Annotated in this window: 53 protein-coding genes (2 of these 53 running past the window's edge); 19 read left to right on the top strand and 34 right to left on the bottom strand. The window is 59.2% G+C overall.

What is annotated here, in order from left to right; genetic code table 11:
* The 4 genes from ACWJI3_RS01390 to ACWJI3_RS01375 form a co-directional block, all read right to left on the bottom strand.
* Positions 1 to 42: the 5' portion of an ArsR/SmtB family transcription factor gene (locus ACWJI3_RS01390; RefSeq protein ID WP_094511054.1), read on the bottom strand. It extends 264 nt beyond the left edge of the window; 42 of the gene's 306 nt are visible here — the first part of the coding sequence; it begins with the start codon at positions 40 to 42; the stop codon falls past the left edge of the window.
* Positions 43 to 282: 240 nt separating this feature from the next.
* Positions 283 to 417, bottom strand: coding sequence for a hypothetical protein (locus ACWJI3_RS01385; protein WP_255099489.1), 135 nt, complete (start codon positions 415 to 417; stop codon positions 283 to 285).
* Positions 401 to 679 carry a hypothetical protein gene (locus tag ACWJI3_RS01380; RefSeq protein WP_480202584.1) on the bottom strand — a complete coding sequence of 93 codons (279 nt, stop codon included), beginning with the start codon at positions 677 to 679 and terminating at the stop codon, positions 401 to 403. Before ACWJI3_RS01380 ends, ACWJI3_RS01385 begins: the two co-directional genes overlap by 17 nt.
* 159 nt (positions 680 to 838) lie before the next feature.
* A complete protein-coding gene (locus ACWJI3_RS01375) occupies positions 839 to 1570 on the bottom strand; it encodes a hypothetical protein (RefSeq protein ID WP_480202583.1) in 732 nt (243 codons plus the stop codon).
* A gap of 767 nt (positions 1571 to 2337) precedes the next feature.
* Here ACWJI3_RS01375 and ACWJI3_RS01370 point away from each other — a divergent pair.
* The 3 genes from ACWJI3_RS01370 to ACWJI3_RS01360 are packed head-to-tail and all read left to right on the top strand — an operon-like array spanning position 2338 to position 5028.
* Positions 2338 to 3651, top strand: coding sequence for a glutathione S-transferase family protein (locus ACWJI3_RS01370; protein ID WP_480202582.1), 1314 nt, complete (start codon positions 2338 to 2340; stop codon positions 3649 to 3651).
* Complete coding sequence (locus tag ACWJI3_RS01365; RefSeq protein ID WP_480202581.1) at positions 3648 to 4376, top strand: DedA family protein; 729 nt, start codon at positions 3648 to 3650, stop codon at positions 4374 to 4376. The genes ACWJI3_RS01370 and ACWJI3_RS01365 overlap by 4 nt, the downstream gene beginning before the upstream one ends.
* A gap of 19 nt (positions 4377 to 4395) precedes the next feature.
* Entirely contained in the window at positions 4396 to 5028 is a 633-nt protein-coding gene (locus ACWJI3_RS01360; RefSeq protein WP_480202580.1) for a DUF2808 domain-containing protein, read from the top strand.
* On the opposite strand, the gene ACWJI3_RS01355 is transcribed toward ACWJI3_RS01360, so the two are convergent.
* From ACWJI3_RS01355 to ACWJI3_RS01340, 4 genes are all read right to left on the bottom strand, one after another.
* Entirely contained in the window at positions 5007 to 5483 is a 477-nt protein-coding gene (locus ACWJI3_RS01355; RefSeq protein ID WP_255099493.1) for a cupin domain-containing protein, read from the bottom strand. The genes ACWJI3_RS01360 and ACWJI3_RS01355 overlap by 22 nt on opposite strands.
* Entirely contained in the window at positions 5483 to 5956 is a 474-nt protein-coding gene (locus ACWJI3_RS01350) for a VOC family protein (RefSeq protein WP_094510842.1), read from the bottom strand. Before ACWJI3_RS01350 ends, ACWJI3_RS01355 begins: the two co-directional genes overlap by 1 nt.
* Before the next feature lie 70 nt (positions 5957 to 6026).
* The gene (locus ACWJI3_RS01345) at positions 6027 to 6509 is read right to left on the bottom strand and encodes a hypothetical protein (protein ID WP_233132800.1); all 483 of its coding nucleotides are present in this window, start codon (positions 6507 to 6509) and stop codon (positions 6027 to 6029) included.
* Positions 6510 to 6546: 37 nt separating this feature from the next.
* Positions 6547 to 6846, bottom strand: a complete 300-nt coding sequence (locus ACWJI3_RS01340) for a hypothetical protein (protein ID WP_480202579.1) — start codon at positions 6844 to 6846, stop codon at positions 6547 to 6549.
* Between the two features lie 226 nt (positions 6847 to 7072).
* Here ACWJI3_RS01340 and ACWJI3_RS01335 point away from each other — a divergent pair, with 226 nt between their 5' ends.
* Complete coding sequence (locus tag ACWJI3_RS01335; RefSeq protein WP_094510844.1) at positions 7073 to 7783, top strand: BMC domain-containing protein; 711 nt, start codon at positions 7073 to 7075, stop codon at positions 7781 to 7783.
* Between the two features lie 67 nt (positions 7784 to 7850).
* Here ACWJI3_RS01335 and rdgB read toward each other — a convergent pair whose 3' ends face one another.
* The 3 genes from rdgB to ACWJI3_RS01320 form a co-directional block, all read right to left on the bottom strand.
* The gene (rdgB, locus tag ACWJI3_RS01330; protein WP_480202578.1) at positions 7851 to 8453 is read right to left on the bottom strand and encodes an RdgB/HAM1 family non-canonical purine NTP pyrophosphatase; all 603 of its coding nucleotides are present in this window, start codon (positions 8451 to 8453) and stop codon (positions 7851 to 7853) included.
* Positions 8450 to 8824 (bottom strand): hypothetical protein, encoded by a 375-nt coding sequence (locus ACWJI3_RS01325; RefSeq protein ID WP_144036908.1) that lies wholly within the window; start codon positions 8822 to 8824, stop codon positions 8450 to 8452. Before ACWJI3_RS01325 ends, rdgB begins: the two co-directional genes overlap by 4 nt.
* Positions 8825 to 8978: 154 nt before the next feature.
* Complete coding sequence (locus tag ACWJI3_RS01320; protein WP_094510846.1) at positions 8979 to 9638, bottom strand: NAD(P)H-dependent oxidoreductase; 660 nt, start codon at positions 9636 to 9638, stop codon at positions 8979 to 8981.
* 76 nt (positions 9639 to 9714) lie between these two features.
* On the opposite strand from ACWJI3_RS01320, the gene ACWJI3_RS01315 reads away from it, so the two are divergent.
* Both ACWJI3_RS01315 and ACWJI3_RS01310 read left to right on the top strand, forming a co-directional pair.
* A complete protein-coding gene (locus ACWJI3_RS01315; RefSeq protein ID WP_480202577.1) occupies positions 9715 to 10551 on the top strand; it encodes a hypothetical protein in 837 nt (278 codons plus the stop codon).
* Between the two features lie 149 nt (positions 10552 to 10700).
* On the top strand, positions 10701 to 11273 hold the full coding sequence (locus ACWJI3_RS01310) for a peroxiredoxin (protein ID WP_094510848.1): 573 nt from the start codon (positions 10701 to 10703) through the stop codon (positions 11271 to 11273).
* Positions 11274 to 11607: 334 nt separating this feature from the next.
* Here ACWJI3_RS01310 and ACWJI3_RS01305 read toward each other — a convergent pair whose 3' ends face one another.
* A complete protein-coding gene (locus ACWJI3_RS01305) occupies positions 11608 to 12483 on the bottom strand; it encodes a sulfate ABC transporter permease (RefSeq protein WP_480202576.1) in 876 nt (291 codons plus the stop codon).
* Positions 12484 to 12569: 86 nt separating this feature from the next.
* The gene (cysT, locus tag ACWJI3_RS01300; RefSeq protein ID WP_480202575.1) at positions 12570 to 13439 is read right to left on the bottom strand and encodes a sulfate ABC transporter permease subunit CysT; all 870 of its coding nucleotides are present in this window, start codon (positions 13437 to 13439) and stop codon (positions 12570 to 12572) included.
* 122 nt (positions 13440 to 13561) lie between these two features.
* On the opposite strand from cysT, the gene ACWJI3_RS01295 reads away from it, so the two are divergent.
* Positions 13562 to 14626, top strand: coding sequence for a sulfate/molybdate ABC transporter ATP-binding protein (locus ACWJI3_RS01295; protein WP_480202574.1), 1065 nt, complete (start codon positions 13562 to 13564; stop codon positions 14624 to 14626).
* Positions 14627 to 14798: 172 nt separating this feature from the next.
* Here ACWJI3_RS01295 and ACWJI3_RS01290 read toward each other — a convergent pair whose 3' ends face one another.
* Positions 14799 to 15353, bottom strand: a complete 555-nt coding sequence (locus ACWJI3_RS01290) for a Crp/Fnr family transcriptional regulator (RefSeq protein ID WP_144036909.1) — start codon at positions 15351 to 15353, stop codon at positions 14799 to 14801.
* A 194-nt stretch (positions 15354 to 15547) separates the two neighbouring features.
* Here ACWJI3_RS01290 and ACWJI3_RS01285 point away from each other — a divergent pair, with 194 nt between their 5' ends.
* From ACWJI3_RS01285 to ACWJI3_RS01275, 3 genes are all read left to right on the top strand, one after another.
* The gene (locus tag ACWJI3_RS01285; RefSeq protein WP_480202573.1) at positions 15548 to 16612 is read left to right on the top strand and encodes a sulfate ABC transporter substrate-binding protein; all 1065 of its coding nucleotides are present in this window, start codon (positions 15548 to 15550) and stop codon (positions 16610 to 16612) included.
* Between the two features lie 123 nt (positions 16613 to 16735).
* The gene (locus ACWJI3_RS01280) at positions 16736 to 17791 is read left to right on the top strand and encodes a sulfate ABC transporter substrate-binding protein (protein WP_480202572.1); all 1056 of its coding nucleotides are present in this window, start codon (positions 16736 to 16738) and stop codon (positions 17789 to 17791) included.
* 7 nt (positions 17792 to 17798) lie between these two features.
* On the top strand, positions 17799 to 18608 hold the full coding sequence (locus ACWJI3_RS01275) for a class II glutamine amidotransferase (RefSeq protein WP_480202571.1): 810 nt from the start codon (positions 17799 to 17801) through the stop codon (positions 18606 to 18608).
* A gap of 75 nt (positions 18609 to 18683) precedes the next feature.
* Here ACWJI3_RS01275 and ACWJI3_RS01270 read toward each other — a convergent pair whose 3' ends face one another.
* From ACWJI3_RS01270 to ACWJI3_RS01250, 5 genes are all read right to left on the bottom strand, one after another.
* A complete protein-coding gene (locus ACWJI3_RS01270) occupies positions 18684 to 19115 on the bottom strand; it encodes an RrF2 family transcriptional regulator (RefSeq protein WP_255099503.1) in 432 nt (143 codons plus the stop codon).
* 93 nt (positions 19116 to 19208) lie between these two features.
* Positions 19209 to 19445, bottom strand: a complete 237-nt coding sequence (locus ACWJI3_RS01265) for a chlorophyll a/b-binding protein (protein ID WP_094510857.1) — start codon at positions 19443 to 19445, stop codon at positions 19209 to 19211.
* Between the two features lie 317 nt (positions 19446 to 19762).
* Positions 19763 to 19903 (bottom strand): high light inducible protein, encoded by a 141-nt coding sequence (locus tag ACWJI3_RS01260; protein ID WP_480202570.1) that lies wholly within the window; start codon positions 19901 to 19903, stop codon positions 19763 to 19765.
* Between the two features lie 206 nt (positions 19904 to 20109).
* Complete coding sequence (locus tag ACWJI3_RS01255) at positions 20110 to 20772, bottom strand: HD domain-containing protein (protein ID WP_480202569.1); 663 nt, start codon at positions 20770 to 20772, stop codon at positions 20110 to 20112.
* Between the two features lie 13 nt (positions 20773 to 20785).
* Positions 20786 to 21253, bottom strand: a complete 468-nt coding sequence (locus ACWJI3_RS01250; RefSeq protein ID WP_480202568.1) for a TspO/MBR family protein — start codon at positions 21251 to 21253, stop codon at positions 20786 to 20788.
* Between the two features lie 96 nt (positions 21254 to 21349).
* On the opposite strand from ACWJI3_RS01250, the gene ACWJI3_RS01245 reads away from it, so the two are divergent.
* A complete protein-coding gene (locus tag ACWJI3_RS01245; RefSeq protein WP_480202567.1) occupies positions 21350 to 21736 on the top strand; it encodes a hypothetical protein in 387 nt (128 codons plus the stop codon).
* Between the two features lie 174 nt (positions 21737 to 21910).
* Here ACWJI3_RS01245 and ACWJI3_RS01240 read toward each other — a convergent pair whose 3' ends face one another.
* Positions 21911 to 22126, bottom strand: a complete 216-nt coding sequence (locus tag ACWJI3_RS01240; RefSeq protein ID WP_094510861.1) for a Nif11-like leader peptide family natural product precursor — start codon at positions 22124 to 22126, stop codon at positions 21911 to 21913.
* Positions 22127 to 22630: 504 nt separating this feature from the next.
* Between ACWJI3_RS01240 and ACWJI3_RS01235 the strand changes: the two genes are divergently transcribed.
* Positions 22631 to 23539: a lipid kinase gene (locus ACWJI3_RS01235; RefSeq protein ID WP_480202566.1), complete on the top strand. Its 909-nt coding sequence runs from the start codon at positions 22631 to 22633 to the stop codon at positions 23537 to 23539.
* 10 nt (positions 23540 to 23549) lie between these two features.
* Here ACWJI3_RS01235 and ACWJI3_RS01230 read toward each other — a convergent pair whose 3' ends face one another.
* The 3 genes from ACWJI3_RS01230 to ACWJI3_RS01220 all read right to left on the bottom strand — a co-directional run bounded on the left by ACWJI3_RS01230 (position 23550) and on the right by ACWJI3_RS01220 (position 27082).
* Positions 23550 to 24335: a methyltransferase domain-containing protein gene (locus ACWJI3_RS01230; protein ID WP_480202565.1), complete on the bottom strand. Its 786-nt coding sequence runs from the start codon at positions 24333 to 24335 to the stop codon at positions 23550 to 23552.
* 115 nt (positions 24336 to 24450) lie between these two features.
* The gene (locus ACWJI3_RS01225) at positions 24451 to 25854 is read right to left on the bottom strand and encodes a TrkH family potassium uptake protein (protein ID WP_480202564.1); all 1404 of its coding nucleotides are present in this window, start codon (positions 25852 to 25854) and stop codon (positions 24451 to 24453) included.
* A 67-nt stretch (positions 25855 to 25921) separates the two neighbouring features.
* Positions 25922 to 27082: a cation:proton antiporter gene (locus ACWJI3_RS01220; RefSeq protein ID WP_480202563.1), complete on the bottom strand. Its 1161-nt coding sequence runs from the start codon at positions 27080 to 27082 to the stop codon at positions 25922 to 25924.
* 66 nt (positions 27083 to 27148) lie between these two features.
* Here ACWJI3_RS01220 and ACWJI3_RS01215 point away from each other — a divergent pair, with 66 nt between their 5' ends.
* Entirely contained in the window at positions 27149 to 29902 is a 2754-nt protein-coding gene (locus ACWJI3_RS01215) for a cation-translocating P-type ATPase (RefSeq protein WP_480202562.1), read from the top strand.
* Between the two features lie 10 nt (positions 29903 to 29912).
* Positions 29913 to 30584 carry a DedA family protein gene (locus ACWJI3_RS01210; protein WP_480202561.1) on the top strand — a complete coding sequence of 224 codons (672 nt, stop codon included), beginning with the start codon at positions 29913 to 29915 and terminating at the stop codon, positions 30582 to 30584.
* Positions 30585 to 30904: 320 nt separating this feature from the next.
* Here the strand turns inward: ACWJI3_RS01210 and ACWJI3_RS01205 are convergent, their stop codons facing one another.
* The 6 genes from ACWJI3_RS01205 to ACWJI3_RS01180 all read right to left on the bottom strand — a co-directional run bounded on the left by ACWJI3_RS01205 (position 30905) and on the right by ACWJI3_RS01180 (position 35670).
* The gene (locus ACWJI3_RS01205; RefSeq protein WP_480202560.1) at positions 30905 to 31066 is read right to left on the bottom strand and encodes a hypothetical protein; all 162 of its coding nucleotides are present in this window, start codon (positions 31064 to 31066) and stop codon (positions 30905 to 30907) included.
* 202 nt (positions 31067 to 31268) lie between these two features.
* Positions 31269 to 32600: a hemolysin family protein gene (locus ACWJI3_RS01200; protein WP_480202559.1), complete on the bottom strand. Its 1332-nt coding sequence runs from the start codon at positions 32598 to 32600 to the stop codon at positions 31269 to 31271.
* Positions 32601 to 33138: 538 nt separating this feature from the next.
* Positions 33139 to 33552, bottom strand: a complete 414-nt coding sequence (locus ACWJI3_RS01195) for a hypothetical protein (protein WP_480202558.1) — start codon at positions 33550 to 33552, stop codon at positions 33139 to 33141.
* 58 nt (positions 33553 to 33610) lie between these two features.
* The gene (locus tag ACWJI3_RS01190; RefSeq protein WP_480202557.1) at positions 33611 to 34318 is read right to left on the bottom strand and encodes a cupin domain-containing protein; all 708 of its coding nucleotides are present in this window, start codon (positions 34316 to 34318) and stop codon (positions 33611 to 33613) included.
* 90 nt (positions 34319 to 34408) lie between these two features.
* Positions 34409 to 34600: a Thivi_2564 family membrane protein gene (locus tag ACWJI3_RS01185; protein ID WP_094510869.1), complete on the bottom strand. Its 192-nt coding sequence runs from the start codon at positions 34598 to 34600 to the stop codon at positions 34409 to 34411.
* A 608-nt stretch (positions 34601 to 35208) separates the two neighbouring features.
* Positions 35209 to 35670: a M28 family peptidase gene (locus ACWJI3_RS01180; RefSeq protein WP_480202981.1), complete on the bottom strand. Its 462-nt coding sequence runs from the start codon at positions 35668 to 35670 to the stop codon at positions 35209 to 35211.
* 318 nt (positions 35671 to 35988) lie between these two features.
* On the opposite strand from ACWJI3_RS01180, the gene ACWJI3_RS01175 reads away from it, so the two are divergent.
* Positions 35989 to 36225, top strand: a complete 237-nt coding sequence (locus ACWJI3_RS01175; protein ID WP_480202556.1) for a hypothetical protein — start codon at positions 35989 to 35991, stop codon at positions 36223 to 36225.
* Entirely contained in the window at positions 36212 to 36892 is a 681-nt protein-coding gene (locus ACWJI3_RS01170) for a metallophosphoesterase family protein (RefSeq protein WP_480202555.1), read from the top strand. The genes ACWJI3_RS01175 and ACWJI3_RS01170 overlap by 14 nt, the downstream gene beginning before the upstream one ends.
* A 127-nt stretch (positions 36893 to 37019) precedes the next feature.
* Here ACWJI3_RS01170 and ACWJI3_RS01165 read toward each other — a convergent pair whose 3' ends face one another.
* From ACWJI3_RS01165 to ACWJI3_RS01155, 3 genes are all read right to left on the bottom strand, one after another.
* On the bottom strand, positions 37020 to 37226 hold the full coding sequence (locus ACWJI3_RS01165; RefSeq protein WP_255099516.1) for a hypothetical protein: 207 nt from the start codon (positions 37224 to 37226) through the stop codon (positions 37020 to 37022).
* A gap of 2036 nt (positions 37227 to 39262) precedes the next feature.
* On the bottom strand, positions 39263 to 41545 hold the full coding sequence (locus ACWJI3_RS01160) for an SDR family NAD(P)-dependent oxidoreductase (RefSeq protein ID WP_480202554.1): 2283 nt from the start codon (positions 41543 to 41545) through the stop codon (positions 39263 to 39265).
* Positions 41546 to 41814: 269 nt separating this feature from the next.
* Complete coding sequence (locus ACWJI3_RS01155; protein ID WP_480202553.1) at positions 41815 to 47622, bottom strand: beta-ketoacyl synthase N-terminal-like domain-containing protein; 5808 nt, start codon at positions 47620 to 47622, stop codon at positions 41815 to 41817.
* Positions 47623 to 49374: 1752 nt separating this feature from the next.
* Here ACWJI3_RS01155 and ACWJI3_RS01150 point away from each other — a divergent pair.
* Both ACWJI3_RS01150 and ACWJI3_RS01145 read left to right on the top strand, forming a co-directional pair.
* Positions 49375 to 50742, top strand: coding sequence for a sulfotransferase family protein (locus ACWJI3_RS01150; protein ID WP_480202552.1), 1368 nt, complete (start codon positions 49375 to 49377; stop codon positions 50740 to 50742).
* A 434-nt stretch (positions 50743 to 51176) separates the two neighbouring features.
* Positions 51177 to 52196 (top strand): hypothetical protein, encoded by a 1020-nt coding sequence (locus ACWJI3_RS01145; RefSeq protein WP_480202551.1) that lies wholly within the window; start codon positions 51177 to 51179, stop codon positions 52194 to 52196.
* A gap of 136 nt (positions 52197 to 52332) precedes the next feature.
* On the opposite strand, the gene ACWJI3_RS01140 is transcribed toward ACWJI3_RS01145, so the two are convergent.
* Positions 52333 to 52602 (bottom strand): hypothetical protein, encoded by a 270-nt coding sequence (locus ACWJI3_RS01140; protein WP_094510877.1) that lies wholly within the window; start codon positions 52600 to 52602, stop codon positions 52333 to 52335.
* 806 nt (positions 52603 to 53408) lie between these two features.
* On the opposite strand from ACWJI3_RS01140, the gene ACWJI3_RS01135 reads away from it, so the two are divergent.
* Entirely contained in the window at positions 53409 to 54230 is an 822-nt protein-coding gene (locus ACWJI3_RS01135) for an alpha/beta fold hydrolase (protein WP_480202550.1), read from the top strand.
* A gap of 2146 nt (positions 54231 to 56376) precedes the next feature.
* Here ACWJI3_RS01135 and ACWJI3_RS01130 read toward each other — a convergent pair.
* Positions 56377 to 56568, bottom strand: partial view of an HlyD family secretion protein gene (locus tag ACWJI3_RS01130; protein WP_480202549.1) — the 3' portion only. 2409 nt of this gene lie beyond the right edge of the window; only the last 192 of its 2601 coding nucleotides appear in the window; the start codon falls outside the window, past its right edge; the stop codon is at positions 56377 to 56379.

Below are 56568 nucleotides of genomic sequence, written 5' to 3'. Positions count from 1 at the left end.
GGGCTCAGAAAAGACCTTGAAGTGTTCTGCCAGAGCTTCCATCATGCCTTCACGCCCTTCCACCGCCTTCGTGTCCAGACGCTCACGAACGTGGTGAGCCTACAGCTCGCAGGGTCAACTCCTCTTGCCGGGCTGCCTAACGGCAAGGCAGTGGGTTTGCGCCGTGGAAACGAAGCACACCAGAGAACGGCACAAGAGTTGAGTTCAGTTGAGGCACCACGAAAGCCTCTACCTATCCGCAATCGCTGCTCGTCGGGCGAGCAACCATCATCAGCACCATCTTCACGCGAAGGTGTACTGAGCCAATCCTATTGCGCGGGCTGGGATGCGCGCGCTGGCCTCGCGCTTGATGCTCGGTGCCGCCGTCTTCACCTTGAGCTGAACCTGAACGTTGCCGCGATCAATGCCGCTGATCATGCCTGAGCAGGATGGAGTGATCACTAACCCCGACTTCGATCACAAGAGTCTGCATGATCCACGTGAAGCGATAGAAATCATCCTCCCGCCGAACAACCGATGCCCAGCGCGACATCGCCCACACCGTTGACTGGTGCGAACCAGTGGCGAAACCAACAGGAAAGTCAGGAAACAAATCCGCTGACTCTTCTGCAGACTTCAGCAACACCTGCCTGGCCAGACGGCAAAACCTGGCGACCATCCGCACCCTCTCCACGGCCATGTCAGGGATCACTGAGGCGCACACAACCGCCACCGCCCCCAAACCGGCGTCTGCGATCAGCGAGCTTGCAGTGCTCCCCCCAGCTGCTAACAGCATGTGGCCTGCACAGAGCAGAGGTTCTGAGGATCGTTTTGAGCGGCCCGATGCACTAAGCCTACATCAGCTGATGAGCGACGAGAGGTTGTTTTTGGAAAGCAGCAATTCATCTTCCAGGCACTGTCGTAAGTGCTGGGTCATCTGCTGCATCAGGACCCTAAACGACTGTTGCTGTTCGGCATAGGTTGCGCTGTAGACGATGCCGATAACATCATCGTCAATCGGGGCTTGATCAAGCATGCAATAGACATAGGGCTTGGGCAGAGTATTCACCTGGAGTTGGTTCACCACCCTGGCCACGGTGTAGTCGTGCTGGCGAGGTTTACGGATCGTTGCCGGGAGGATGCGGTAACCATTGGTTTCCAGGCGACGCACCAGACGCGGATGATGAAGTGTTGGCTCCAACGCCAAGCGTTCAGAATCCTTGATGCCGAGTGTTGCCGCCGTATGGCGTGGGGCTAACCGCCAGAGCGGCGTACGCACCAATGCCTCCGCCAGCATCTGCTGGCCACGAAAGTGCACAATCTTGCGACCCCGCTCCAGATCCAGCTCGTAGATGGAGCCAACGAACGCATCACAAACCCGCTCACTAAGCAGTTGCAGGCTTCGGGAGATGTCCGCATGGGTGCGCGCCCAGCGCTCCATCATGAAGCCATTGCCACCAAATCGAATGAAGGGATCAGCCTCCACCCGGCACACACCCTCGGCTGTGCGCATCTTCTGAGCTGCCATCCGCAGGGTATCGAGCAGATCATAAAGATGGCGGCCCTCCGCCTTGGCGAGCAATTCTTCCAAACAACGATGGGCCCGGTTCAAGGTGGCCTGGGAGTATCTGCTATCCGCAGCGGCCCGGTTGCAACTTCCCGCGTAGGAGCACAGCTCGTAGAGAGGAAGCCACCGCATCACCATCCTGGTGTCTAGCCGTTCATTCATGCGGGCAGGCACGGAAGCAGAAGAATCTGCCACCACTCAACAGCCTGATGGAGCCATTAGCGTAATTCCTGCTCAGAAGTTGACCAGCTTTTGGCGAGTATGCAGAAAATAGTTAAGCCGCATTACTTTTTAATGCCAATAGTCCGGTTCTTCAGGGCCACTCCTGGCGTGATTGGCAGCTCCCAGACCCGGAGGGCCTGGATTGTCCGGAACGGCCACGTCTTGCTGGGTGAACCGGCTATCCACAATCTTCATGAAGTCAGATGATGAAATCCACTCCTCTTGCAGTGGGCAGTCCATGGGTGATTGCGCTTCCAATTCTCCATCCATGGCGTCTTGGTGGCGCTTACCCAGGAAGGGGAAGACACTGTGACAAATGATCCATGAAATTGTGCTATTTGTTGCGCGAGTCGGCTTGGCTTTGGTTATCCATTCACCATGAACCCTGCGGGGGGACATGGGCCCGTGTGAACCGGTGCGCGTCGGGACCCTGAGGCGCTCTGCCTGCTCGACACAGCCAGAGAGTGACGGCCCTTCTGAACCTGACCCAGCCGGCCTGATCGGTCCCAGTGCGGTTCGGCAGACCTGCCCTGCCCTCTACCGTGAATGGACGCACTCCACCACGTCCCTTGCCGGACCCTTCCACCATTCCCCTGAGCTGGCCGGACCTGGAAGCGCTGGCACCTGACCCCCCCGACAGGGTGGAGGGTCCGTGCAATGCCCAATCGCGGCTGCGCCTGTTCGGGCAGCCGGAGAGTGCCGTGCGCGTCACCCTGTACAGGGACCATCACGCCTGGTGCCCCTACTGCCAGAAAGTGTGGCTATGGCTGGAGGAGAAACGGATCCCCTACAGGGTCCGCAAGGTCACGATGTTCTGCTACGGAGAAAAGGAGGCCTGGTACGGGAACCTGGTTCCCTCCGGCATGCTGCCTGCCGTCGAGCTGGATGGCCGCCTCCATACCGAGAGCGACGACATCCTCGCGGCGTTGGAGCAGGCCTTCGGGCCTCTCGGCGATGGGCTGCTGAATGCGCGCGTGCTGCCCTTGCGCCAGCTGGAGCGGGAGCTGTTCCGGGCCTGGTGCCTCTGGCTCTGCCGGCCCGGCCTCACCCCCCGCGCCGAACAGCTCGCCGCTGAAGCCTTCGATCGGGTGGCCGAACGGGTGGATGGCGCCCTCGCCACCACTGCCGGCCCCTATTTCCTTGAACGCTTCGGCACCGCCGATGTGGTGTTCACTCCCTACATCGAGCGCATGAGCGCCAGCCTCTACTACTACAAGGCCTATGCCATCCGGCAGCGGCACGGCGCCATCGCCCGCTGGTTCGAGGCCATGGAAACCCGGGAGACCTACCGGGGCACCCAGAGCGACTTCCACACCCACGCCCACGACCTGCCACCCCAGATGGGGGGGTGCCACCCCAGCGGCACGCCCGCCCAGCAGGCAGCAGCCGAGCGGGTCGACCATGGACCCTGGCCGCTCGGTGCACCCGATCCGGAAACCTCTGTCCCCGAGCCCGCCGGTGCGGCAGCTGAAGCGCTGCAGCGGGTGCTGCGGCACCGGCACACCCTGGCCAGCGTGAATCCCGCCCCAGCCGAAGCCTTCGATCTGGCGCTGCGCTGCGCGCTCACAGCCCTGATGCGCGACACGCCCTGCCCGCTGCCTGCCGCGATCGATCCCGGTGCTGTGATGGGTCTGCGCTATCTGCGCGACCGCATCAGCGTGCCGCGGGACATGTCGCTCCATGCAGCCCGGCGCCTGCGTCAGGCCCTCACCGCCACCGCCGACAGCGCCATCGTGGCGATGGCGGCAGGCACGGCCGCTGCCATTCCCGCTGCGCCGGCACTCCCGTTGCGCCACCGCCGCGACCAGAATCCCGCCGCCTTCCATCGCGACGCGACGCTCACCAGCGACAGCCGCAGCGTGGCAGGGCGGAACCGGCCATGACCATCAGCCTGGAGCTGCTCGCACAGCTGCCTCTGGCGTTCACACTGCCGGACATCAGCACCGAGCAGCTGCAGGGGCTGCTGAGCCGCTGGGGCTACCTGGTGGTGTTTGCCGGCATGCTGCTGGAGAACGCCGGTCTGCCGCTGCCCGGTGAAACCCTCACCCTGCTGGGGGGCTACGCCGCCGGCAGCGGCCAGCTGCAGGTGGGGGGTGTGATCGGCGCCGCCCTGGTGGGTGCGGTGATCGGCGACAACCTGGGCTATCTGGTGGGGCGGTGGGCCGGCTGGACGCTGGTGCTGCGGGTAGGCCGCCTGCTGGGCCAGCGGCCCGAGCAGATGGAAGTGCTGCGGCGCCGATTCCTCCGCCATGCGGATGCCTCGGTGCTGCTCGGGCGCTTCGTTGCCGTGCTGCGGGTGATCGCCGGTCCCCTGGCCGGCGCGGTGGGCATGCCCTATGGCCGTTTCCTGCTGTTCAACTTCGCCGGTGCCGCCCTCTGGTCCACCACGATGGTGTCCCTGGCCTGGCTGGGCGGGCGCTGGATTCCCCTGGATCGCATGCTCTCGAGTGTGGTGGGCTTCGGCCTCGGCGCCCTGCTGCTGATCGTGCTGATCCTGCTGCTGCCCCGCCTGCTGAGCCGGCTGGAATCGCCCCTGCTGGAATCTGCCGCGCCGCAAGCCGCAGTGCCCCCCGCCAACGCCGGCCCCAGCGACCCTGCCACCCCCTGAGGCGCTCCGCGCTCCGCCCATGCTCCACCCCACCCGCAGGCGCCTTGGCGTCCTCCCACGCACCTGGCGATTCAGCGACATCCAACGCCGCCTAGCGCCGGCAACGGGAGCGTTGGTGAGCGTGGCGCTGCTGCTGGCTGCCGCGCTGCCCCCGGCCACGCTTGAGCGCCAGGCAGCAGCGGTGGAAATCCGCGGCTCCACCTACTTCGTGAAAGCCCCGTTTCAGCTCAGCCTGATCACCTACAGCTCGAACGTCTCCCAACCCTGGCCGGAGTACTACCTCACGATTCCGATGCCGGAGCAGGCCGGTGCGGCGCTGGGAGCGCTGGAGGTTCAGCAGATCGGTGGTGCCGACTGGCAATTCGACTTCGACGCCAGCCGCACCCGCGCCTTCATCGGCAAGCCGCGCCGCGAAGGCAGGTCCGTGCCGGTGGAGGCAAGCTTCGATGAGGCGCGGCGTCAGTTTCTGATCCGCTTCCCCCAGCCGCCCATGCCCGGCGAAACCGTGACCGTGTCGCTACGGCCCGTACGCAACCCGATCGTGGCCGACACCTACCTCTACACGGTGCGGGCGTTTCCGGTGGGGCCGCAGCCGGTGGCCAGCCCCGTGGGGGTGGGCCGGGTGCGCATCTACACCCCCGACTGGTATTGATCCGGCTGCGGCAGCAGGTCTTCGCTGCTCTGGTGCAGCTCGAAATCCTCGAAGCTGAAGCCCGGCGCCACGCAGCAGTGCACCAGGGTCCAGGCGCCGCTGCTGCGGGCCGCCTGCCACCAGCCGGCCGGGATCAGCTGAAACGGCGCCTGCTGCGGACGGTCCGGGTGGCGCGGGCCGAGTTCGAGCTGCTCTGGCGGCGCGATGGCGGGATCCTCTGCCCCACGCCAGAGCAGGAGCGGCGCACCGGCCAGGTGATGCCAGCTCTCCTCGGCGCCGTTCACGCGGTGCCAGCGGCTGGTCACCCCCGCCGGCAGCAGGAAATGAATGACGGTGAAGGCGGCGCGCGCGGCGCCGTCCTCGCGGTGCACCTGCAACGGCGAGCGATGGATCTCCCGGTAGAAGCCGCCCTCCGGGTGGGGCAGCAGGTTGAGCTCGGCGATCAGCTCGTTCATCACGGCGGCAGGGGGGCAGGAGACGGGGCGGTTTCGCCCACCCGATCGAGGTCGGCCAGGCCGAGCACCGCCTCGGGATGGAGATACCACTTGAATTCCAGCCAGTTGCCGGCCGGATCAATCAGGAAGAAGCTGCGGTGCTCCAGCATCTCGCCGGCAAAGCGGGTCTTGGCAGAGACCCCGAAGCGCAGCTGCTGCTGCCGTGCCCGCTGCTCAAGGGCCTCATAGTGGCTGGCGTCGGCAACAATCAAGCCGAAGTGGCGCGGGTAAATGCCCCGCTGCGGCGGATCAGACCCCTCAGCACCCTCGGCCGGCACCAGATGGGCCACCAGCTGATGGCCACCGAGGCCCAGCACCAGGGCCGTGGCGCTGCGGCGGCCGCGCCGGCAGCCAAGGCCCTCCACATACCACCGTTCGGTGGCGTCGAGGTCGAACGCCGGAAACGAGAGATGGAACAGCGCCTGCGCGGTCATGAGGGGAAAGCGCCGGCGCGGTCATCACAGAAAGGGACGCACACGCTCGGACCAGCCTGAAGGCTTGCGTTCAGAGCCGGCGGCGGAAGCCTTCGCTGAAGCCCGCGTTGGAGGAACGCTCGTCGTCGCTGGAGCGGCGCAGTTGCCAGACGTTGCGGCCGATGCGCTCGGCCACCACACCGGCACGCCGCACCCGGGGAGCGCCGGGACGGGCGCCCAGCAGCAGACCCACCTCATGGGTGGAGAGGGGAGCGCCGGTGCTGATCGCCAGCGCGATCGCTTCAAGCCGCCCCTTCATCGACTGGAGCTGCACCGGGCTTTCCAGATCGAAGCCATCGGCCTGGGCCACTGGCAGGCCGATCGCCGCGCCGCCCATGCCGCGCATCAGACCCAGACCCACCACCGCCAGCGCCTGCTCCGGCTTGACGCCCTGATCGATCGCGCCGGCGATCCAGCTGGCGAACGACCCATCCCCGCCGCCGTTCGGGTCGCGCGGGATCGGCGTGGTGGATCCGGTGGTGGCAGCGGCGGAGCTGGTGCGCTTGGTGGTCATGACCGGAAAGAGACACACGTGGCCGGAAATTACCGGTTCAACTGCGTTTCAACCAGTGGGGGGCGCCACTGAACCAGTCGCCGATGTCATCGTGATCGGGATGAAATGGGGCTGCAGGATCGGGATCGGCAAGATCCAGATCGCCCAGCAGGCGATCCAGGCCATCGTCTGCGTCGTGCAGACGCCGCCGCTCGGTTCGGCGCACCCAGCTGGCCACGGCGCCATCGCGGCTGGCGAACTTCTGGAGATAGATGCGTTCCTGCAGGGTCACCGGTTGGGCCGCTTCGATGCGGCGCAGGATGGCTTGCAGCTTCAAGCGGGTGGTGGGGGTGAGCATGGCGAGCGATGCAGCGGCAGGCCCCTGTGATAGCGGCGCTGGCGGACGCTGCTGTAGCCCTTCCCACCGAGCCCCGCGCAGCCAGGCCTGGTGGGGGCCGAACGGTAGGATCCGCACCAATTGAACGCCCCACGTCCAGGGGAATCGGCCTGCGGTGCACAGGCGCGGCGGAGGCGAATCCAGCCGATTGCATCCCGTCCGCCGATCGATCCCACTGCCAGCGAACGTGTCCTTCAGCCCCGGCGACTCCAGAGCGCAGCCCGCCCGCCGGTCCAGCCTCACGCGTCTCACCGGCAGCCATAGCCCCTCGATTCAGCTGGGCGCGGAGATCGAGCTGAGGGCTTACGTGTTCCTCGATTCGCTGCAGCCCCAGCTGGCGGCCTACATGGGCACGGTGTCGCAGGGGTTCCTGCCGATCCCCGGCGATGCCTGCCTCTGGCTGGAGGTGGCACCGGGCATGGCGGTGCACCGCCTCACCGACATCGCCTTGAAGGCCAGCACCGTGCGGCTCGGCCAGAAGGTGGTGGAGCGGGCCTTCGGCTCGCTGGCGCTCTATCACCGCGATCAGAGCAGCGTGTTGCTCTCCGGCCAGGCGGTGGTGGATGCCATGGGCACCACGGTGGAGCGGCGCGGGCGTTGCGAGGTCACCTGGTCGGAGATCATCCGCGCCATCACCCCCGACCATGCGGTGCTGATCAACCGCCAGAACCGCCGCGGCTCCATGATCCAGTCGGGCATGAGCATGTTCATCCTGGAAACCGAGCCCGCCGGCTACGTGCTGATCGCCGCCAACGAGGCAGAGAAGTCGTCGAACATCACCGTGGTGGATGTGAAAGCCGTGGGCGCCTACGGCCGCCTCACCCTTGCGGGCCGCGAAGGCGATGTGGACGAAGCCTATGCCGCAGCCATGCGCGCGATCGAGGTGATCAACCGCTAGCCGCCACCCTGGCCGAAGGGTGTGGCGCTGATGATCCGCTGCGGACAGGCTCCGCAGCCGGCAGAGCTCAAACGCCCAGCAACCGGCGCAGCTCCGGGGCCAGCTGGCGGGCGGCCTTGGCGCGGCTGCCGAGCTTCTCGAGCTGATGGGTGCTCATCTCGGCCAGCGTGCAGCCGGCCTCGCGCACATGCAGCAGCGTGTTGTAGCCATAGCCAGGGGCCTGCACCGGGCGGGTAAGGATCTCGCCGCGGCAGATGCCCTCGGCTTCCAGCACGGTGCGGCCGCTGGGATCCGCCAGCGCCAGCGCCGACACGATGGCGGCACTGCGGTAGGGGGTGTCACCAAGCTCCTGCAACAGCCGGCTGATGCGCTCGGCATCGCTGGGGGCGTAGCGGGCCGAGTAGATGCCCGGCGCGCCGCCCAGGGCATCGACACACAGCCCGGAGTCATCGGCCAGGGTCCAGCGGCCGGTGAGGGCGGCCACGGTTTCCGCCTTGAGCCGGGCGTTCTCGGCGAAGGTGGCGCCCGTTTCCTCCACCTCGAGCCCGTCGGGCTGAGGCAGCACCTGCAGACGAGCCGCCTCCAGCATCGCCGCAAGCTCGCGGATCTTGTGCCGGTTGCTGCTGGCGATCACCAGCAGCGGCCCCCCATCCCCAACGGCGCGGATCACCGGCTGGCGGGAGCCGGAGCACGCTTCTGACGCGGCAGCGGGCCGTCGCGGTCGGAGCGGAAGATCAGCTCCAGGCCGGCGGCATGCAGCGGCAGCAGATCAATCAGGGATTGCAGGGTCTGGCGGGTGAGCGGTGCGCCCTTGGTCATGGCTTCGCCGCTCATCAGCACCACATCCAGTTCGGGGCCATCCGACTGGGGCTGCACATCGGCGAACAGCTGCACCGCCAGCCCCTGGGGCGGCACGCGCAGCAGGCCACTCAGGTGGACGGGCCCCTGCTGATCGATTTCGGTGCCCAGCTGAACGAGCGCAGGCAGCAGAACGGGAATCAGATCCTGTTCCGCCGCCGGCCCGCGGGGCTTGAGAACCATGATCAATCGAGCCATGGGGGTCAGCGAATCCCCGCATCTTCGCTCAGCGTTCGCCCAAGCTGGCGCGGGCGCGGGCGAGCGGGGAGGCCAACCAGAGGGCTGTGGCTCAGCCCGGAGTGGCAGCGGCATGCGGCGGCTGCGCAGGCCGACGCCTTCAGCGGTGCTCGATCAACTCCGCTGTGGAGTAACGGATCTTCGCCAGGCTGGCGTACTTGTCATCAGCGGAGCGGTAGCCGGCGGCGCAGACCACTGCGCTGCGGTAGGGGGAGGCTTCAAGCCCCAGCAGCCGGTCGTAGTCGGGGGGAGAAAAGCCCTCGATCGGGCAGGTGTCGATGCCGAGCAGCGCGGCCGCCGTCATGAAGGTCCCAAGGGCGATGTACAGCTGGTTGGTGGACCACTGATCGATCAGGGCGCTGCGGGGACCATCGAGCAGGTCTTTCTGCATCATCGAGCGATAGAAGGCCAGCTGCTCGATCGGCTGCTCGCGGATCGTGCTGGTGGCCTCGATCAGGCGATCGAGATCGGCACCGTCGATCGTGCGCTTGGCCAGGAACACCACCAGATGGGAAGCGTCGGTGATCTGCGACTGGTTCCAGGAGAAGGGACGCAGCTCACTGCGCAGGGCAGGATCCTCGATCACCAGGAACTTCCACGGCTGCAGGCCGTAAGAGGAAGGGCTGAGCACCAGCGACTGCTCAAGGTTGCTCCAGAGCTCAGCGGGAATGGTGCGCGCGGCATCGAACATCTTGGTGGCGTAGCGCCACTGCAGAGCCTCCAGCACGGTGAGGGGGTCGGTGGCGGGAGTGGGACGCATGCAAGGTGGTGCCGGGTTGAGGCGATTCTGGCCACAGGTGGTGGGTTTGGCCGGCCGTGATCGATAGGCTGAGCCAATGGAAAGGCCGCCTGGCTCTGATCGGGAGGCGCTAGGGAAGAAGCGCCAGTGGGAACTCAACCGCGCCAATTTCGATGGCCACTGGCAAGGGCCCACCCGCTGGTATCTCCGTCAGCCCAGCGGCTTTGATTTCCAGCGGCCTTCGCTGGACATTCCCCAGAGCACCTATGCCATTGCGTTCAGCGATGCCGACCACGGCACCTGGCACGGCACCGGCCTGCGCTTCGCCCCTGGCAACGAGCGGATCCTGCCGCTCAGCCGCAACACCTACAACAGCAGTGGCAGCTGCTGGCAATTCCCCGGGGCGGGAGGCCAGTCGAGCCTGACGATGACCAGTGACGTGGCCCGCTGCGGCCACGAGATCAACCTGTTCAGCGGCCGCTCCCGCTCGATGCTGATCGCTCTTTTTGAGCCGATGAGTGACGGCGCCGTCCAGCTTGAATCGGTTGGCGCCACAGCGTTCCGGTGTCAGCGGGGCTCGATCGATCCGCCGCGGGGCCCGCTGGCTTCCGCTGACGAGCTGCTGGAACGGGTGTGCGGCTGGCCGGGTGAGCGGCACGTGCTTGAACCGGGGGTCTGGCCGGAGGAGCCCTCCGCTGCCGCGCCGATCAGTGGCTTTGAGCCGGCTGCGTTCGCCCTCCATTGCCACACCGCCGCCTTCGACGACAACCTGGTGTGCTCGCTGCCCGATCGCCTGCCCGCCGGACCCTTTCAGCTCCAGTTCGGCTGCCTGCTGCGGGCCGATCACTTTGCGCAGGTCTGCCTCAGTTTTGACGCCGCCCATCACCTGAGCCGCTGGGAGTTGAGCCGGCACCAGCCACCGCGAGCGCCATGACCCACGTGGCGAACCCTGCAGCGCTGATGGGCGGAGGAGGTGGCGAAAACCGACCCTTCACGCCGCTTATCCGAAATGACTATGACTTAATCTGACCGCGACGACGCCCCCAGGCGTTGCAGCGATCTGTACGTTCCGCATTCCCTTTCATGGCTGTCATCGACCGTGTTCCCAGCGTGATCTTCAAGACACGCGTGCGCGACGAATCCGTGGAGGGCCCCAACCCCTTCCGCTGGCAGGATCTGAGCACCGACGACCTGTTCAAGGGCAAGAAAGTGGTGGTGTTCTCCCTGCCCGGGGCCTTCACCCCCACCTGCTCCTCCAACCACCTGCCCCGCTATGAGGAGCTCTCCGCCGAGTTCCAGGCCCTGGGTGTGGATCAGATCGTGTGCGTCTCAGTGAATGACGCCTTCGTGATGTACCAGTGGGGCAAGCAAGTGGGCGCCGACAAGGTGTTCCTGCTGCCTGACGGCAACGGCGAATTCACCCGCAAGATGGGAATGCTGGTGGAGAAGAGCAATCTGGGCTTCGGTCTGCGCTCCTGGCGCTATTCGATGCTCGTCAATGACGGCACGATCGAGAAGCTGTTCGTGGAGCCCGGCTACGAAGACAACTGCGCCAGCGACCCCTTTGAAGTGTCGGATGCCGACACCATGCTTGCCTACCTGAAGGGCACCCAGTCGCCCGGCGTGTCAGCACCGGTGCGTGCCTTCGTGGGCTGATCGCCTCAGCTGAGCTTCCGGGCTCACCTGTTCTGCTTGCCCAGCGGTTTGCCGCTGGGCTTTTGTCTTGGCTGAAGGATGTCCGAGGGAAACGATTGCGGCCCGTGGAATTCTTGAAGGCCGGGCTGAATCCTTATGAGGCTGGCGGCACACATCAGCTCCTTGCAACGCCACTAAGCTCCGTGCAACACCATGGCGCTGATGGCCGCAGCCTCTCGCTTTTGGCCCTGCCACTCCGCTGCTGGCCCTACCACTGCGCGCTCAGACACGCACCTGGTCTTTCGGCCACACCATTGCATCCTTGACAGCACCATGTCGATCGTGGCGGCACCTGTCAGCTGATCGACTCCGGCTCGGCAACGCTCTCCTTGCGGGCGCCACCAATGAGCTGCTCCACGAACAGCTTCAGCAGCAGTGATACCAGGCCGGCACCGGCCAGCACCAGGGCCGCGCCATAGGCCAGTTCGGTGTTGTACTGCTTGTAGGCATCTTCGACGAACAGCGGCAGCGTCTGGGTCTGGCCGGCGATATTGCCGCTCACCACGGCCACCGCGCCGAATTCACCCAGGGCGCGGGCTGTGGTGAGGATCAGCCCGTACACCACCGCCCAGCGCACCGAAGGCAAGGTCACCTTCCAGAACACCTGCCAGTTGGAGGCGCCGAGGGTGCGCGCCGCCTCTTCCTGGTCCCAGCCTTCCTCCTCCAGCAGCGGAATCACCTCCCGCGCCATGAACGGAAAGGTGACGATGATCGTGGCCAGGGCCATGCCGGGCCAGGAAAAGATGATCTTCCAGCCCAAGCTGCTGACCACACCACCGAGCAGTCCGTTGGTGGGGCTGTAGAGCAGCACCAGCATCAGGCCCACCACCACCGGTGAGATCGAGAAGGGAAGGTCGATCACACTGAGCAGCAGGGCTTTGCCGCGGAACTGGCGCCGGGCGATGGCCGTGGCCGCCGCCAGGCCGAACACCGTGTTGGCCGGCACGGCGATGGCGGTGCAGCGCAGCGTCAGCATCACTGCCGAGCGCAGTTCCTCGGATTGAAAGTTCTCGATGAAGGGTGCCAGCCCCTTGGCGAAGGCGCCGGCCACCACCTCCAGAGCTGGCAGCAGGATGATCACGCCCACATAAAGCATGGCGATCACGGGAATCAGGCTGGCAGCCTGAAACTTGGGCACAGGCAGGCGCAAACCACGCAACGGTGAAGGCATCGGAATCTCAGGGGTAACGATTCAAGGGCTGATTGGATTGAACGGGCTGAACGCAGCCAACGAACTGCTCACAGCCACCGCACTGCTCAGGCGCCGGTGGCAGGGTTGGCTTCCCAGTGGCGTCCCCACACCTGCAGGCCGTTGATCATCAGCAGGCTCACCAGCGAGAAGCCGAGCATCACCATGCCAATCACGGTGGCGGCTTCGAAGTCATATTCCTCCAGCTTCTGGATGATCAAGGTGGGGGTGATCAGATCCTTGAACGGCACGTTGGAGGAGATCATCACCACCGAGCCGTATTCCCCCACGGCGCGGCTGTAGCCCTGGGCCACACCGGCCAGGATCGCGGGCATCAGCTGCGGCAGCACCACCTTGGTGAGGGTCTGTCTGGGGCTGGCGCCCAGGCACCAGGCGGCTTCCTCCTGGTCGCGTTCCAGGGCCTCAAGCACCGGCTCCACGCTGCGCACCACGAAGGGCAGGGAGATGAACACCATCGCGATCGCCACCCCCAGCCAGGTGAACGACACCTTCAGCCCGAACAGAGCGAACAGGGGTCCGCCGATCCAGCCGTTGGTGCTGTAGATCGCCGCCAGGGCCAGGCCCGCCACGGCGGTGGGCAGGGCGAAGGGGAGGTCGATCAGGGCATCGAGCAGGCGCCGGCCGGGGAAGCTGCAGCGCACCAGGGCCCAGGCGATCACCAGCCCGAACACCCCGTTGAGCAGGGCGGCCAGCAGCGACAGGCCGAAGCTGACCCGGTAGGTGGCCAGTGCTTCGGGGGTCGTGGCAAGCCGCCAGAACTGTTCCGGGCTCACGGAGGCGGCCTTGAGGGCCAGGGCTCCGAGCGGCAGGAACAGCACGAAGGCCATGTAGAGCCAGGTGATCCGCCACGACCAGCTCAATTGCAACCAGCTGGGCAGCTCCAGTCGTCGGGCTCGGACCAGCAGGACAGGAGTCATGGCGGAAGACGGCAGCGGTTGGCGGGACCGTATCACCGTTTGCCGATTAGTTCAACGGTACGCCGGTGGGAAATAGGACTATTGCTGTAGCGTGCGGCGGTCGTTCACCGCCTCCCTCTGTCATGGGCATCCGCGTTGCCGGTGTGAGCAAACAGTTCGGTTCCTTCCGCGCCGTCGACGATGTCAGCCTCGACGTGGAAACGGGTTCGCTGGTGGCTCTGCTGGGGCCGTCCGGTTCAGGCAAAAGCACCCTGCTGCGCCTGATCGCCGGCCTTGAGGAGGCTGACGACGGCCGCATCTGGATCACCGGCGAAGAGGCCACCAGCCGCTCGGTGCAGGATCGGCAGGTGGGCTTCGTGTTCCAGCACTTCGCCCTGTTCAAGCACCGCAGCGTGCGTCAGAACGTGGGCTTCGGGCTGGAGCTGCGTGGCTGGAGCCCTGCCACGATTCGACGCCGCGTCGATGAACTGCTGGAGCTGGTGCAACTGCAGGGGTTCGGCAACCGCTACCCCTCCCAGCTCTCCGGCGGCCAGCGTCAGCGGGTGGCCCTGGCCCGGGCGCTGGCGGTACAGCCCCGTGTGCTGCTTCTGGATGAACCGTTCAGCGCTCTCGACGCCAAGGTGCGCAAGGAACTGCGCGCCTGGCTGCGCAACCTGCACGACGAGATGCACGTGACCACGGTGATCGTGACCCACGACCAGGAAGAAGCCATGGAGGTGGCGGATCGCATCGTGGTGATGAACAACGGCAGGGTCGAGCAGATCGGCTCCCCCGCGGAGATCTACGACCAGCCGGCCAGCCCCTTCGTGATGAGTTTCGTGGGTGCGGTGAACGTGCTGCCGGCCCACGTTCCACTGGCCCCCAGTGGTGCCGCTGTTGCAGGCGGTGCCGCCGAGGCGGACGCTGCTGCCGTTGCCGGCGAGCAGCAGCAGAAAGGCAATCTGTTCATCCGCCCCCATGATCTGGAGCTGCACCGCACCGCCCAGAGCGGCAGCGTGCCGGCGGTGCTGCGCCGGCTCACTCACATGGGCCGTGACATCCAGGCCGAACTGGTGCTCGGCAGTGGCGAGGTGGTGATGGCCCAGCTGCCACGCGAACGCATCGACTACCACGACCTCAAGGCCGGCGATGCCCTGCACATCACCAGCCGGGAAGCGCGCACCTTCGTGTCCGACTTCGTGATCTGAGCCTCAGCTCCGGGCGGGCGCGGTGGCAGCGCACCTGGCCGGGCCTGATGGAGCAGCAGGCGGGCCAGGCCCTGCTCCTGAACCAGCAGTGCGTCCAGCACGTCCTGGCGATCGCGGCTGTCGAGTTCGCCGTCGCGGCCCCAATGGAGGCACCAGGGAGGGGTGACGGCGCTCATGGCTGGCGGGGGATCAGCAGATCGTTGTCACCGACGGCGACGAGGCGGCCTTCGGCGCGAAAGCGGCTGAGCAGTTTGGTCACGGTGACGCGCGTGAGGCCGCAGAGTTCGGCCAGACCGCGGTGGGTGAGGTTGAGCTCACTCAACGACAGGCGGCAGCCATGGCGGTTGATCTGCCCATGGGACCGGGCGATCCAGGTGAGCAGCGTCAGCAGGCGGCGATCGCCGGCGCGGATCCGCTGGATGGTGAGCAGTTCGGCCAGCATCTGGCGTTCTCTGCGCAGGTGCTGCTGCTGAAGCCCGGGCTCAAAGGTGATGTGCTCCACCACCACGGTGGTGAGGCACTGCAGTTCAAGGGGCTGGATCACGGGATCCTCAGAGGTGATCACCTCGCCAGGCCCCCAGAGGCCGAGGGCAAGGCATTCGCCTTCGAGATCCCAGGCCACAGAACGCACGTAGCCCTCATGCAGGCGCCAGCTCATCGCTTCGGGGAGCACGTCCTGAGGGTGGAGCGTCAGCTGCAAGGGGCTGTGGTGCAGGGAAGGTGTCACGGTGTCGGCGGGCGATGGGGTGGCGGTTCGGGCACGGCGAAAGCGAGCAACAGGGGCATTCGCGACGAACAGGCCATGGGGGGCAAGCAACTGCCGGAGACTATGACTTATTTCCGATCGAGGTACCGGTATTTTGAGGCACACCACCTCAGGCGCAGTCGCCATAACTTGCACAAGTTCCCGATCGACGAACCGTGTTTGATTCTTCGACGCCGGCCCCCTTGCGGCGCCGCCAGTTGCTGCTCACCGGACTGGCCCTCCTGCCCCTGACGGCCGGCGCCGCCGTCCACCTGCATGGCTCCATCGCCCAGGCCCAGCAACCGCCCAAACCGATCACGCTCACGGTGGTGTCGTATGCGGTGACCAAGAACGCCTATGACCAGATCTTCCGGCTGTTCGCCGCCGACTGGAAACAGAAGACCGGCCAGACCGTGACCTTCCGCGGCAGCTATGGCGGCTCCGGCAGCCAGGCCCGTGCCGTGATCGATGGGCTGGAGGCCGATGTGGTGAGCCTGGCCCTGGCCGCCGACACGCTGGCGATCGAACGGGCCGGCCTGATCAGGCCGGGCTGGCAGAACCGACTGCCCAACAATGCGGCGCCGATCCACTCCACGGTGGTGGCCTTCGTGCGCAAGGGGAACCCCAAACGGATCAACAGCTGGGCTGATCTCGCACGCCCTGATGTGAATCTGGTGGCTGCCAATCCCAAAACATCAGGGGGCGCCCGCTGGAACTTCGTGGCCCTCTGGGGAGCCGTCACCCAGTCGCCGGGCGGCAGCGAGACCAAGGCCAGAAGCTTCATCCGGGATGTCTATAAGAACGCCGAAGTTCTGCCAAAGGATGCCCGCGAAGCCACCGACTTCTTCCTCAAGCGCAACCAGGGAGATGTGCTGCTCAACTGGGAAACCGAAGCGATCCTGGCCAGGCGCAAAGGGGAGTGGAAGGAACCCTGGAAAACCTTCTCGCCCAATGTGCTGACGGCCCAGCCCGTGGCCGTCGTGGACAGGGTGGTCGACCGGCGTGGCAGCCGTCGGGTGGCGGAGGCCTTCACCCGGTTTCTCTACACCGCCCCAGCTCAGAGAGTGTTCGTGGACAACGGCTTTCGGCCCGCCACCGCAGCCGGCAAGGCCCTGGCCCGGGGAAGATTCCCAGCCTTCAAGGCCTTCACGATCGACACCTTCGGCGGCTGGCCTGCGGTGACCAGCAAGTTCTTTGCCAATGGCGCCATCTGGGATCAGATCTTCCGCGCCACCCGCTGAGCAGCGGCGCCAGTCCCGGTTTCAACCCCAGCCCCAGCCCACGCGGCCTGGGGCCGATGGCTTGAATACAGTTTCCGATCGGATTGCCGTGGTATCTTTACGGCGAGTTTCCGACCGGAATACGTGGTTAAGTCTTCCTTGCGCCTGCTCGCCCTTTCCGCGGCAGGTTCCCTGCTGCTCCTGACCAGCTGCGGCGGCTCGACGCCAGCCCCGGGCGCCGCTGGCGACGCGGCCGGCAGCGGCGGCGAACGGCAGGAGCTGTTGCTGGTCAGCTACGCCGTCACCAAAGGCGCCTACGACCGCCTGCTGCCGAAGTTCATCGCGTCCTGGAAGGCGAAAACAGGCCAGGAGCTCGCGATCAAAACCAGCTACGGCGGTTCCGGCACCCAGACCCGGGCGGTGATCGATGGCCTCGATGCCGATGTGGTCACCCTGGCCCTGGCCGCGGACGTGCACAAACTCGAGGAGTCCGGGTTTGTGGATCCCGGCTGGGAAAAGGAATTCCCCAACGCGAGCATCATCACCAACTCCGCCGTGGCCTTCCTGGTGCGGCCCGGCAACCCCAAGCGCATCGCCAGCTGGGCGGATCTGAACAAGCCCGGCCTCACGGTGGTGACAGCCAACCCGAAAACCTCCGGGGGTGCCCGCTGGAATTTCCTGGGCCTGTGGGGCTCGGTGACCCAGTCCGGCGGCAGCCAGCAAAAGGCCGAGACGTTTGTCTCCAGCGTGTACAGGAACGTCGATAACCTGCCCAAGGATGCCCGCGAAGCCTCCGACGTGTTCCTCAAGCGCGACCAGGGGGATGTGCTGTTGAATTACGAGAACGAGGCGATCCTGGCCACCCGCAGCGGTGTGCTCAAGGATCCCTTCGTGGTGCCGGAGCTCAACATCCGCATCGAAGGTCCTGTGGCCGTGGTCGACAAGGTGGTGGAGCGCAAGGGCACGCGCAAGGCCGCCGAGGCCCTGGCCGCCTATCTGTTCAGCGAAGAGGCCCAGGCCGTCTTTGCCGAGGAGGGATTCCGCCCCACCAACCCCACGGTCTGGGCGCGCGTGAAGGGTCGCTTTGCCCCAGTGAAGACCTTCTTCACGGTGGCCGACTTCGGCGGCTGGCCCAAGGTGAACAAGGAGTTCTTCGGCGACGGCGGGCTCTGGGACCGTCTGTTCGCCAACACCCGCTGAGCCGACCATGTGTGAGCTGCTGGCCCTGAACGCCAATACCCCCACCGACATGGGCTTCTCCTTCCGAGGCCTGAGCCGCCGCGGGGGGGCCACCGGCGAGCATGCCGACGGCTGGGGGCTGGCCAGCTTCACCCCCGATGGCCATGGCCTCACCGTGCTGCGGGAGGACGCCCCCGCCGCCTTCTCCGCCCTGGCGGATCAGCTGGCGGAGCGCTCTCCCAAGGCACTGGTGAGCATCGCCCACATCCGCAAGGCCACCCGCGGTGTGGTGGCCCTCGACAACTGCCATCCATTTGCGCGGTCCTGGCAGGGCCAGCGCTGGGTGTTCGCCCACAACGGGGATCTGCAGGGGGAGATTCCGCTGGGAGATCAGCACCGCCCCTGCGGCAGCACCGACAGCGAAGCAGCCTTCTGCTGGATCCTGCAGCAGCTGGATGCGGCCCAGCCCGATCCGGAGAATCCCGCCGCCCTCTTCGAGTTATTGCACCACTGCGCCGCCGAGCTGGCACAGAGGGGGACCTTCAATGTACTGATCAGCAATGGCCGCTGGCTGTTCGCCAGCGCCACCACCCGGCTGCACTGGCTCACCCGCCGGGCGCCGTTTGGCAGGGCCACCCTGGCCGATGTGCCCCTGCAGGTGGATTTTTCCTGCGTGACAACCGCCAAGGATGTGGTGACAATCCTCAGCACCGAGCCGCTCACCACCGATGAACAGTGGCAGCCCTTCGCGCGCGGGGAATCGATGCTGCTGATCGACGGGGAAATCCGGCGCCGCCTGCAGCCCGGCAGGAAGGAATTGCAGAGTGTTCAGGTGTGAGCGTGGCGCTCAGGGTTTGTGCGTGAGCTCACAACTCAGGCTGCTGATGCAAGCCCTCAAGTCAGCAGCGAGCGCTCAGATGTAAAACATCGGCTGGGGCTGGAGCCGTTTGTTTCGTTCCACCAGCAGATCGGCCAGGGTGGTGCTGGAGAGCAACGACGCGCGCGCCTCCTCCAGCTTCTGATCCAATGCCTTGAGCACCTGAAATTCCGGGTCGTCGCGGTCGCCCTGGCGCTCATTGCTGGATTCACCTTCCAGGCAGATCTCCACCGCAGCGATGGTGATGTCCCCGGGCGGCCGGGCCAGCTGGAAACCACCGCGTGGTCCGCGGATGCTGGTCAGAAAGCCATCCTTGCGCAGGGCCGTAAGCATCTGCTCGAGATAGCGCACCGGAATGCCATGCCGGCGACAGATGTCACCGGTCTGCCGCAGTTCACCGGTGCCATGGGCATCGGCCAGATCGATCAGGGCGATCAGGCCATATTCCGTTTTCGCGCTGAACGCCATGGCCCTTGTTACCGACGTTCCACTGTGCCAGGCAAAAGACACTTCACCGGTAGGAAAGCCTGCCCAGGCCTGAGCACGAGCAGGCAGCCGGGCTCAGAAGCAGAACGGCAGGAACTGGGTGCGGCAGGCGACGTAACCGTCGACGAGCGGACCGAGGCCGATCTGGTGGGCGATGCCGGCGCCGGTGAGGGCCTCGGTGAGGATGCCGATCACGATGCCGAGCATGGCGGCGCGGCCGTTGAAGCGCTCGGCGCGCTGGAGCTGCTCCATGTGCAGCTGCTGCTCATCCCGCTCAGGGGCGTATCGGGCGTTGATGGGGGTGTTGGTCATGGCTGGAGGGGCGGGGGATGGGGTGAGCGGGAGAAAGAGGAACGCCAGCCTGGGTGCTGCAGGTCTGGCGAGGAAGAGAACGTCAGCCTGAAAGCGGCTGTCAGTCTGAAACCGGCCGTCAGTCGGAAGCCGGAGCGGGCTGGAGCAGGGCGCCCACCAACCAGGTGCCAAACAGAACGAGAGCGAGGGTGGCGGTCATTGGCTTTTCGAGGCGAGGTCGCTGGGGCGGGTGAGCATGAAGGTCACCATGCCGGTGAGCACCACCACGAGGGCGAAGACAGCGGCGATCGAAGCGGTGTAATCGGTGTCCATGACGATCAGGAGAGGCCGAGCTGGGAAAGGATGCCCTGACCGGTGAGCAGCTCGGTGCCGAGCCCGATCACGAAGCCGAGCATGGCCATGCGGCCATTCCAGGTTTCGGCGAAGGCGACAAAACCGAAGCGGGAGGATTCAGCCATGGGGTGTTGCGGAATGTTTCATTGACTGTAACAGATTGTGAAGGGGGTGGGCGGCCGGCCGACGAACACGGGCTGGCCTCCGATCCGATCACGCCGATCCGATCGAACCAGCAGCTCCAACCGTTCCTCTGCAGCGCTCTGCCATGGGGATCGGCACGGCCCAGCCCCTCAACCCACTCCGCAGCCCAATCCCGCAGCCAGCTCACTCAGAAGAGAGAGTCCGCCGTTAGCCGTTCCAGATAGCTACCGGCCCAGTCCTCAGCTGCCACCCCAGCAGGAACCAGGCGGAGGTAGGCCTCACTGCCCATCATTTCCTTGAGCGCTTCGCCCAGCCGTTCATTCGAGCGGCTGTGGGGCAGGCGCTGGTTGAGGGTGTGATGGATCTGCTGCAGATACCAGACAGTGCCATCGAGACCGGCGTTGAAGCGGGTCCAGCTGTCGGACTTGCGGCGGGCATCCAGCACCATGTCCTGGGCGTTGTGGGCCTTGTCGGCGGCGGTCACCAGCAGAGAATCCAGCGACACGGTCTGCAGGTGCTCCACATAGCGCGTCTTGCGCAGGATCCAGGGCTCCTTTTCTCCGCCCGCCACCACAGCCCCGCTGGTGTCCGTGCAATCCGCCACCATGCGCCCGACCCGCTCGCCGAACGGCGCGGCGATCTGGTGCTGGCTGACGCCCGCATCTTCGATGGCGTCGTGCAGCAGCGCCGCAATGGCCTGATCTTCATCGCCGCCGTCTTCCCAGACCAGGGCGCTGACGGCGATCAGGTGGGAGATGTACGGCACGTTCGGCTTGCCCTTGCGGCGCTGGGGGCGGTGCAGTTCATCGGCCCAGAGCAGGGCCTGGCTGTAGCGGCTCGTGATCACCATGGGCTGCGCGGGGTCACTCAAAGCGTTGGGGGCGTCCGCTATTGAGCTGCTGCATCTGCCAGGTCACGAAGGTGCCGACCGGGCTCCAGAGCAGATATGGCACCAGCAGCAGGGCTGCCAGCCCTGACATCTGCAACACCACCACGGTGAGCGCCAGACCCCACACCCAGCCGGCGAAACCCACAGCGGTGCCGTTGGCGAGGCGGCGCGTGCGGCAGATCAGCCAGGTGTAGCTCTGAACCAAGACCAGAAGCCCGAAGTAGCCCGCCATCAGCCCCCAGCTCCGGCTGGCATCCCAGGCCAGCAGCGCCGAGGCATAGAAGCAGGCGTAGATCGCCACCCAGATCGCCGGGATCAGGCGCTCAAAGGTGAGCCAGGCGGGACGGCGCAGGCGGATGAACCAGGCGAACTGGTCCCGTCCGGGGTTGAGCAGCACCCCCACCGCCACCATCACCAGCAGGATCAGCAGGGCAGCGACCATGGCGCTCGAAACAGTCCGCTCCAGCCTGGCGCGCCCTTCGCCGCGTGGGCCCCACCGCGACCGCCCAAGCTGGACCCGGAGTCTGTGGATGCTGCCGTGGCTGATGCGCCCTATCTGATCTGTCTGGCCCTGCTCGAGCAGGGAGGTCAGCGGGCCATGCCGCTCAATGGCCTCTCACAGAAGGAGGCGATCGCCCCAGGCTCAGGCCCGGGCGAGTCGGGCAAGACCCTGGCCCTGGAGCTGCTGGTCCGCTTGTGGCAGCGCAGCGACGCACAGCCGATGAGCCGTTGCGGCGGCGACGCCAGCCTGCTGCTGCTGCAGCTCCCTCTGGCAGTGATGCAGGAGCAGCTGCCAGCACTCAAGGCCCGCTGGATCCGCGATGGCGACACCGCGGTGCTGCTCGATCAGCTGCGCCAACGGGGCGAAGGACTTTGGCGGCTGAGCCTGGCCCGCTACGAACCGCTCACCTTCACGGCACTGTGAAGGCTCAGAAGGAAGGGATGACGTTGGATGCAGGGGCTCGCAGTGCTGGGCCTTGTTGTGCTGGGCCTTGTTGTGCTCTGCCGTGGTGTGTTCTCTGTGGTGTGTTCTCTGTGGTGTGTTCTCTGTGGCGGCCGCAGGATGGGTTCCATGCAGGCCCGAGGGTGTGTTCCGCTCTCAGCTGTATTCGCCAGGCACGTCGTTCTTGCGTACCGTCACCTTGTCGAATTTCTGGCCGGACGCCCGCAGCAGCTCGTCCCCTGAGAACTCAAAACCCAGCTTGATGGCGATCTGAGCCACGTCGTCGGCTGTGGAAGCCGCCAGCACCTGCTGCTTCAACGCCGCGTCGTTCTGCATGCGGAGGAGAAAGGCCTTGAGCTGTTCGCGCGACATGGGGCCCAGGCCAACCTGCCAGCATTGTCCCTGACGGCATGTGACGGCATCTGACGGCGAGGTCAGGTGCAAGCGGAAGCAGGGCTCGGTGCATGGCGCATCGGGCGCAGATCCTGGAGGGGCGCTTGCCATGGTGATCCCTAGTGCTCACAGGCGAAAGGTGTGAACGAAGGCAGGCAAACGCAAACCGAAGACAAGGCCTACCTAGCAATCGTTGAGAGGATGGTCTGGAAGCTGTGACATTGGGGCTTGATAGGGGCGGGCTGGGTTGGATGTCACTGAATGTCTGATGTATCAAGCCGGTGATGGCTCAGCGAGTGATGACGCAGCAGGTGATGACTCAGCAGGTGATGCCCTCTCAGTCGTTGCGTTGCTCGCTGTTGCACGTCTTGGCTGAGGACTCACTTGCTCGATACAACCTGGTCGTGTTCTGTTTGGCCTAGCGGCACACAATTCCTCAGCCACCCCTACAGTCGATCAGCGACTTGATCCATACGCCACGCCATGGCAGACAGATCGGGAAAACCCATCCTCCTGTTGATCAATCTTCACTCCAAGCAGGGGCTTGAACGGTTCGGTGAGGTGGTGGCGGCCTTCAACTCTCTGGGCGTGAGATACATCATTGGGCAGGTGATGCGGTCAGAAGATTTTTCGCACTGCATTCGTTGGCACCAGGACGAGGTGTCTGCTGTGGTGATCGGCGGTGGCGACGGCACCTTGAACCTGGCGATCGATGCGCTGCTGGAGACAAACCTTCCCCTGGGCCTCCTGCCTCTGGGCACGGCCAACGACCTGGCCCGCACCCTGAATCTGCCTCCGACGCTGGCCGAGGCCTGCAGCGTGGTAGCCAACGGACATCGCCAGACCATCGACCTTGGCCGGGTGAATGGCAAGTATTTCTTCAACGTGGCCAGTTGCGGGTTGAGCATCAAGATCACAGATGCGCTCTCCAAAGACCTCAAGAAGCGTTGGGGAATCCTTGCCTATGGGATCGCGGCGGCGAAGGCGTTGCTGACGCTGCGACGTTTCGATGCCGAGATCCATATCGATGGGGAGCAGATCCTCCATCGCCGTACCCTGCAGATCGCCGTAGGCAACGGAGTGTTCTACGGCGGTGGGCTCACCGTGGTGAAGGATGCCGCCATCGACGACCAGCGGCTGGATCTCTACAGCCTGGAAATCCCCCATTGGTGGCAACTCTTCTTCGTGCTGCCGGCATTGAAGTCTGGACGTGGCAACTCCCGTTTCGGCATCCACCGCTGGCAGGGCAGAACCTTCGAGGTGCACACGCGATTGCGGAAGCGCGTCAACACCGACGGAGAGGTCACCACCAAAACCCCTGCCGTGTTTGAGCTGTGCCCCGCCGTGCTCGACGTGTTTGTGCCGGCGCCCACCTCGACGGCGGACGACTGACGCCAGCCGCTTACAGCTTCCGCCCCCAGCTGATCAGCATCAGCACGCCCGCGTAGGCCTCGCCGTCGCGGTAATGCTCAAGCCAGTCCAGCGCCTCAGGTTGCTCAGCGGCGAGCTTGCGGGCATTGTCCTCAATGCCGAAGAGCAGATCCGATTCCGCGAATCCGTGGGTGGGCAGCCAGATCTCCTCGCGTTGCAGCTCGCCAACACCGGCAGCGCTCAGCAGGTCGGGCAGGGCGCGGCCGATCCAGGGGTTCTGGAACGAACGGATCCAGTCGTGCTGGATGCGCTCACTCACCCCGCCGTGGGGACCACCCAGCAGGAACGTGCCCCAATCGGGTTCAGCGCACAGCACCACCCCGCCCCGGCGGGTGACGCGGGCCATCTCCTTCACCACCAGTTCCGGCTGCGCGATGTGTTGCAGTGCCCGGTCGATGCGCACCGCATCAAAGCTGCCGGAGACAAATGGCAGGGCCTTGGCATCCGCCAGCTGGAAGCTGGCCGCTGTGGTGCTGTGGCGCGTCTGGGCGGCAGCCAGCAGCGTGCGGCTGCAGTCGGCGCCAACGGCACGCGCGCCGGCAGCCACCATCTGGACCACATCGTCGCCGAGGCCGCAGGCCACATCGAGCGCGGCGCATCCGGGCACGAGCTGCAGCGCGGCGAGGGCGCGGGCCTTGTAAGCACGGCCGGCAGGCAACTGGTGCAGGCAATCGAGGCAGCGGACGCACGCCTCCGGTGCAGTGGCATCCACATCCCGGAAGCCAATGGGCAACGGCACGGAGGGGATGTCGGTCATGGCCGTCCCTCGGTGGGATCCAGCTGCTCACCCAACCATGCCACTGGCAGCAGCAACAGCATCAGCTGCGCGGACAGGCACCGCGGCTCGAAGTGGAGCGGAACAGCTTCCAACGTCAAATGAAGACCTCCTGCTGGGGGTAGCCCACTCGGGAAGGAGGCCTGCTGCCATAGAGGGACTGAAGCAGCAGCATGATTCCCAATCGACCCACAAACATACCCACCATCAGCACCAACTGGCCCCAACGATTGAGATTGGCAGTAACACCGACATCCAGTCCAACGGTGCAAAAGGCTGACATGCAGGTGAACAGCTTTTCAAGGAAATTGAAAGACTGAGCTGTTGGTTCTCCAGCCGTTGTTGGCCCGAGCCCGAGAAGCATGGTCATCAGGATCACGAACAGGCCGGAAGCCAGTGCGACGCCAACGGATTTGAACACAATCGGCGCGGGGATCTCGTGCCGCCCGATGACCACATCCTTGCGGCCCTCAAGCATCGAACGGGTGGTACCCATCAGCAGAACGAAGGTGGTGGTTTTGATGCCCCCACCCGTGCCACCTGGGCTGGCGCCGATGAACATCAACACGATCATCAGCAGCAAGCCTGCATCCGAAAGTGTTTCCATCGACAGCGGCACGGTGTTGAAGCCTGCGGTGCGTGTGGTGATCGATTGAAAAATGGTGACCTGAAGCTTCTCCCACAAGCCGAGGCTCGTCACCACACCATCAGGAGCGAATTGTTCTGTGAACAGCAGGCCCAGTGCCCCGATGGCGATCAGCAGCAGAGTGCTGCGCAGCACCAGCCGGGTATGGAGGGTGAGGCGGCACAGACGCCTGAGGCGGGAGCGGTTCTCCCACAGATCATTGGTGACCCGCCAACCGATACCACCGAAGACGATCAAACAACCGATCACGAAATTCACAACCGGATTGGCCTTATAGCCCACCAGGCTGTCGGCCCAAAGCCCAAAACCTGCGTTGTTGTAGGCACTGATGCAGTGAAACATTGAGGCCCAGAAGCGTTCACCAAGGTTGGTGATATCGGTGAAGCCAAAGAAGAACAGAATCAGCGTGCCCACTCCCATCACGCAGCCGGCGGTGATCAGGATCCGGTGAAAGGTGGGGCCGATTCCGCCCACCCCGAATTCATCCAGCATGCGTCCCTTGTCGAGGCGATGGCGCAGGCCGGAGCGGCCCTGCACAAACCCTTGCAGGAAGGTGGTGATCGCCATCAGGCCAAGCCCGCCTGTGATCATCAGCCCTGCCAGGGTCATCTGGCCAAAGAGCGTGAGATCCTTGCCCACATCGATGATCGACAGACCCGTCACCGTGATCGCCGAGGTCACGGTGAACAGTGCCTGCCAAAGGCCCACGTCGTCGCTGGAGCAGAGCGGCGAGGCCAGCAGCACTGTGCCCAACGCAATCACCAATCCACCGGTCACCACCGTGAACTGCGGCACCGTGAGACGGTGCCGCCAGGCGAGCAGGCGTCCCCATAGCTGATGAACCGAATGCACCATCACCGGCTCAGGGGAATTCAAGCAACGATCAACGTACTGGAGCGATCACCACAGCAGGAATCACCCCTCACGAAGGATTCTCAGCCGCTTTGCGCACGAAAGCCAGGCGGCGCTCCAGCAGCAGCAGGCCCAGCACCGTGGTGAGCGTCACCATGATCACCAGGGCGGAAAACTGTGACGCATTGATCACCCCGGCGCTCAGAGCCGTTGTGGCGAACACCAGTCCGGGCAAGCCCCTGGGGATCAGGCCGAACACCACCAGCCAGCGGTCCACCCCAGCGGCGCGGTCGGCCGCCGTGATGCCCAGGCCGCAGAGGAGCTTGGTGAGCACCGCCATCCCCACCAGGGCGGCGGCGAGGCTCCAGGCCTGGGGATCCAGCAGGGTCGCCGCCGGGATTCGCATCCCCACGCTGATGAAATACAGCGGCAGAAATACATCCGAGAGCACGGCCAGGGTGCGGTTCACCTCCGCTTGCGGCGGGCTGAGCCGGGCCAGCAGCACGCCACCCCAGAGAGCCCCCAGCAGGGAGGTGAGGCCGCTGGCTTCTCCCAACCACGACGACCCGATCAAAACCAGCAGGATCGAGAGCGGTGCGGTGGGCCGTTCGCGGCGGTGCTGGGCCCAGAGACCCACCGCCCAGTAGCTCACGGCGGCGGCAGCAAGGCCGAGCAGCGGGCCGGGCACCGCCAGCCCTACGCCACCCATCGGCACGCCTGCGCTGGCCATCGCCACCGACAGCAAGGCGATGGCCGGCAGATCGTCGAGCACGGAAACCCCCACCAACAGGCGACCCGAGGGGGTCTGAAGCCCCTGGCCGAGGGCCAGCACCCGCAGGGTCACCCCAGTTCCTGTGGCACTGAGCACCGCCAGGCAGAGGAGGGTCTCGCTTCTGGCCAGCCCGAAACCCTGGCTCAGCGGCAGGTAGGCCAGCAGGGGAGCCAGAAAGCTGAGTGCCACCGTGCGCAGCACGGCGTTGCGCCGCGCCGAGAGCACATCGCCGCGCACCTCCAGCCCCACCTGAAAGAAGAGGGTCAACACCCCCAGCTCGGTGATGCCGCTGAGCGGCCGGATCGCCTCGAACGGCAACACCGTGTTCCCGAGGATGAAGCCCACCGCCAGCTCCAGCACGATGGCGGGCACCGCCCAGGCCACCAGCCGGCCCGCTGAAACGCGAGCTGCCAGCACGCCGGTGAGCAGCACCAGCAGGGTTGTGAGCAGGGTCGGCATGGGCCTGTGGGTCAGAAAAGGCGCTTAGTGTTTTCGGTTGATCACCGCGTGTCTTCCTTGAGTCGCATGGATTCGCCTGCGTGGCACAACCTCACTGTGGAGGAATGCCTTCAGGAGCTGGAGGCCACGGCTGAGGGTCTGAGCACCGCCCAGACCGCCGAACGGCTGGCCCGGTTGGGGCCGAACAAGCTGGAGCTGGCGCCTGGCCGCAGCAACCTGCGCATTCTCTGGGATCAGCTCAGCAACGTGATGCTGATCATGCTGCTGGCCGTTGCCGCAGTGTCGGCCGCCATTGCGTTCTCGGCCCAGCGCTTCCCGAAGGATGCGATCGCGATTGTGCTGATCGTGGGGCTCAACGCCCTGCTGGGCTACCTGCAGGAAAGCCGCGCCCAGACAGCGCTGCTGGCGCTGCGCGAGATGGCCCAGCCGTTGGTCACGGTGCGCCGCGATGGCCATTGGGAACGGCTCACAAGCGAGCAACTGGTGCCCGGCGATCTGATCCGCATGGAAGCGGGCGACCGCGTGCCTGCCGATGCCCGTCTGGTGGAGGTGGCCGAGCTGGGCCTGCGCGAGGCGGCCCTCACCGGTGAGGCCGAAGCGGTGTTCAAAAAGGCGGATCTGGTGATGGAGGCCGCCACGCCGGTGTTGGAACGCCAGAACTGCCTGTTCCAGGGCACAGAGGTGGTGCGGGGGCGGGGCACGGCGGTGGTCACCGCCACCGGCATGGGCACGGAGCTGGGCCAGATCGCGCAAATGATCAACTCCGCCGGTGGCGAAACCACGCCGCTGCAGGAACGGCTCGATGGGCTGGCCACTGTGCTGGTGGGTTCCGCGCTGGCGCTGGTGGCGCTGGTGGTGCTGGGTGGCTGGTTGCTGGGCCAGCCACTGCTGGGGCTGCTGGAGGTGGCGCTGAGCATGGCTGTGGCGATCGTGCCGGAGGGTCTGCCCGCCGTGATCACGGTCACCCTGGCGATCGGCACCCAGCGCATGGTGCAACGGGCCGCCCTGATCCGCCGCCTGCCCGCGGTGGAGGCGCTCGGATCGGTCACGGTGATCTGCACCGACAAGACCGGCACCCTCACCTTGAACCGCCAGGTGGTGGAGGAGCTGCGTTGCGGCAGTCAGTCGATTGCGGTCAGCGGCAAGGGCTATGACCCCCACGGCTCCTTCACGGTGTCCGAACTCGCGCCGCCTGAAGGAGCCGTGCCTGGCATCACCGCTGGCGCCCGGGACCTGCTGCTGGCAGCCGGCGTGCTCTGCAGTGACGCCGAACTCAAGAAGGAAGAGGACGGCAGCTGGGACGTGCTCGGGGATCCCACCGAGGGGGCGCTGGTGGTGGCGGCCAGCAAGGCCAGGCTCGATGGCTTCGCCTTGCGGAGCCACTACAAACGCAAGGCCGAGATTCCCTTCAGCTCGGAACGCCAGCTGATGGCGGCGTGGGTGGACGACACCACTGGCACCCTGCAACAGCCCCTGGGAGATGTGAGCAAGGGCTCCAGCACGTTGTTGATCACCAAGGGCGCACCTGAGGTGATTCTTGGCTCCTGCGACCGCTGGATCGGCAGTCATGGCGTGGCGGTGTTGAGCGATCCGCAGCGGCAGTGGTGGGTGGAGCAGGCACGTCAGCTGGCGGCTTCAGGCCTGCGGGTGCTGGCCTTCGCCTGCGCTCCCCATCACACCAGCCCGGAGCAGTCGCTGGATCACCAGGTGTTGCTGGGGTTGATGGCCCAGCTCGATCCAGCCCGACCGGAAGTGGCTGAGGCTGTGGCCCGCTGCCGGGAAGCCGGCATCCGGCCCGTGATGATCACGGGGGATCACCCGCTCACCGCCCGGGCCATCGGGCAAGGGATCGGCCTCGTGGATGCAAACGCCGAGGTGGTGCTGGGCCGGGAGCTGGAGCAGTTCAACGATGCGAGGCTCCAGGAGGTGGTGAGCCGCTGCAGTATCTATGCCCGTGTTCCTCCCGAGCAGAAGCTGAGGATCGTGAAAGCGCTGCAGGCCAATGGCCAGGTGGTGGCCATGACGGGCGACGGCGTCAACGACGCTCCGGCCCTCAAGCAGGCCCATATCGGCGTGGCGATGGGCATCACCGGCACGGAGGTGAGCAAGGAAGCCTCCGACATGGTGCTGCTCGACGACAACTTCGCCACCATCGTGAATGCGGTGGAAGAGGGAAGGCTGGTCTACGCCAACATCCGCCGCTTCGTGAAATACATCCTCGGCAGCAACGTCGGCGAGCTGATCACGATTGCCTCCGCCCCACTGCTGGGCATGGTGGGCGTTCCACTCTCGCCGTTGCAGATCCTCTGGATGAACCTGGTGACCGATGGCGTTCCTGCCCTGGCACTGGCTTTGGAGCCCGGCGAGGAAGGGCTGATGCAACGGCCACCGGCAGAACCTGGTGAGTCGATCTTTGCCCGCGGCATCGGCAGCTATATCCTGCGGGTCGGCGTGGTCTTCGCTGTGATCACCATCGTGCTGATGGTTTACGCCGCTGGGTCGGGAGCCCCGTGGAAGACGATGGTGTTCACCACCCTCTGCCTGGCCCAGATGGGCCATGCCCTGGCCGCCCGCAGCGATCTGCCGCTGGTGCAGATCAACCCTTTTTCCAATCCCTGGCTGATCTGGGCTGTGGTACTCACCACCGGCCTGCAGATGGCCCTGCTTTACGTGCCGTTCCTGTCGAAGTTCTTCGAAACCACTCCGCTCAGCCTGCAGGATCTGGCCATCTGCGTTGGCTTCAGCCTGATCTTCTTCTCCTATCTGGAGATTGAGAAGCTGTGGCGGCTCTGGCGGCGCCGTGCCCATGCCGATGCCTGAGATTCATGGAATGGTGCAACCTGCTGCCAATGAGTTGCACCGCTGGGCCGAATCCTTTCTGGCACTGATCGCAGACACAGCCGAAACCAACCCGCTGCAGGGGTATGTGCTCATCGCTCTTGTCTTGCTGCTGGAGAACGTGATCCCGCCAATCCCCTCCGAGCTGGTGATGCCACTCAGCGGGTTTTTGATTCAGCAGGGCAAGCTTCAGTTCGTTCCCGTTGTGCTTGCCGCCTTGATCGGCACGTTGCTCGGGGCCTGCTTCTGGTACGGGATCGGTCGCCTGGTGAACGAGCAGAGGCTGGAACATCTGATTGGCCGGCACGGCCGCTGGTTCGGGCTCAGGCCAGCGGATCTGGCCGCCAGCCGCCGCTGGTTTTCCATCCATGGGCCAGCGGTGGTGTTCTGGGGCCGGATGATCCCTGGAATCCGGCCCTTTGTCTCCATACCGGCCGGCATTGAACTGATGCCACAGGGTTCGTTTCTGTTCTGGACGAGTGCGGGCAGCCTGGTCTGGATCCTGGTTCTGGTGACGTCAGGAATGGTGCTGGGAGCGAACTACCGCCAGATCCTGCTATGGATCGCACCCATGGGCAGCTTCGTGGTCCAGCTACTGCTCGTGCTGATTGCCTCCATGGGGGTGTGGGCGCTGGCCCAACTGCTGCGAAAAAACTCCAGGTGATCACTCACCAACTCGTGATCATTCACAGATCATCGATCGCAAACCACTGATCACGGGTCACCGATCACAGGCCAACGAGCAAAGAGCACAGACAGCCGATCACGAAGTTGCCCATGAGACGCCTCTAGGGAATGCTGGCTGATTCAGGGAGAGCAGCCAGCAGGCGGTTAGACGGAGTTGGCCCGCTGTTGTATAGCAGGGGGACCTGGCACGGCTCAGCCTGTCGCTGCGAACAGCGCAGGAAGGCAAGGGGGCTTTACTCAAGAAGCGAGTGGTCACGCAGTGAGTGGCGTGAGTGTTCCGAGGGGGCACAGCCTGAATCACTCTTCCCTGGAGCGCTCCTTGACGGGTTCCAATTCCAGATCGCTGGAGACGCTGGGTTCAAGCCTGGCGGTGATCACCACCAGCGCCATCAGGAAGAGCAACAAAAAGCTGGCGGCGTACAAACTGCCCAGCGTCTGCCGTTGCTGGAGCTGAGCCACACGGTGGCCACAGTCCGCACAGATCAACAATCCCTTCGCGTGGTTCGCTTTGGTGATCATGCGGCAACCGCAGCGTTCACAGGCCACGTTGACAGGTCAATCGCTGATTCAGTTTGGCAGCCCAATGGCAGCCAACGCAGCAACAACCATCACCACGCAGCCCAGGGGCGCCGCAGCACCAGAGCCGAGGCAATGGCCACGCTTAGCCGTCAAGTTCACCGGATGGATCACTGCCGGCAGGGGGCTTCACCGGTGGCGTCACGAGCACCTTGTCCACGCGGTTGCCGTCCATGTCCACCACTTCAAAGCGGTAGCCCAGCCAGAGGAAGTGATCCGAGGATCTGGGAATCCTCTCCAGGGCATGAATCACAAATCCTGCGAGGGTGTGATAAGTGGGCTGCTCATCGGAGCTGAGCAATTCCGTGCCGATACGGTCATCAAAGGCGTTGATATCCAGGCTGCCATCCACCAGCCAGGAGCCATCCTCTCGCGTCACAAAGGAAGGATCTTCGTTATCGTCGAGGTCGGGCAGATCGCCCACGATGCCTTCCATCAGATCGTTGAGGGTCACCAGCCCTTCCACGCCGCCATATTCATCGGTAACCAGGGCGATATGGATGCCCGCGCGCTTGAACTGCTCCAGCACACTCAGAGCACGGCTCGATTCGGCGATGTAGAGCGGTGGCTGGCACAAGGCCTCGAGATCCAGCGGCTCACGCCCCAGCTGGGCGTTGAGCAAACTGCGCACGCGCACAATGCCGGCGCAGTCGTCAAGGCTGCCACGGCCCACCGGAAAGCGCGAGTGGTTCGAATCCTGTACGTCAGCGAGAATCTCCTCCTCCGTTGCTTCCAGATCAAGCCACTGGATGTCAGTGCGTGGGGTCATCATCGTCTTGATGGTGCGATCACCCAACCGCAACACCCGCTGCACCATGTCGTGCTCCGTGGGCTCGAACACACCGGAATCTGCCCCCTGGCGAATCAATGCCTTGATCTCCTCCTCGGTGATGTCGGGCTCGGTGCTGGCGGACACATGCAGAGCCCTGAGCAGGCCATCGGTGGAGGCACCAAGCAGATGCACGGCGGGCGCGCTCAACCGCGAAAGGGTTCGCATGGCCGGCGCGATGGTGCAGGCGATCCTCTCCGGATGGGTGAGGGCGATGCGCTTGGGCAGCAGCTCGCCGATCACCAGAGAGAGGTAGGTGATCAAAGCCACCACCAGCGTGACGCTCAGCCCTTCGCTGTAGGGCCGCAGAGCCGGAAGCTGATCAACGAAGGGTTTGAGCTTCTGCGCCACCGTGGCGCCAGCCACAGCACCACTGAGCACGCCGATCAGGGTGATGCCGATCTGCACCGTGGAAAGAAAATCGTTCGGCGTTTCCGCCAGGCGCAGGGCGATACGCGCCGGCCTGCTCCCCTTATCGGCCAGTTGCTGCAGCCGCACCTTGCGCGCCGAAACAATCGCGATCTCAGAGCCAGAAAAGATCCCGTTGGCCACGATCAGCAACAGGATGAACAGAATCTCCAGCGCCAAGCAGGGGGGAAAAGCTCACGATGGATCGATTCTACAGATAGGTGCATGGCTTTGCCCGGATGGCCATGGCTTCCTGTCGCCTCCAGTATGACCAGAATCACGCATCATCAACGCGATCAGAGAAACTGAAGGTTGCAGCAGAAGAGCAGGTTCGATCATTCCACAGGGATGCCGCACCTGAACAACCCAGCTGATCTGCGCAGCTTCTACCACCAATCTGATGCATGTCTCGTGCTGGAACCCGACATCCAGGCGAACTCGATGACAGCCACCCGATCATGATCAACAGTGTCCATGATCAACAGTGCCGAGGACAGAGTAAAGCGAGAGACAGCAACAGCACGTTGAAGTTACCAGGCCATCGGCACCACCTTGGAAGCAACCGCAGACCGACAGCTAAAGCACATTTACCGTAGCAAGTTTCCCCCTGGCAAACTTCACACAGCCCATGCTGTAGATCGCAGTGCTGCCATCAGGGCAATGCTCACAGCAAAGCGCTCGCTTCAGGTCATCGGCAGCCATACGCTTGCCCAGTCCCTCAAGGCGCCTTCGCCATTCCTTCCAATGCTGTGGTGATGGTGCCCACCAACTCGTCGTCCAGTTCGGTGGCCGTGAGTTCATCGGCCACCAGATCCTGGATCAGGGGGTAGAAGCGCACATCAAACCACTTGCGGAACACCGGGTAGGTGCGCTCAGCCGGCCAGGCCCCGATGTCGCGGTGCCAGTAATCCAGCTCCGCTTCAAAGATCGCCTCGTACACCTCCGCGAGGATTTCCTCAGCCTCCTCCTGTGTGTCGTAATCGGGGATCAGGTACAAGCAGGGCTCCCGGGCTCCCGCCGAATCCACCTCCAGCTCCAGCCTCCGGGCCCAATCCAGCAATTGCTCACTGGGGTAGACCCCCACCGCGCAGCGGTTCACCACAGCCATGGCCACCTGGCGGAATAGCCTCACGCTAGGCACAGCGCGCTAGGCGGGCACGGTCACGGGTGTGCTGCAGCCAACCTGTGGCTCATGCCACGGGTGTCGTGGGGGCTGAGCTCAGCGCACCATCCGGTCCGCAGGTGACTGGCAGATGGCCGGTCTTCACCCAGATCGTGCAGCCAGTCTCACTCCAGGGCCTGTGCACACTGCCTGGGGGATGGCGCAACCACCTACCAGCCGGGTATGTGCCGTGCTCGTCCTGGAACACCCCCTCCAGCACGAAGATCTCCTCGCCACCGGGATGACCGTGCAGCTGGAACACCGTGCCGGGTGCCCAACGCACCAGGGCCACATGTTCGGAGCCGTACGCATGCAGTGGCAGCACCTCAAGCCCTTCCACAAGGCCAGGCAGCCAACAGGTGCTGCGGGTGTCGATGCAGACGCGCTGCTGATCGGCCGGATGCATCTGCTGCAGCTTCACCAGGATCGTGCAACCCGCCACGCTGAACGGGGCATGGCTGGAGCCCACCGGATTGCGCAGGTAGCTGCCGGCGGCGTAATCGCCCAGCTCATCTGAAAAGGTGCCCTCAAGCACCAGGAACTCCTCGCCGCCGCCATGGCGATGGGGGGGAAAGTGGCTGCCTGGTGCATAACGCACCAAGGAGGTGGCCCGCGCCACTCCCTCACCCTGCCGGTCGAGCAGGCGCCGCTCCACCCCCGGCATCGGCGAGGGAATCCAGGGGAGGGCGTGGGTGTCGAGCACCACGGGCCGGCTCAGATCAGCATGGAGATCCATGGCCTGATTCTGCTGGATCCCGGCAGACGCCTGGGTGCCAACCCCCTCACCGCAACTCCCGTGCGCCACCAAGCCCACCCCGGCCAGCGCCTAACTCCCCACGCGGATGCCGCGCAGGTTGTCCGTCAGGCCCAGCAGATTGAGCAGCCAGATGACGACAGCAATGACAACGACAATGTTGAGAATGTTCTTGATCTTGCTATCCATCGGAATGTAGTTGTTAACCAGCCACAACAACACCCCCACAACGATGAGTGTAACGAGAAGCGAAATCAGCGTCATTGGATAGCTTTCCAGAGTACGAGCGTCATGAACAGAGCCGATAGGGAGCTTGCATTGCAAGAACCGGAGGCGGCTCTCCTGGCAGCTCCATCACCATGCCCAGTCCATCTCTAGCCATACCTTTGCCCGTTCAGTCAACGAAGCCAGTGAAGAAGCGAGAAGCCAGGGGATCAACTCCAAGAGGATGCTGCAGATAGGAGGCAAACAGGAGGCAGATGTGCAGCAGGCCACAATCAGACGGGCAAGCCACGCTTGCAAAGACGTAAGCAAGGCACAGCATATTTCCTTGATTCATGAGCTGTGGCCAGGCCTCATCAGGGTGAACCGAGGCTGCATGCTCCACCCACTGGCTTCACACTCCCCATCCCTCACAAGGGACAGAAGAAGCCGATCACACCATGAATCCAAGTCGCCGCACGGATCTGGTCACAGCATCAGTCTCACAACAGCAGGAGGCTGATGACGGCAGTGGCTGATCAACCAAGTGGATGCATTCGCAGCGGGATCCAAGAACAACACAGAAGCACTGAGGGCATGGCCGCTGATCATTCTCTATTGAGAACCTCCCTCAGCCGCAGTCTTTCATCGCTGCCCACCTCTACCCCCGATCATGCTGACGTGACGGCTCCTTGACGCCTGCAGGCTCGCTGCAGCTTGAAGTGTCCGCCAGATCGTCGGGGCCTGCGAAGCCTCCCGCAGCACCTCACGGCACCACAGAAAGCGCCCCTCAGCGCCAGTACACCCCAGCGGCCGGCGCCCCGAACCCAACGCTGAGGCGAACCCCGGCACCGGAAGCAGGCCCACCCAGCCCAGCTCAGAGTGGCGCTGGTGTAAGCGATCATCTCCAGTCTCACCATCAGCGGCAGTTTCTGGCCTCTGGCCTTGAGTTCAAGCTCCAGCACGCTGGTGGTCAGCCTCCCCCATTCCTCCTGATCGAAGGTCACGACCCACATGGTTCGCCGGGGCGGCGCTGCGGCCCAGTGCATCGCCAGCTCGATCAGGGTCGCCAGCCCAGAGGCGGTCACGTCGACGCCGATCGAGTGCTGGGGCCCGTCGTAGTGGGACGCCACCAGCAGCGGGTCGAGCTGCGGGCGCTGGCCGGGGAGCGTACCAACCGTGATCGTCTCGCCAACGTCAGTTTCGACGACGAGGTGACAGTGGTGGCTGATCGGCGCTGAGGTGGTGGATCTGCTCAACGACCTCAGAACCAACGGTGCCGGTAATCACCAGCTCCCCAACCTGCGCGCCGGGGAGGAGCTCAACGTGGGCCTGCAGCTCAATCTGCCCGGTTGGTTCCCAACCAGGAGATCCTCAGCATGCGGCTGGCCTGGGAGGCGCCCGGCAGCGGCGAGCGCCAGAGTCTGGTCGAGCCCCTGCACCTGCCGTGAGTGGGAAGCGAGGAACTCGATCGAGGCAATCACGGCACCGCAACCCTCAATCTGAGTAATCTGCGCGCAAGCCTGTTGAAGATGCCCGCCTCATACGAAATCAACAAGGAACTGGAGATGGTTCATGAAAAGCTGTCACTGATGCTGAACGATCCCAAGCTCAGCCGCAAGCGCCTAAGCCGAGAGTCGCTGTGCTCCAGAACCAACCTCGATGAGGGGGACGATGAGCAGTCCTGATGTGGTGGCGATCGGAGATGTGCATGGCTGCGCCTCCCTGCTCGAGCAGGAACTCACCCCACACCTGGACTCCGGCGTGGAGCTGATCTTCCTGGGGGATCTGATCGATCGAGCGCCTGAACCGGACGGCGATCGCAAGGTGCTGGAGCGGGTCTGGCAGCTGCAGGACAACCCGGCGGCCTACGGCCTGGCGGGTGTGACCGTGCTGCGGGGCAACCATGAGCAGATGCTGCTCGAGTCATTAGCGGAATCGAAAGCAGGGCCGGCTTACGATCGATGGCGTTACAACGGCGGCGAACCCGCGCTCCTGCCACTGGCGAGCGAACACAGGGAGTGGTTCGAACAGTTGCCGGTCACGGCGATTCGCGGCGGCTATCTGTTTGTGCATGCCGGCGTGCGGCCAGGGGTGCCGTGGGAGCGCCAGGCCTTCGAGGATCTGATCTGGATCCGCAAGCCCTTTCTCTCCAAGCCCCATGGGCTTCCATACACCGTGGTGCACGGCCACACATTCCGCAACGATTTCCAGATCACCCACCTGCCGCACCGCATCGGGATTGATACGGGGGCCTATCTGAGTGGCAGATTGACGGCGCTAAGGATTGAGCCCGCCACGAAGCCGGGCAGCCCCATGGATCAACCCGGGCGAAGGGGGAGCTGGCGTCAATAAAGACGTGGATCAGGTCTGCACTGAAACCACTGATCTCACACCAGAGAGAGGGCACCAAACAGCTTCCGCCAAGTCAACAACGCGTCCAACAGCCAACAGCTGATCGGTAAGGAAAGCCGGCCGCAGTTCAGTTCTCGTTGCCGCCGCCTACTTCGGCGTTGCCCTGCTCGGAGGAGCTGTTGTCAGGCTGGGGTGTGGGCTCCATCTTCACCCCAAGGTCACGGCAGGTTTGCAGGGGATCAACGCCGGGTGCCAACCCGAGTGCCTTGCGCAGCGCGTCGAGTTGTCCGACGGATTGCAGGTCGATTGAGCTGGCGACCTGCTCGCAGGCCAACTTCTGGAGAGCCTGACCATCTGGACGACCGCAGCCTGCAAGCAAGGTGAAAGTCACACAGAGACTGACGGGGAGAAGCCTGGCCATAGACAGCTGTGGGGCGTTGCAAAGGTAGTACCACCAGTGGCCTGATGGCGGGATGGAAGCCTGACTTCAGCCAACGACATCCTCCCGGACTGGAGTGGGTGCCTTCGAGTGGTCAGTGCCGGCCCCTCATATCGTTAACCCCGGACAGGAGGAAGTGGGGTCGTCCATTCCCAATCGTAGGCATCACGTCAACAGACATGCAGCGTCGGGTGCCATAAACGGACAGACGGACACGGCTCTGGTCATCCAGCAAGCACAGAAGATTCAACAATCGGCCAGCCAGCCTCTGGCCGTAGTGAAAGTCAATCTCTCAGACGTACTGCGGGAGATTGGAACACAGCAGCATTCGTGCCTTGATCTGTCCTCTGAACTGGGCGCTCTCGACAACGCAAAAGGGGTCGCTGCAGCCATAGTCAAACCGTTTGCATTGCTCTCCTCTGGGATTGAAGTGCCAGCCATCAAGGCTCAGCCGTCGGTAGACCAGACAGCGGATCCAAAGCAGATGGCGCCGGGGGAGCAGCAGCTCACGGATCAGCGCCTGAAGATCTGCTGCTCGAAGGCTGCCAGCGGGACAGGGTGCCACTGGGTTGTGCGGCCATGGGATGCGAACAGACAGGCGCGACGTAGAAAGACGCTTGATCAATGTCAGGGGTTAGCGTCGCGGCCTGGCGTCGGATGGTCCGTCGGGCCTTCCTGGCTGCCGGCAGAGCCTTGCCTCTGAAGAAAACCAAGTGAGCTCATCGATCAGGCAAAACCTGTTGGCAGGAGCTGCACATAGCGCAAGTGAAAGCCCTGCGGGGTAGGACACATTGGGATTCAGCCAACCTGAGCAGTCCGTCTCCCTCCTGAGCTCGCGGTCTGGCAGCTGTAGCCGTGTGAACTCAGCGAGCTCTTCGCTGATACGCGAAACGTGGTGTTAAAAGCCCAGGTGGCTGCAAGAGATGCGGCCCTGCGGTATCCGGCGGTGCAGGCTGCTGGGGCGAGGCCGAGGCGCTGAGCAGTGGTGTTGCTGGAAAGGAATCCACAGGTGGAGGCAGAGATCCACGGCCTTTGGTATCAACTGTGCGCTGAACCTGGCGAACGGTTCTGGTGGGTTTCGTCATCGATGGACTGTCTGGTAGCTTTGGCTACACGCGTTGAGTCCGTACATCATGATAGAGGGAAGCACGCACCAAGCCAATACCCTAATGGCCTGTGAACTGTTGTCTAGAAGTACAAAGGAAAAGCAAGAGGTGAGATCACCGAAGATGCATAGAGGTAGTCGCTAAGTCTAAGCACTGCCGGTTAGTCATAAGCCAAAAGAACAGTGCTCCCTGGCCAACTCACAACTGGGGAGACGCAGTAAACAAACAAAACCTCACAAACCCGCAAGCGAGCCTAGTAGATACACTCATCGTTGGGATCAAACAAAAGGTTGAGCAACCACCTGATGTCAGCAGAAGCGACAGTGACTTGGAAAACGATGATGACAAGAATAACAATAGAAAAGAATCGGAAGTTGTTCCATAAGGCCAGCCTGGCTTAGGGAACCAAAGAATCGACACTGACCAAACACGACAAGAGATGATCAGAGGTTAATCGAGACAGACTCACGGCTCAAGAACAGTGCGTCAATAAGAGAATGACTGCTGACACATAGATCTTAGTCGACTGAAGAGAAAGCAATCAGAAAGACCAGAGGTGATGCGAAGCTATAGAAACAAAAGGCCTTCTGACGTGATTGGGTACGGAAAGAAGGGACACAAAGACTTGGGCAACGAATCGGAGAAATCAAAAGACTACAGGGAGAGCAACATTCGAAGTTCAATGCGAAAGGTGCTGAAGACTGAAGACTACGACAAAGAAGATAGACCCGCTATTCAGGTAGCCTATGAGCCTGAGGATAAAGACAGAAGGAGAGTCACCACAATAGAGCGAAAGGAAGGGGAGGGGGGGGGTAGACAGAAAGCCTAATCAATCATGCTTGGAGAATGGGTCATTTCTGCATAGGAAAGGCAAAGAAGAGGAGTACCATCCTCCGAAGTAATAAGTCCTTCATAATAGGCTTTGCTAGTAACAGCGTTGACCTCTACAATGCGTCCGGTAGCTAAATACTGCTTGCCGTGGACAGGAGCAGCATAAACATCGACAACAAGGCGATTAGGCAGAGCACTAGTTTGGTAGAGATCACGGAGTATGATGAGACCCATCTGAAGAAGTCCATCAAGCAGAGATGGATCAAGAAAACCTTCGGCAGCGGAATCTACGCCTAGTAGCCCACGGGTACCATGAGACTGCAAAGTGGAGACAATCACCTCAGTATCTTGGAAGATCAAGGAGGTACCACTAATGACAGTCATCACACCGTCATGGAACAGATACCTATCATAGGCATCCCTCTGACTGACACTGAGAGGAGGTTGGCCATCATTGCTGGACCTGGATAGAGAGGATAAAAGCTTGCTACAAATGTCTGGATGAGGTACTTGTTCTACTTGAGTTCGGTAAGAAGAGCGCTTTGAACGATGATCCCTTAAGCTGCAGGTGAAAGGTTGATTATCTGCGACATCGGCTTCAAAGAGAAGCTGGCGAGGAGTAAAGTCACTGAAGACGATTCCTGAGAGAACGTCAGTGGTGACACGCAAGGCAGAACGACCTAAAGAGAGAGCACTCGACCCAAGGTGGCGCTGATAAGCTTCAAGGGCAAATGTACAGGAAGACGCAGCAGGCAGAACAGGTTGCCCGAACTTTCGATGGGAGGATATATAAGGAAGACTGTGAGGATCAAGATAGAACTTATAAGTCTCCTTGAGCTGTCCATGCTCTGTAGATGATGTGGTCGAAACAGAATGCTGTCCCAAGAATGGGTATGACTCAGAAAGGCGCTGTATGTCAAAGTTGGATTGGGTAAACTTAGTAGAGTCATACAAGCCTGATGTAACCTCAAGGGGAAGCTCAGACTGATTGGTCAAGATTGATACAACACTTTGTGCGCCAACGTCAAGAGGAATGGGAATGATGCCGCGATCGGCAAAAGCATCATTAACTTCTTGAGTCGCCATGCCCGATGAAGCCCATGGTCCCCAATTGAATGAAGTAACCTTGAGCCCAGGGTGAAGGAGAGCAGAGAGCCAGCTACCTGCGTTTAGAAGTTCATTGGCAGCAGAATAGTCAGCTTGACCATAGTTGCCAGTCTTGCCAGCAATCGATGCGTAGTTCACTACGTTAGCGACTGGATGCTCTTCTAACACTTGAAAAGCAAGCTTCAGCGAATTCATCTTTGTTGACAGGACACGGTTAAAACTATCAGGCTTCTTCTTGCTAACCAATGAGTCTTCAATAATACCGGCTACATTAATGATAGTATCGACCCTCAAGCCCTTGGCGTTAAGTTCAGAAATAACCGACGCATGAGAATTGGAGTCAAGCAGGTCTACTTTGATATAGATAACTGATGCATAGAGATCGGACAGTCTATCAAGGTTTGCAATAGCTTCAACAGAAGAAGAAATCCTCCTCACTTCCTTTTCAATGGAGGCTGGAGTAAAGGCCTCACCTGAGTCTTTATGCATCTTGATCAGTTCAGACCTGATCTGAGGGACGGAACTACCGGGAGAATACCATTGGGGAAGATTAATATCAGATCTACCAGTTACTACAAGGGAAGCATTCCTTGATCCAAGCTGCTCTAAGACAGGAACTGCGATACCACGAGCACCACCAATCGCCAAGATGCAAGAAGGTAAAGATACGGGGGGTAAGGTAGCTTCCGAAGTAGTGATGGAAGGTTGGCAAGGAATCATCGTATGAACATGCAGCCCTTCTTCGTTGATTGAGTACTCCTTCTCAGGCTCATCAAGTGACAGGATGAAGTCGAGATAGGATTGGGTGCTATCTGAGAGAAGGACTGAATCAGAAACATCAACTACGGTTGTTTTGACGGATGGAAATTCGGACGTAATTGACTTAAGCATTCCAGACAGAGCCGAAACATAGGTCAGGAAGAAGGTTGGGGAGCCAGATGGAGCGTTGCTCGCAGATCGCCTGCCAAAGTCACCTTGGCCATGATGGAGCAATACCAGGCGATAATCATTGCCAGGAATGGGGAAGGAAGAGAGAAGATTCCGGATATTGTCAAATGCTGTCCACAAAGAAGAAACAGCATTGGATGGCTCAAAGTCAACAAGACTGGTCAGCTTCTGTCCAAAGTGATCAAGGTGCAATATGATAGTAGAATCAGTAGAAGAGTCCACATTCGTGGCACTTTCGGGAATCTTCTGATCGCCTCCAATGGAAACAGGAAGAGACTGATCTGGAGATGTAACTGAATAATTGAATGCTGAAACGTGTCTTGAGTTGGCGAATAGGTTTGAATAGAAGTCACGCTTTGAGTCAGGGACTAAGACAATGAACTGTCGGTCAGCCCTCTCAAGACATTGTCCAGACCTAGAGCAAGCTAGTCGGAAGGAAGTGCTTTCAAAATGGGAAAGACGAAGCTGTGAGGGTTCGTCCTTCCCGCCAACTACTTTCCCGGCTGGGTAGCCTCTGCTTCGGCAACAGTGTTAATGCTTCCGTCCAGGATTGCTGCAATGTGGCCAGCTACCTCCCGGAGTGTTCTCAGATCTCTAGTCCCGGTTTGAATGCTCTGAAGAGCCTCAGGAGATACGTTTGGCAAGGTAGCCAACAGACCTCCCATCACCTCAATTCTCTTGATGGAGTCGATGCCAAGATCAGACTCTAGATCCTGATCAGGATCAAGCAACTCAACTGGGTAGCCGCTCTTCTCTGATAGCAGGGAGGTTAGTTGAAGCAAAATGGAGGATGCATCAGTGGCGCCTGGTACCTGCTTGGGCTCAGTGGTGGTCGCTCCATGGCCATTCGAAGGCGGTACCGGTGGGGTATCGACATGCAAACCATTGAGTGGGGCTTGTACAGCTTTGGTGGGGGTAGCTGCATGAGCGTGGCCAATATCTCCGTTGCCACTAGGAGGTGAAACGGTGGCAAGCGCCTGAACTGGCTGCTGAAGAATCGTGGAAGAAGAGGGTTGAGAGATGCTTTGAACAGGGGGTGAAAATGCTGATGTGATGGTTTCGGGAGGAGCTGCCAATCCAACCACTTGCTGCTGTGTATATATCGTCTCTGTGCTATCCAACGAAGCTACACCATGGGAAGAATTAGAAAGGAATGCAGAAAAGACTTGGGTCTGGGAATTGATCATCATACGCAGAGTTTCGTGATAAGTCCGAAACGCTTCTAAGCGAAGATTGCTGATCTGGCTCGACTGGTTGGGTTGGTTCATTGGGGTTAACTGCGGTTGAGAAGGAGACGGTTGGATAGATGTTAGCAGGACTGGCTCTGCTAAATCTGCATGCAATATGGCTTCATCGCTGCGACTGACGTTCCCTGACAGAGCTTGATGAACCTTGTGCTGGATATTCTGTTGTATCTTATGCTGGGATTTCCAAGCATGGGCACCATTAATAAAATAGCTAAATCCTGGCTTCGTGGCAGCATTGCCAGAAGCTTGGCTTGTGAGTGGTACAGCAGGAACCTGTAGCATTTCGCTTAGTTTGAACCAATTAAGGGTGACCCCGTGGCTTGCTATCCGCATAATGGAAGCCAGAAAGTCCTCCGTTCCACGAGGTCCATCAAGGGAGACGGCGATAGAATCTGAAGAGCCGAGTGATGATCGTACAAGCTTCGATAGGACTTTCTTAGGCCCAACTTCAATGAAGAAGGTTGATCCAAGAGCCTCAGCCTGCCTAACCGACTCTATGAAGTCGACTCCTGAAACCATATGGGAGGCGAGCAAGTGGCTGATAGTCTGCTCAGAAACAGGACCAGATTGTGGTGACGTGCTCAGAATTGACTGACTGGAATTCGAGTTCCCTGCAGAAAAGCTGAATGAGTTGAGAGTAGTCTTAAAGGATTCATTGCAATCCTGCATAAACATTGAATGGAACGGATATAATGTCTGCATTCTCTGTGTAGATATACCATCCTGTAGGCACGCCTGTTCGATGATGTCCAAATCAGCCAACTGACCTGACAAAACAACTTGCGTTGGTGAATTAATATTTGCCAGTGTCAATGATGACTTGGCTGCCTTAAGAAGTAAGTCGTTAGCCTGTTGAGGAGAGCAGAAGAGTATCAACATGCCATATCCGGAATCAACAAATCCGTTGATGGCCTTCCCTCGACTTTGCAGAAGGGTTACTAAATCGCTCGCACTTAGCCACCCTGTCGCGTACAGACTGACAAAGTCACCAAGGCTATGGCCAAGGCCAAGGGACCAAGGTACCTCGAGGAATGAAAGAATCTCTAGATAAGCAACCTCGGTGATCGCAAGCAGGGACTGCTTGATATCAGCAGTAAGACCCGTGCCGGGCTCAGAGTTGCCGAAAAGGTACTTCGCAAGAACGTCGTGTCTTGAACGGGATTCTGGAAATAGGGTCAGCAGTAGCTCGTGGGTTTGGAGAGACGATGCAGACAGGCATGTTGACCCCATTCCGGGGTAATCAGATCCTTGCCCAGGGAAAAGTAGCGCAGTCTGCTCAGCAGTCTTATAGTCAATCTGCAACCCTGCTGATGAAGATTGAAGTACAAGCCAGTCGCGCATCGTGCTGGTGTAGTCAAGCCGTCCTTCAAGGACGGATAGAGCATCTTCAAGCTTGTCACCAATATCAGAGCGAGACTGATCAAAAAGAAGAATAAGGAAGTCTCCAGTAGCATCACGTGGGTGAGCAGATACATCCTGGCTTTTAATTGTGTCAGCTACCAGATGATTGACTGATGTGGTGTAGCCATTAAGAGCGCATTCGTGTTCAATCAGACGTGCGTGCTTCAAGGCCGTTCGGATACATTCCGAAAGGCTTCCACGCTCAGGAGTGAAGTACAGCAGTCTAAAACTGGTCGCGAGTCTGGGTGCTAGGTCCGTGCAAGGTCTGTCCGCCAAACGCTTGGGAATATACTCTTGCAGAACAACATGGAAGTTAGTACCACCAAATCCGAATGCGCTGACACCAGCAGTCCGAGGGCCAAGGCAATCTGACTGCAGCCAGGGAAAGGTGCCGGCTGGAAGGTAGACAGTATTAGAAGAACTAACTTCATCAATAGGCTCTTCCATTCTACTGTGCAATGGAATAGACTGATGCTTCAGGGCTAGCGTAGCCTTCAGAAGTCCAGCCAAACCAGCCGTACTCTTCGTATGACCAATCAGTGTTTTCACTGATCCAACCGCACAATGGGTGGTTGAATTGTTCTGGGTTTCCAGGAATGTGGTCAAAGCCCGGATTTCAGATCGGTCACCAACAGGTGTGCCAGTTCCATGAGCCTCATAATACCCAAGCATGGCTGGATTCACGCCAGCATCTGTATAGGCTCGAGCAAACGCCTGAACCTGTCCGTGATGTGACGGTGCCGTCATGGTTCGGCCTCGACCATCACTTGAGCTACCAATTCCTTTGATCACAGCCAGGATTGAATCTCCAGAGGCTTCAGCATCTTCAAGCCGTTTGAGGACAAGGATACCTGCACCTTCGCCAAGCACAATTCCGTCAGCACTTTTGGTAAACGACTTTGCTTCACCAGTAGGAGAAAGCGCTTGAGTTTCTGAAAAGCAGAAAAACGCAAAAGGTGACTGTAGTGTATCGATAGCGCCAACTACAGCCATATTGGCGTCACCCTGTCTAAGCTTATGAACAGCAAGGTCCAAGGCGGCAAGTGAGGATGCGCAGGCTGCATCAATGGTGCAGTTGGTCCCACCGAGATTGAATCTGTTGGCAACTCTTCCAGCGGATACATTAGGAAGAATTCCAGCAAAACTATCACTCGTCCAGGTTGGTAACATATCCTCGACATTGTGCTGACGACTCAAGAGAGGAGCCAACTCAGCTTGCATGACATAAGCTTGACCAAGTTCTCCTAAACCGCCGCTGAAACCAAGAACAACGCATGTAGATTCACGATCATACAGACAGTCCTCTGGATAGCCTGCATTCTGAAGTGCCTCTTTGACACATACAAGGGCTAAAAGCTGGGCTGGGTCAATTGAAGAGAGAGACTGTGGAGGAAGTCCAAACTCAATCGGATTAAATTGGACAGCATCAAGAAAAGCACCCCACTTGGAATGGATTTTATTCGTCTCCTTCGGATCAGCTGAATAGAAGTCAGTGATAGACCAGCGGTCCTCAGGGATCTCTTTAATCTGGTTCCTGGCTTGTAGAACTAAGTTCCAGAATTGTTCAGGGTCATTGGCACCTGGTAGCTTGCAAGACATCCCAATGATTGCAATGTCGTGCTGTCCTCTGTATTCACTGACAACACCAGCTGGCTGCGTCCTCTCAGAGATATCTTGCTGAGCTCGTCTGGCAGGGGTCTCCAAACCATTACGAATAGCTTCATGTAGATGATGAATCGTTGTCTGATCATTGATCAGGCATACGGCTTCTCCCAACATGTACATTCCCAGTTGAAGTTGGTCATCTTCGGTAACGGCAACCAACCCCCCCTCTCCTCGTTGAAGCCCCTTGGACGCCAATCTCAGACGTCCGAGAATGAGTTGATCTAACTTGCTGGATATTTCACGAACAGGGACCTGAGCTTTGACGAGCTCATCTCGCATAGAATTGAACTCGCGGGAAAATGCTGTGTCGGCGCATCTACTTTGATGACCGGGAGAGGTCTCAAGAAAGACAGTGTTGGAGCATTGGAGTGAAACCTCTTGGTATGTACGGGTAATGGCCCTATCTTCAACAATTTCTCGCGTAGCAAGATAGGCCGAACCAACGAGTAAGCCACATGTCGCACCTGTCTTGACTAGATCCTCAACCATGTAGGCAGCAAAAGCAGCCGAAGCCTCATCATGGATACCTCCAGCTAGAACCAGACATACGTCTCGGCTCACAGCTTTGCTTTGGCCTAGAACAACTCTGATTGACCTCTCCCACAGATTCAGAGAACTAAGTGGACCGATATGTCCTCCGCATTCGCGTCCTTCAAGGATGAAGTCTCTCCAACCTTCCTTGATAAATAGATCAAGCAGTTCTGGAGTTGGAGCATGAATAAACACCCTTAGATGCTCGGATGCTATTTCCTTAGCCTGAGCAGGAGTTCCACCGGCAAGTATACAGAAGCTTGCCATTGAACGCTTCAGAACTGAGATCTGTGACTTTAAATGAGTTGAGTCAATGAACCCAAGTAAGCCAACACCCCAAGGAAGGTCCGGTATCAGGTCTGCCGTCTGTATAAGGATCTTCTCAAGTGCTTCTGCAGTAAGCATCGCCGCAGCGATGGTAGGCAAGGCACCTCCTCGCGCAACACTTGCCGCAAACTCAGCCGTGTCACTAACCCGTGACATTGGGCCTTGAATGATTGGATACTTAACACCAAACTGCGTTGCAATTGTGTTGGGGTGGCTTGTAGCCGAAGTAGAATTAACCTTAACAGAACGGTATGCTGAAATGAGTCTGCCGAGAGTTCGATACTGTTGCGAGAAGTCCTTGGCAAGATCAATACCCTCACCGACAGGAAAGATCCAGTCGGAACTCCATGTGGCTAGTTCATTAAGCTGAGGGACATCAATTGTGCTGCCGAAGAGGTAGCCAGGAGAATCTTTACCTGGAAGACAAATGCACCTCACATCCAAGGATGGATCTGTCCCTGAACGTAGGACGATGGATTGCCTTCCGTTGACTCGATTGAGAAGCTGTCTGTTGCGAGGTGGAAGATACGAATCCTGAAGAAGCAGAGTTTGCTCATCTAGTAATATAGAGAATATCCCCTGACTATTCAGGGCAGAAAAAGAAAGAAGGCCAATGGGGCCTGATACGATGATCCTACAGTTGTCAAGTGAACTGATAGCCTTTTGGAATAGAATATACTGCGAGTCGCTCCCGCATAGACCTCCGGATTCATAGCCTTCAATCAGAACAAGTCTGTTTTCAGCCTCACCCCAAGGTGACGCCGAAAACTGATCGACTTCCAAGATGGAACCGAGTCTTGCGACGGGTTGCAAGCTCTTTAGCGAATCAAGCTGGTCATGAGTGACTTTGCTCCAAGGAATGATGACACGCGGCGATTGAGCGGCGTTCGATTGTTGGCCTTCTACTAGCGAAAGTATGGACTGTGCAACGGAAAAGTCTCTGCAAGAGACGAATGAAATGCGGGATATCAGAAGTGAAAGTCCTTGATTCCAAAGCTCTTCTATATGATCTTCAAATCCAAAGGTATCCAAACAGAGTGTTGCACCAGCAGCCAATACACGCTCCGATGACCTAACCCAGTCTCCAAAGGGGCGAACCGTCACCAAAACCTGATTGGTGGTATTCATTACCTTGAGCACACCTGATCACATATTAACCCATAAGTCAAAATGTGCGACGTTTTTCGATCGGGTAGGCCACCATGCGGAGTTGCACACATAGACCCGCCGAGTCAAGGCTGGAGGCCCCTTTGTGCTTAGCCGGTGAAATTGACATAATGTATCACAGGGCACTAAGGAAATATTGATGACATGTTATAGAGTATTAGTTGTAGGCAGTAAGTCACCGAAAGAGAAGAGTTTGCGCCATAGCTATGCAGACAAAGCAGGTTAGGTGCGTGTTCTTGATGCAGTCGTTGGAACACAGCCTGATACGTGTCGAGAATCAGATATAATCCTGTGATGATCATGACGACAATAGTATTAATCCGCAAAAGACCAGGAATGTAGTGGGATCCATATCAGCGCAGAATATGTATAGCTGACAGTTCATACGGGAACAATTCTCTCAACACATAGATAGAAGGCCGCCGAATAGATGTATTGGTGTATAAAACATCCTGTACTGTGTCAACCATTATGAATAGAAGTGGAGCTGGATTCAGTTTCTCTAGAGACGGGATAGAGACTTTTGAATCCTAGGGGGGGGGTAGACATTGCGTGGAGCTCACTCTAAAAGTGGCGAAGCTGAATAGTGACTTCATGTCAACCAACAGTGTCATACTGCAGAAGAACCGTTTCTTGTCCTCGCGGGCACACCAAGAGATGGTGCTTAATCTCTCGCCATTGCGGTCTAGAAAGATGTTGGCATAGCAAACACGAATGCCTTACTGGCTTATGCTGGGCGATTCAGACTGCTGGCAGCGATTTCTTCTATGGATTAAACGGAAACAAGCAGAGGCGATGATTGATGCACTCCCTCTATCTGACAGAGCGATCATCCGGAAATCCAGAGAGAACTCCACATCAGAGCCTCTGAAAAAACATCCTGATGGTGAGTGCTTGGTGTGCCTTCTGGTATAGCCACAAGGCTAGGTCTACCCTAAGGTGGATCGATAAGGCTACTAATTCCACGCATCCGGTGACTTACGCGCCATCAAATGAGACGCGTCTGAGACTCACCGGATCACACCCAATTGGCAAGGCGGCGTTGGCCAGATAATCCATCATCCAGACAGTTCGACTGTAGGCATGCTCTAGCTCATTCGTATCGATCTTGGCCATGGAACCACAGCGTTGCGTTGCACCCAGGTGTCGGCAAGAGCAACTCGTGGATCAACTCTTGAAGGGCGTCTCACTCTGGTGGGAGACGCTGAGCCGCGTGTGGTCGTGAATGATGGATGTCGAAGTTCGTTGTCATCACGGCAACTTTAGTCAGTTCTGTGAGCGTTTGCACTCAGTCTGGAGCTGGCCGTAGCCGTCAGGGAGAGGAGAAGCAGTGATGTTCGTCAAATTCATTGCAAAGTCGGTAGTGCCATCCTTGGACTCTGTCTGTTTCGTCCCCAAGCACAGATCACTGGCGCCCACGAACAGATGCTTAATCCACTAACTCAAATGGATGGGATGTACAGAAGGTCAGTATATCGGTCGTCGGGGAAGAAGGCTGGCGTGACAACTGGCAATTCAAATAGTTGCTGAGTGTTGAAGTCGTTGTGAGTTGATAGGAAAAGCGTGGTCTATGAGCAAATCGTCAATCATACTCTGTTCAATTCTTGAATACTCGCACGCTTGGCGTGGAAGATTGTATTGGGTTTGACTGAAGACTAGTGTTCAGCCATCATTCTCCTAATGGGTAGCATGGCAGTAGATTCCATGGAGCAGATGAACCGACTGGACAGAAAGCCTGTGGCGCGTTCCGTGGATTCCATGTTAAGCTCAAGCAGCGTTTTCCAGACAATGCTACAAGAAGTTATAAAGGTCATTGGTGATTATTCAGAGAACAACGACATCTTCTATGATGATCCTCTCTCTGCAGATACCCAGCTTATAGCCGATCTTGGGCTAACTTCAGTCGACTTTGTATCGATCTTTCAGAAGTGTCAGTCACTTAGTCCGGACAGGCTATCATTCATTGAATTAGTCATGCCCGTAGAAGGGCAATATGTTTCAGACTTGAGCATCGGAGAACTTAGCGAGTATATAATCAAGCAGTCTGCTTCGATTGGCCCAACAAGTACCAAAAGCTCCGCTGGTAGCCAAGGTCAGCAACCGAAGGATGTTGAAGACAGCAAATACAAACGCTCCCCATTCAGCTCCATACAATTTGAGGAGTTCAAGTCCTTAATCCAGACGCCAACATTTTCAGCCGATAATACCATCGACACGAGCTACAAACTTGTGTTTATTCTTTCTTCTCCACGATCAGGGTCGACTCTGCTGCAAAGGATGCTAGATCAGCATCCAGAAATTGAATCTCCAGAAGAATTGCATCTGCTCCATTATGATACATACGCACAGCGCCAGACAGCTCTAAGCCATGCAGAGACGAAGCATTTGCTGGGAGGAACTGTCCGCCTTCGTGCCAAGGTCAATGGAATCAGCTTTGAAGATTCAGCTCGACTTGAGGGCGAACTAGTTGAGAGTGAAACGCCTGTTATCAGCTTTTTCAAGGAAATAGAAGACCATTTTTCAAAAGAGTACCTTGTAGACAAGACCCCTTCTTATGCATACAGCAGACATACGTTAGAACGTATTACAGCACAGTTTCCTGATGCTAAGTTCATCTATCTTGTTCGTCACCCATCGGCAGTGGTGAAGTCACTTGTTGACTCACAGCTCCAGGAAATCATTCCATTTGCACGCCGCTACACCGGCGATACATCAGCGATTCCAGAGATGATTTGGGCTCTGTGCCATGAAAATATTCAATCAGTCTTGAAGGACATTGACAATAGTCGCATCCATTACCTCAACTATGAAGACCTTGTCACGAGTCCTGATAAGTCTATGGACGAATTGCTTTCATTTTTAGGCCTACCATTCTACGCCAGCTGTGCTAATCCTTATAGCGCAGAACAGAGTATGCAGATTGAAACAAATGAATTCGCAGGTGACCTCAAGTTTTTCCTGGAAAACAGAATCGTAGATAATCGTGCGGATATCTGGAAGTCGTTTCCAGCTCTACATTCGTTGTCAGAGATTAGTGTAGGTCTCATGGGTAATATCCCAGGCTATGAGGTGCAACAGTGACAGTAGCCTTACACAATCGGATCAATCCAGTTCCTGTATGCGCCAATGGCTTTGGGGATCAATACAATGCCTATGCGTATTCGGCGGCGGTCTTCAAGGGTTCAATGTACATTGGCACAGGACGTGCCAATCTTGTCTTTCTTCGTTTTGGGATGCCAAATGTCCACATAGATATGTGGCCGGTTCCAATTGAATACAAGAATTACGAGCAAGCATTTGAGAACGATGTTTCTGCAGCAGAGATTTGGCGTTTTAGCCCGAATTCATCGACCCCGAAACGTGTCCATCAAGCTGATTGGTATCAACTTGAAAATGGAATCTCATTCAGACGCCACTACGGTTATCGTAGCATGTGTACCTATAGAGATGGATCTAGAGATATAGCTCTGTATGTCGCATCCACATCCCGGTCGAGAGGGGATGGTCCTGATCTCATGGTGAGCTACGACGGAAAAAGCTTTTCAAGACTACCAAAGCCAAGCATCATTTCAGAGTTTTCTTCAAACGAGATCACGCTCACATCGATTAGATCACTGCTTCAGTATGAAGAGCTCTTGGTCACAACCATTACAGGGGCATCCAACGGTAACGTGAACGGGGCTGGGATCACTACGATCTTCGCTACAGATGACCCAACTTCTGGACAATGGCATTCAATCAACGGCAAGGGTCTAGGTACCTTTCCAGAGGTTGTCGTGGTATACGAACTCTGCATCCATCAGGGATTACTCTATGCTGGAACAGGAGGAATCAATGGTTTTCAACTATGGAGGGGCAGGCGTTCAGGTAAATATGAATTCACTTGGGAGTTAGTGGTTAAGGATGGCGGTGGAAGAGGCGCGTTGAATCAGGGGATTATCTCATTATGCAGTCATCGCGACTACTTATACATTGGAACTGGGATTCAGAATGGTGGACACGATCGAACCAACAATGTCGGGCCAGCCGCAGCAGAGGTATTGCGACTTGCTCCAAACGATGAGCTAGAGCTAGTTTGTGCCAACCCACGTGATGGCTTGTTGCCACTCAGCGGAAGAGGGCCAGGCTTCGGCAACTATTTTAACGCCTACATCTGGAAGATTGTGAGCATAGATGATCGACTGCTTCTGGGAACAATGGATTGGTCGGTATTTGGTCTATGGGCAATAAGGGAGGAACGCAAGACTAGATTTGGTAGACTTCTTGATTGGGAATCTATGCAGGTGTTCCTTTCCTCATACGGAGGGGCAGAGCTTTGGTCTTCTGAAGATGGAGTGGACTGGAACTGCATAACTCACAATGGGTTCAACAATATCTACAACTTTGGAATCAGGAACATCGTAAAATGGAATGGTCATACATATGTATGCACTGCAAATCCATTTGGACCAAAGGTTCTAACAAGAACATCGGATACAGATCCAGGTCAATACGAGCATAATCCAAAGGGTGGCTGTCAGATCATTGCACTATAGATCTGTAGAGTTACTGGCAGTGGGGTGACTATCTGGAATGGAATCATTGGCATTGTGAGGCCACGTCAATCAGCAAGTGGCCTACAATACTGAAGTAGAAGTAAACGTAGTCGGTTCTAATGAATGACGCTAGAAGTCACTTCGACTGGGAATTCGGTGTGCTAGCGAAACCACCGAGTTTCTTCGCTGCAATAGGTCCACTTGGAAGCAGCTTCTCAAAGTTTGAAAACAACTTCATCGCCGCCGACGTAAGAGACAACTGCCTCTCGGCTTCTTTAATGGAGATTTCATTTAGGTGGTCAATATCTTCATCAGATATTTGATGGAACTTGTTAGGCAAGAGATTGAGTTGCCGAACCATTTCGATGTGGAATGATTGGTCCTCAGCCCCTTCGTGCGTCTCCATGCAGAGTAGTCAGACTTCAACTGTGATCCTACTGCACTTTCCAGCTCACACGGCAAACTGGCCGAATGCACTTCAATAAATGGCTCCATTAAACTGAAGCCATCAGAAGATGAGGCTTATATTGACAATTCAGCCGTATAGAAATGGGGTGACTGTGCAGAGGGAGCTAGTTGCATGGCTCAATGAGAAGGTCAGAGTTGGAGACAAACAGTCGATGCCACCACAAGGTGGTTCGTGCGGGCAGATAACTGGACATGTGCTTGCACGGGTTCATACGAATAGACAACCACTTATTTTAGGATAAGAAGATTGTCAATAGTAGAAGACTTTCTAGCTGGGCTTAGCAGCATGACCGGTGAGAGTCTGCGTGGCACCTCCACCTTCGCACTTCGGAAGTCTGGGGTCTGAACTGGATATGAGCGATAGCAGAGTGAGCGCTTGTTGAGCATTCATTGACACCGACACATCCGCCGGCATAATACTCGTATGTGTGTAGACTGAGACGGATTGAAGCTAGGATCACGATTCGGGTGCAGCCCAGTTCAGCCATCGGAATGATCACGTAGACACCTCGGATTCTGCCCATGAAGCCCCCTAGGCAGGGGTAGGGTAGCTTGGATATCATCTGTAACTTGATCTGGCCCCAATGACATCCCTACAGGCGAAGTAACTGCATGAGATTAAGACCTTGGAAATGCTTGGTCCGCATTAAAGAACTACTCTTGGCTAGCCCTGGTTCGAGTTCAGATAGAAAACGCCTTTCTGACGTGTCAGTTCGGTCACATAGCGACATATGCTATGCTCCGATGCTAAGCGCAGTTCATGATGCAAGGGTAACGCTTGATGCGTATCAACTAGTATCAAGCCCTGCCAAGGGCACGGTTATATTTCTGCATGGGGGAGGCCTTAGAAAAGGATCAAAGCGTCATATTGCGGGAAAGGATCTATTCTTCAATAGCTTGGGCTTTAACTTCCTTTCCTGTAACTACCCCTTAGTTGCGCAATGTACCGACTCTGTCATTGATGAGCAGTTGCTTGCTCTGAAGTCGTTGGACCAATGGGTGAAGACTGAGCTAAAGCTCCTATGTCCGGTCAATGACGATGCACCTATTGTGTATTTTGGGCATTCAGCTGGCTCCTATTTGATTGCACTAGGCCTATCCAAGGGGCTCTTTCTCAATCAACACTCATCCTTTATTCTTATAGACTCTGCAGCTTATGACTTGTCAAAGCGCTATAGTGCTGCGAGGCCAAATGTAAAGCAGGAGATCGAACGCTTAGTTGGCTATCGAACGAACGACAGAAATAACCTTGAAAGTCTGATCAGGACCTATTCGCCCGTGGATAACATGGCGAGTATGCCGGTGGACTTGACAAGAATCAATGGTGGATGGGCGTATTTGGCCACGACGATGAAGCGTTTTAGCCGTGAGAGTTCACTGGTTCTGGCCTCCCTGCTTAGGCAAAAGCTGAAGATGGAAGCTACGGTAAAGTCATACCCATTTGGCCATACAGATATATCACGAGAAATTGCAGATCCCAACAGCCAGATTGGGAGGGATCTCACCATTCTATTGAGCAAAGCACTTGATGCTGATGCACCATCAGCAGTTGATAAGATTCACTGACAATGTGTCATGGTGATGGAAAAGACTCCACCTGTCTTCACACATGGGCTACGTTTAGTAATTCCTCTATATGAGTTACAGCAACCGCACATCTCAACCTTCCTGGAGGTGGTGATGGGCCAACGTCCAGCAACGTTGACGGCTCTCCATCCCGGCCACTTTGTCCACCATGGGGCTTGATGGAGCAGAAGTTCCGTCATTACAGAGAGCGCGTCTCGCCGCAGGCTTGTGCGTAGCAACAGGCTGAGGTCAGGAGGCTGATGAGCTAGCGCATCCCCAGAACGTGGCCCAGACCCCCGCAGAACTGGGCGTTCACGTGGTCAGCTTCGACAAGACAACGTGGAGGAAGGCCTGGCGCCTGCAAGGAGAGGTGGCCATGGCAGCCCAGAAGGTGCTTGAAGGCTGCACAACCACTAACAAACTAACGGTGGTGCTGGAAACCGCTGGGGTGCACCCGCAAAGCTTCTGGGTAGACGTACGCCGCTGGGCTCCGTGCCTAGGAACCAGTAGGAAAACCAGCGGCTCAAGGCAGGGCGTAGCAGGATCTCAGGTGGAAGCAGAAGGCTCTAGCTGAAGCGGCAGCGCTGCTCAGCACCTCACTCAAGAATCAGGGCATGTGATGATCTTGATCACCAAAGAGGCCGCTAACGCAATCTGAACCATCGCTCCCTCGAAGGAGAGCAACAGGCAATTCAGTTGAACTGATGGCCCAAGTTGCCTATTCGCCAGTGCGAAAGAGGCCGACCAGAAGGTGATGTGGTTTCAGGACTTGTACAAGCAGCGGCATCGCAACAGCGGAAACAAGATCGGGATGCCACGCCAGCACAGGTGCGGTGATGCAATAGAAAACTCCACCGGGCTGCTGTCTCCCTTCAGGCGCACTACAGGGTTCCACGCCAGTGGTCACACTCAACGCGTGGGTTACTTCTATCAGGAATGGTGTGGATCGCGCGTTGCCGTTGGACATAACCGCCAAACCAGCTACCTTTACGATGGCTGCCTGGATGGAAGCAGTGCAGGCAAGACATGGATGCTGTCAGCAGGAAAGAGGCAGCCAGTAGTTACGTGTATCAGTTTGTAGCTAGTCGGGAGGAGATAGGAGCAAAAGATAACGCATGACACAAGTGATCACAACGATCGATGAGCTCACTATTTTCCACTAACTGCTCCCAATACTCTGGGACAAGGCTGCCTGGATTAGAACAGTGTGAGATACTAGCAGATGGATCGCCCCCCAAGGTGATATCCAACCACCACGACGACCTGCCCTGAATTGGCGAACTATAGTCAAGAGAGTTAACTGGAAGCAGGCTCGAAAGAGTTCGACTCATTGACAACCTCCATTTAGCATGGTCTTTATAAAACCTAGAAGAGGATGGCCCTGCCAGTGTTGGAACAAGCGATGAGTAGTCAGATCGCATGAAATGAGAGAAACGCTCGAAAGAGTAGCGACCAACGGATTCAGGGTGATTCAGGACACTGACAATGGTGTCCTTGTTAAGTCTGGCCTTGCATTCGAGTAGCTTCTCATTTATCCAACACCACATCACAAGTGGATCCATAGGAATGTCAGGATCTGACTGTCTAGCGATTGACCACCAAACCAGAAGTGAGTCTAAACCATGAATCGTACTCAGGATGGAAGATGCATAGAAGAATGGATCCCTGAAGATATAGATAAACTGTGAACGTGGGAAACTATCTTGAAGCTGCAACACTTCATCAGGGTACAGAGACAGACTGAATGAAGGATCGAAGATGCGACTTGTGGTCTTAGCTAGAAACCGTCCGTAGGTGTCGGAGAATGTATCCCTAGCATACATAGTACCAATGTCGTGGTACGCCGCTTCAAGCTGATAAGGTTCCAACCCACCATAAACAACACATGACAGGGCCCGAAGCAGACCATCATCAATACTATAAAGATCAAGGGGAGACTGAAGGGACTTTAACAGTTGAGGCATTCCCCTTAGTGGAAGATGCGTATGTGGAAGACCAATGTGCCCCAGTCTTTCAGTTTTCCTGCAGAAGGTTAGAGCACCACCTCTAGGGGCACTGATGACGAAGGTTAATCGCTGATAGTCCGAGGATGCAGCAAGGGAATGAGATGCATCTTTCACCACGTTGATGATGGGTGACATTGACTCTAAGGAAGAAGGGACCAAAGGTCTACATTGACAAATCTGGTAACTGGGGCCAAGAGATTGAATAGAATGCAGGTAAATCCTACGTCGATCTTGGCATACCCTTTCGAACCAATGAAGTTTGTAGGTAGGCTTTCCTCAAGCTGAATTTGAAGTTCAACATATTGAAGACCATCAATTTCAACAGTAGTAGG

Source organism: Marcopretia estuarina LEGE 06307, from assembly GCF_056633115.1.
This window is presented reverse-complemented; position numbering and strand designations above follow the sequence as displayed.

What these genes read in the sequence shown, in the direction of transcription:
- ACWJI3_RS01260 (WP_480202570.1), bottom strand. Translation starts at nt 19,903, where the DNA reads ATGGCTGAATCCTCCCGCTTCGGTTTTGTCGCCTTCGCCGAAACCTGG.
- ACWJI3_RS01145 (WP_480202551.1), top strand. Translation starts at nt 51,177, where the DNA reads ATGGTGAGCTACGACGGAAAAAGCTTTTCAAGACTACCAAAGCCAAGC.
- ACWJI3_RS01365 (WP_480202581.1), top strand. Translation starts at nt 3,648, where the DNA reads ATGACCATCAGCCTGGAGCTGCTCGCACAGCTGCCTCTGGCGTTCACA.
- ACWJI3_RS01305 (WP_480202576.1), bottom strand. Translation starts at nt 12,483, where the DNA reads ATGCCTTCACCGTTGCGTGGTTTGCGCCTGCCTGTGCCCAAGTTTCAG.
- ACWJI3_RS01380 (WP_480202584.1), bottom strand. Translation starts at nt 679, where the DNA reads ATGGCCGTGGAGAGGGTGCGGATGGTCGCCAGGTTTTGCCGTCTGGCC.
- ACWJI3_RS01210 (WP_480202561.1), top strand. Translation starts at nt 29,913, where the DNA reads ATGGTGCAACCTGCTGCCAATGAGTTGCACCGCTGGGCCGAATCCTTT.
- ACWJI3_RS01360 (WP_480202580.1), top strand. Translation starts at nt 4,396, where the DNA reads ATGCTCCACCCCACCCGCAGGCGCCTTGGCGTCCTCCCACGCACCTGG.
- ACWJI3_RS01350 (WP_094510842.1), bottom strand. Translation starts at nt 5,956, where the DNA reads ATGACCGCGCAGGCGCTGTTCCATCTCTCGTTTCCGGCGTTCGACCTC.
- ACWJI3_RS01155 (WP_480202553.1), bottom strand. Translation starts at nt 47,622, where the DNA reads ATGAATACCACCAATCAGGTTTTGGTGACGGTTCGCCCCTTTGGAGAC.
- ACWJI3_RS01135 (WP_480202550.1), top strand. Translation starts at nt 53,409, where the DNA reads ATGCTAAGCGCAGTTCATGATGCAAGGGTAACGCTTGATGCGTATCAA.
- ACWJI3_RS01315 (WP_480202577.1), top strand. Translation starts at nt 9,715, where the DNA reads ATGGAAAGGCCGCCTGGCTCTGATCGGGAGGCGCTAGGGAAGAAGCGC.
- ACWJI3_RS01250 (WP_480202568.1), bottom strand. Translation starts at nt 21,253, where the DNA reads ATGGTCGCTGCCCTGCTGATCCTGCTGGTGATGGTGGCGGTGGGGGTG.
- ACWJI3_RS01355 (WP_255099493.1), bottom strand. Translation starts at nt 5,483, where the DNA reads ATGAACGAGCTGATCGCCGAGCTCAACCTGCTGCCCCACCCGGAGGGC.
- ACWJI3_RS01345 (WP_233132800.1), bottom strand. Translation starts at nt 6,509, where the DNA reads ATGACCACCAAGCGCACCAGCTCCGCCGCTGCCACCACCGGATCCACC.
- ACWJI3_RS01295 (WP_480202574.1), top strand. Translation starts at nt 13,562, where the DNA reads ATGGGCATCCGCGTTGCCGGTGTGAGCAAACAGTTCGGTTCCTTCCGC.
- ACWJI3_RS01270 (WP_255099503.1), bottom strand. Translation starts at nt 19,115, where the DNA reads ATGGCGTTCAGCGCGAAAACGGAATATGGCCTGATCGCCCTGATCGAT.
- ACWJI3_RS01385 (WP_255099489.1), bottom strand. Translation starts at nt 417, where the DNA reads ATGATCAGCGGCATTGATCGCGGCAACGTTCAGGTTCAGCTCAAGGTG.
- ACWJI3_RS01225 (WP_480202564.1), bottom strand. Translation starts at nt 25,854, where the DNA reads ATGGTGCATTCGGTTCATCAGCTATGGGGACGCCTGCTCGCCTGGCGG.
- ACWJI3_RS01310 (WP_094510848.1), top strand. Translation starts at nt 10,701, where the DNA reads ATGGCTGTCATCGACCGTGTTCCCAGCGTGATCTTCAAGACACGCGTG.
- ACWJI3_RS01170 (WP_480202555.1), top strand. Translation starts at nt 36,212, where the DNA reads ATGAGCAGTCCTGATGTGGTGGCGATCGGAGATGTGCATGGCTGCGCC.
- ACWJI3_RS01255 (WP_480202569.1), bottom strand. Translation starts at nt 20,772, where the DNA reads ATGGTGATCACGAGCCGCTACAGCCAGGCCCTGCTCTGGGCCGATGAA.
- ACWJI3_RS01215 (WP_480202562.1), top strand. Translation starts at nt 27,149, where the DNA reads ATGGATTCGCCTGCGTGGCACAACCTCACTGTGGAGGAATGCCTTCAG.
- ACWJI3_RS01140 (WP_094510877.1), bottom strand. Translation starts at nt 52,602, where the DNA reads ATGGAGACGCACGAAGGGGCTGAGGACCAATCATTCCACATCGAAATG.
- ACWJI3_RS01275 (WP_480202571.1), top strand. Translation starts at nt 17,799, where the DNA reads ATGTGTGAGCTGCTGGCCCTGAACGCCAATACCCCCACCGACATGGGC.
- ACWJI3_RS01220 (WP_480202563.1), bottom strand. Translation starts at nt 27,082, where the DNA reads ATGCCGACCCTGCTCACAACCCTGCTGGTGCTGCTCACCGGCGTGCTG.
- ACWJI3_RS01230 (WP_480202565.1), bottom strand. Translation starts at nt 24,335, where the DNA reads ATGACCGACATCCCCTCCGTGCCGTTGCCCATTGGCTTCCGGGATGTG.
- cysT (WP_480202575.1), bottom strand. Translation starts at nt 13,439, where the DNA reads ATGACTCCTGTCCTGCTGGTCCGAGCCCGACGACTGGAGCTGCCCAGC.
- ACWJI3_RS01340 (WP_480202579.1), bottom strand. Translation starts at nt 6,846, where the DNA reads ATGCTCACCCCCACCACCCGCTTGAAGCTGCAAGCCATCCTGCGCCGC.
- ACWJI3_RS01240 (WP_094510861.1), bottom strand. Translation starts at nt 22,126, where the DNA reads ATGTCGCGCGAACAGCTCAAGGCCTTTCTCCTCCGCATGCAGAACGAC.
- ACWJI3_RS01235 (WP_480202566.1), top strand. Translation starts at nt 22,631, where the DNA reads ATGGCAGACAGATCGGGAAAACCCATCCTCCTGTTGATCAATCTTCAC.
- ACWJI3_RS01320 (WP_094510846.1), bottom strand. Translation starts at nt 9,638, where the DNA reads ATGCGTCCCACTCCCGCCACCGACCCCCTCACCGTGCTGGAGGCTCTG.
- ACWJI3_RS01265 (WP_094510857.1), bottom strand. Translation starts at nt 19,445, where the DNA reads ATGACCAACACCCCCATCAACGCCCGATACGCCCCTGAGCGGGATGAG.
- ACWJI3_RS01150 (WP_480202552.1), top strand. Translation starts at nt 49,375, where the DNA reads ATGAACCGACTGGACAGAAAGCCTGTGGCGCGTTCCGTGGATTCCATG.
- ACWJI3_RS01325 (WP_144036908.1), bottom strand. Translation starts at nt 8,824, where the DNA reads ATGGTTCTCAAGCCCCGCGGGCCGGCGGCGGAACAGGATCTGATTCCC.
- ACWJI3_RS01190 (WP_480202557.1), bottom strand. Translation starts at nt 34,318, where the DNA reads ATGGATCTCCATGCTGATCTGAGCCGGCCCGTGGTGCTCGACACCCAC.
- ACWJI3_RS01185 (WP_094510869.1), bottom strand. Translation starts at nt 34,600, where the DNA reads ATGACGCTGATTTCGCTTCTCGTTACACTCATCGTTGTGGGGGTGTTG.